54 protein-coding genes, 1 tRNA gene and 1 other annotated feature are annotated in these 52,333 nt (G+C 34.5%); of the genes, 10 read left to right on the top strand and 45 right to left on the bottom strand.

Translation table 11 applies throughout. The features are described from left to right. The 20 genes from rnr to AC4CVH_RS06635 form a co-directional block, all read right to left on the bottom strand. On the bottom strand, nt 1–2,132 hold a 2,132-nt coding region (gene rnr / locus AC4CVH_RS06730; protein WP_490786983.1), incomplete at its 3' end, for a ribonuclease R. A 129-nt stretch (nt 2,133–2,261) separates the two neighbouring features. Beyond that, nucleotides 2,262–2,495 (bottom strand): preprotein translocase subunit SecG, encoded by a 234-nt coding sequence (gene secG, locus AC4CVH_RS06725; RefSeq protein ID WP_490786982.1) that lies wholly within the window; start codon nt 2,493–2,495, stop codon nt 2,262–2,264. A 178-nt stretch (nt 2,496–2,673) separates the two neighbouring features. After that, nucleotides 2,674–3,969 (bottom strand): phosphopyruvate hydratase, encoded by a 1,296-nt coding sequence (gene eno / locus AC4CVH_RS06720; RefSeq protein WP_490786981.1) that lies wholly within the window; start codon nt 3,967–3,969, stop codon nt 2,674–2,676. A 107-nt stretch (nt 3,970–4,076) separates the two neighbouring features. Beyond that, entirely contained in the window at nt 4,077–5,603 is a 1,527-nt protein-coding gene (gene gpmI, locus AC4CVH_RS06715; RefSeq protein ID WP_490786980.1) for a 2,3-bisphosphoglycerate-independent phosphoglycerate mutase, read from the bottom strand. Between the two features lie 17 nt (nt 5,604–5,620). After that, nucleotides 5,621–6,373 (bottom strand): triose-phosphate isomerase, encoded by a 753-nt coding sequence (gene tpiA / locus AC4CVH_RS06710; protein WP_490786979.1) that lies wholly within the window; start codon nt 6,371–6,373, stop codon nt 5,621–5,623. 37 nt (nt 6,374–6,410) lie between these two features. Continuing rightward, a complete protein-coding gene (locus AC4CVH_RS06705; RefSeq protein ID WP_490786978.1) occupies nt 6,411–7,607 on the bottom strand; it encodes a phosphoglycerate kinase in 1,197 nt (398 codons plus the stop codon). Between the two features lie 146 nt (nt 7,608–7,753). After that, nucleotides 7,754–8,758, bottom strand: coding sequence for a type I glyceraldehyde-3-phosphate dehydrogenase (gap, locus tag AC4CVH_RS06700; protein ID WP_490786977.1), 1,005 nt, complete (start codon nt 8,756–8,758; stop codon nt 7,754–7,756). Nucleotides 8,759–8,803: 45 nt separating this feature from the next. Beyond that, nucleotides 8,804–9,835 (bottom strand): sugar-binding transcriptional regulator, encoded by a 1,032-nt coding sequence (locus AC4CVH_RS06695; protein ID WP_490786976.1) that lies wholly within the window; start codon nt 9,833–9,835, stop codon nt 8,804–8,806. A 143-nt stretch (nt 9,836–9,978) separates the two neighbouring features. Further along, nucleotides 9,979–11,367, bottom strand: coding sequence for an RNA polymerase factor sigma-54 (gene rpoN / locus AC4CVH_RS06690; protein WP_490786975.1), 1,389 nt, complete (start codon nt 11,365–11,367; stop codon nt 9,979–9,981). 108 nt (nt 11,368–11,475) lie between these two features. Beyond that, the gene (gene trxB / locus AC4CVH_RS06685) at nt 11,476–12,408 is read right to left on the bottom strand and encodes a thioredoxin-disulfide reductase (RefSeq protein WP_490786974.1); all 933 of its coding nucleotides are present in this window, start codon (nt 12,406–12,408) and stop codon (nt 11,476–11,478) included. Between the two features lie 27 nt (nt 12,409–12,435). Beyond that, a complete protein-coding gene (locus AC4CVH_RS06680; protein WP_490786973.1) occupies nt 12,436–13,275 on the bottom strand; it encodes a DegV family protein in 840 nt (279 codons plus the stop codon). Between the two features lie 16 nt (nt 13,276–13,291). Continuing rightward, entirely contained in the window at nt 13,292–13,759 is a 468-nt protein-coding gene (locus AC4CVH_RS06675; RefSeq protein WP_490786972.1) for a tRNA (cytidine(34)-2'-O)-methyltransferase, read from the bottom strand. Nucleotides 13,760–13,903: 144 nt separating this feature from the next. Continuing rightward, nucleotides 13,904–14,482 (bottom strand): 5' nucleotidase, NT5C type, encoded by a 579-nt coding sequence (locus AC4CVH_RS06670; RefSeq protein ID WP_490786971.1) that lies wholly within the window; start codon nt 14,480–14,482, stop codon nt 13,904–13,906. Between the two features lie 363 nt (nt 14,483–14,845). Beyond that, nucleotides 14,846–15,781, bottom strand: coding sequence for an alpha/beta fold hydrolase (locus AC4CVH_RS06665; protein WP_490786970.1), 936 nt, complete (start codon nt 15,779–15,781; stop codon nt 14,846–14,848). Nucleotides 15,782–15,883: 102 nt separating this feature from the next. After that, nucleotides 15,884–17,194 (bottom strand): L-fucose:H+ symporter permease, encoded by a 1,311-nt coding sequence (gene fucP, locus AC4CVH_RS06660; protein ID WP_490786969.1) that lies wholly within the window; start codon nt 17,192–17,194, stop codon nt 15,884–15,886. Between the two features lie 38 nt (nt 17,195–17,232). Then, nucleotides 17,233–18,159, bottom strand: coding sequence for a ribokinase (gene rbsK, locus AC4CVH_RS06655; protein ID WP_490786968.1), 927 nt, complete (start codon nt 18,157–18,159; stop codon nt 17,233–17,235). Nucleotides 18,160–18,215: 56 nt separating this feature from the next. Beyond that, entirely contained in the window at nt 18,216–19,229 is a 1,014-nt protein-coding gene (locus AC4CVH_RS06650; RefSeq protein ID WP_490786967.1) for an aldose 1-epimerase family protein, read from the bottom strand. 58 nt (nt 19,230–19,287) lie between these two features. Continuing rightward, a complete protein-coding gene (deoC, locus tag AC4CVH_RS06645; protein WP_490786966.1) occupies nt 19,288–19,926 on the bottom strand; it encodes a deoxyribose-phosphate aldolase in 639 nt (212 codons plus the stop codon). Nucleotides 19,927–20,116: 190 nt separating this feature from the next. Then, nucleotides 20,117–21,055, bottom strand: a complete 939-nt coding sequence (gene deoR / locus AC4CVH_RS06640) for a DNA-binding transcriptional repressor DeoR (protein WP_490786965.1) — start codon at nt 21,053–21,055, stop codon at nt 20,117–20,119. Nucleotides 21,056–21,229: 174 nt separating this feature from the next. Next, nucleotides 21,230–21,316: transfer RNA gene (locus AC4CVH_RS06635), tRNA-Leu, on the bottom strand. A 352-nt stretch (nt 21,317–21,668) separates the two neighbouring features. Here AC4CVH_RS06635 and AC4CVH_RS06630 point away from each other — a divergent pair. After that, nucleotides 21,669–22,382, top strand: a complete 714-nt coding sequence (locus AC4CVH_RS06630) for a TMEM165/GDT1 family protein (protein ID WP_490786964.1) — start codon at nt 21,669–21,671, stop codon at nt 22,380–22,382. A 34-nt stretch (nt 22,383–22,416) separates the two neighbouring features. Here the strand turns inward: AC4CVH_RS06630 and AC4CVH_RS06625 are convergent, their stop codons facing one another. Then, nucleotides 22,417–23,583 (bottom strand): VanW family protein, encoded by a 1,167-nt coding sequence (locus tag AC4CVH_RS06625; protein ID WP_490786963.1) that lies wholly within the window; start codon nt 23,581–23,583, stop codon nt 22,417–22,419. A 149-nt stretch (nt 23,584–23,732) separates the two neighbouring features. Between AC4CVH_RS06625 and AC4CVH_RS06620 the strand changes: the two genes are divergently transcribed. Further along, nucleotides 23,733–24,971: a competence/damage-inducible protein A gene (locus tag AC4CVH_RS06620; RefSeq protein WP_490786962.1), complete on the top strand. Its 1,239-nt coding sequence runs from the start codon at nt 23,733–23,735 to the stop codon at nt 24,969–24,971. 30 nt (nt 24,972–25,001) lie between these two features. On the opposite strand, the gene nth is transcribed toward AC4CVH_RS06620, so the two are convergent. From nth to AC4CVH_RS06525, 19 genes are all read right to left on the bottom strand, one after another. After that, nucleotides 25,002–25,649 (bottom strand): endonuclease III, encoded by a 648-nt coding sequence (gene nth, locus AC4CVH_RS06615; protein WP_490787090.1) that lies wholly within the window; start codon nt 25,647–25,649, stop codon nt 25,002–25,004. Further along, complete coding sequence (locus AC4CVH_RS06610; protein WP_490786961.1) at nt 25,624–26,358, bottom strand: lysophospholipid acyltransferase family protein; 735 nt, start codon at nt 26,356–26,358, stop codon at nt 25,624–25,626. Before AC4CVH_RS06610 ends, nth begins: the two co-directional genes overlap by 26 nt. 186 nt (nt 26,359–26,544) lie before the next feature. Further along, complete coding sequence (epsC, locus tag AC4CVH_RS06605) at nt 26,545–27,138, bottom strand: serine O-acetyltransferase EpsC (RefSeq protein ID WP_490787089.1); 594 nt, start codon at nt 27,136–27,138, stop codon at nt 26,545–26,547. 67 nt (nt 27,139–27,205) lie between these two features. After that, a complete protein-coding gene (gene cysK, locus AC4CVH_RS06600) occupies nt 27,206–28,117 on the bottom strand; it encodes a cysteine synthase A (RefSeq protein ID WP_490786960.1) in 912 nt (303 codons plus the stop codon). Nucleotides 28,118–28,192: 75 nt separating this feature from the next. Beyond that, nucleotides 28,193–28,430 (bottom strand) — a binding site (T-box leader). A gap of 86 nt (nt 28,431–28,516) precedes the next feature. Beyond that, complete coding sequence (locus AC4CVH_RS06595; RefSeq protein WP_490786959.1) at nt 28,517–29,587, bottom strand: aldose epimerase family protein; 1,071 nt, start codon at nt 29,585–29,587, stop codon at nt 28,517–28,519. Nucleotides 29,588–29,654: 67 nt separating this feature from the next. After that, nucleotides 29,655–30,188 (bottom strand): D-lyxose/D-mannose family sugar isomerase, encoded by a 534-nt coding sequence (locus tag AC4CVH_RS06590; RefSeq protein ID WP_490786958.1) that lies wholly within the window; start codon nt 30,186–30,188, stop codon nt 29,655–29,657. 28 nt (nt 30,189–30,216) lie between these two features. After that, on the bottom strand, nt 30,217–31,308 hold the full coding sequence (locus AC4CVH_RS06585) for a PTS fructose transporter subunit IIC (protein WP_490786957.1): 1,092 nt from the start codon (nt 31,306–31,308) through the stop codon (nt 30,217–30,219). 42 nt (nt 31,309–31,350) lie between these two features. Then, entirely contained in the window at nt 31,351–31,815 is a 465-nt protein-coding gene (locus AC4CVH_RS06580) for a PTS sugar transporter subunit IIA (RefSeq protein WP_490786956.1), read from the bottom strand. Further along, nucleotides 31,787–33,349: a BglG family transcription antiterminator gene (locus AC4CVH_RS06575; RefSeq protein WP_490786955.1), complete on the bottom strand. Its 1,563-nt coding sequence runs from the start codon at nt 33,347–33,349 to the stop codon at nt 31,787–31,789. Before AC4CVH_RS06575 ends, AC4CVH_RS06580 begins: the two co-directional genes overlap by 29 nt. Nucleotides 33,350–33,492: 143 nt before the next feature. Next, nucleotides 33,493–33,804 carry a PTS fructose transporter subunit IIB gene (locus AC4CVH_RS06570; protein WP_490786954.1) on the bottom strand — a complete coding sequence of 104 codons (312 nt, stop codon included), beginning with the start codon at nt 33,802–33,804 and terminating at the stop codon, nt 33,493–33,495. 14 nt (nt 33,805–33,818) lie between these two features. After that, nucleotides 33,819–34,268: a PTS sugar transporter subunit IIA gene (locus AC4CVH_RS06565; RefSeq protein ID WP_490786953.1), complete on the bottom strand. Its 450-nt coding sequence runs from the start codon at nt 34,266–34,268 to the stop codon at nt 33,819–33,821. Between the two features lie 40 nt (nt 34,269–34,308). Continuing rightward, entirely contained in the window at nt 34,309–35,175 is an 867-nt protein-coding gene (locus AC4CVH_RS06560; RefSeq protein WP_490786952.1) for a ketose-bisphosphate aldolase, read from the bottom strand. Between the two features lie 147 nt (nt 35,176–35,322). Continuing rightward, complete coding sequence (gene sleB, locus AC4CVH_RS06555; RefSeq protein WP_490786951.1) at nt 35,323–36,018, bottom strand: spore cortex-lytic enzyme; 696 nt, start codon at nt 36,016–36,018, stop codon at nt 35,323–35,325. 122 nt (nt 36,019–36,140) lie between these two features. Next, on the bottom strand, nt 36,141–37,367 hold the full coding sequence (locus tag AC4CVH_RS06550; protein ID WP_490786950.1) for an Nramp family divalent metal transporter: 1,227 nt from the start codon (nt 37,365–37,367) through the stop codon (nt 36,141–36,143). A gap of 17 nt (nt 37,368–37,384) precedes the next feature. Then, complete coding sequence (locus tag AC4CVH_RS06545; protein ID WP_490786949.1) at nt 37,385–38,647, bottom strand: magnesium transporter; 1,263 nt, start codon at nt 38,645–38,647, stop codon at nt 37,385–37,387. 454 nt (nt 38,648–39,101) lie between these two features. Then, on the bottom strand, nt 39,102–39,512 hold the full coding sequence (locus AC4CVH_RS06540) for a hypothetical protein (protein ID WP_490786948.1): 411 nt from the start codon (nt 39,510–39,512) through the stop codon (nt 39,102–39,104). 308 nt (nt 39,513–39,820) lie between these two features. Then, nucleotides 39,821–40,702, bottom strand: coding sequence for a YegS/Rv2252/BmrU family lipid kinase (locus AC4CVH_RS06535; RefSeq protein ID WP_490786947.1), 882 nt, complete (start codon nt 40,700–40,702; stop codon nt 39,821–39,823). A gap of 139 nt (nt 40,703–40,841) precedes the next feature. Then, nucleotides 40,842–41,270 (bottom strand): CBS domain-containing protein, encoded by a 429-nt coding sequence (locus AC4CVH_RS06530; RefSeq protein ID WP_490786946.1) that lies wholly within the window; start codon nt 41,268–41,270, stop codon nt 40,842–40,844. Nucleotides 41,271–41,341: 71 nt separating this feature from the next. Next, nucleotides 41,342–42,004: a TVP38/TMEM64 family protein gene (locus tag AC4CVH_RS06525; protein ID WP_490786945.1), complete on the bottom strand. Its 663-nt coding sequence runs from the start codon at nt 42,002–42,004 to the stop codon at nt 41,342–41,344. A 256-nt stretch (nt 42,005–42,260) separates the two neighbouring features. Here AC4CVH_RS06525 and pssA point away from each other — a divergent pair, with 256 nt between their 5' ends. Next, a complete protein-coding gene (pssA, locus tag AC4CVH_RS06520; protein ID WP_490786944.1) occupies nt 42,261–42,782 on the top strand; it encodes a CDP-diacylglycerol--serine O-phosphatidyltransferase in 522 nt (173 codons plus the stop codon). A gap of 26 nt (nt 42,783–42,808) precedes the next feature. Here pssA and AC4CVH_RS06515 read toward each other — a convergent pair whose 3' ends face one another. From AC4CVH_RS06515 to AC4CVH_RS06495, 5 genes are all read right to left on the bottom strand, one after another. Continuing rightward, nucleotides 42,809–43,177, bottom strand: coding sequence for a hypothetical protein (locus AC4CVH_RS06515; RefSeq protein ID WP_490786943.1), 369 nt, complete (start codon nt 43,175–43,177; stop codon nt 42,809–42,811). A gap of 20 nt (nt 43,178–43,197) precedes the next feature. Further along, entirely contained in the window at nt 43,198–43,791 is a 594-nt protein-coding gene (locus AC4CVH_RS06510) for a hypothetical protein (RefSeq protein ID WP_490786942.1), read from the bottom strand. Between the two features lie 67 nt (nt 43,792–43,858). Continuing rightward, a complete protein-coding gene (gene sdaAA / locus AC4CVH_RS06505; protein ID WP_490786941.1) occupies nt 43,859–44,728 on the bottom strand; it encodes an L-serine ammonia-lyase, iron-sulfur-dependent, subunit alpha in 870 nt (289 codons plus the stop codon). Nucleotide 44,729: 1 nt separating this feature from the next. Then, nucleotides 44,730–45,413, bottom strand: coding sequence for an L-serine ammonia-lyase, iron-sulfur-dependent subunit beta (sdaAB, locus tag AC4CVH_RS06500; protein ID WP_490786940.1), 684 nt, complete (start codon nt 45,411–45,413; stop codon nt 44,730–44,732). 33 nt (nt 45,414–45,446) lie between these two features. Next, complete coding sequence (locus AC4CVH_RS06495; protein ID WP_490786939.1) at nt 45,447–47,153, bottom strand: nucleoside kinase; 1,707 nt, start codon at nt 47,151–47,153, stop codon at nt 45,447–45,449. Between the two features lie 119 nt (nt 47,154–47,272). On the opposite strand from AC4CVH_RS06495, the gene AC4CVH_RS06490 reads away from it, so the two are divergent. From AC4CVH_RS06490 to AC4CVH_RS06460, 7 genes are all read left to right on the top strand, one after another. After that, nucleotides 47,273–47,953 (top strand): DUF421 domain-containing protein, encoded by a 681-nt coding sequence (locus AC4CVH_RS06490; protein WP_490786938.1) that lies wholly within the window; start codon nt 47,273–47,275, stop codon nt 47,951–47,953. Between the two features lie 23 nt (nt 47,954–47,976). Then, a complete protein-coding gene (locus AC4CVH_RS06485) occupies nt 47,977–48,357 on the top strand; it encodes a DUF4363 family protein (RefSeq protein ID WP_490786937.1) in 381 nt (126 codons plus the stop codon). Nucleotides 48,358–48,552: 195 nt separating this feature from the next. Continuing rightward, nucleotides 48,553–49,485, top strand: a complete 933-nt coding sequence (fba, locus tag AC4CVH_RS06480; RefSeq protein WP_490786936.1) for a class II fructose-1,6-bisphosphate aldolase — start codon at nt 48,553–48,555, stop codon at nt 49,483–49,485. Nucleotides 49,486–49,630: 145 nt separating this feature from the next. Continuing rightward, complete coding sequence (locus tag AC4CVH_RS06475) at nt 49,631–50,164, top strand: class IV adenylate cyclase (RefSeq protein ID WP_490786935.1); 534 nt, start codon at nt 49,631–49,633, stop codon at nt 50,162–50,164. 9 nt (nt 50,165–50,173) lie between these two features. Further along, nucleotides 50,174–51,049, top strand: coding sequence for a DUF5685 family protein (locus AC4CVH_RS06470; RefSeq protein WP_490786934.1), 876 nt, complete (start codon nt 50,174–50,176; stop codon nt 51,047–51,049). Continuing rightward, nucleotides 51,033–51,632, top strand: a complete 600-nt coding sequence (locus AC4CVH_RS06465) for a J domain-containing protein (protein ID WP_490786933.1) — start codon at nt 51,033–51,035, stop codon at nt 51,630–51,632. The genes AC4CVH_RS06470 and AC4CVH_RS06465 overlap by 17 nt, the downstream gene beginning before the upstream one ends. A 37-nt stretch (nt 51,633–51,669) precedes the next feature. Next, entirely contained in the window at nt 51,670–52,191 is a 522-nt protein-coding gene (locus AC4CVH_RS06460; RefSeq protein WP_490786932.1) for a hypothetical protein, read from the top strand. Nucleotides 52,192–52,333 lie beyond the last annotated feature (142 nt).

Here is a 52,333-nt window from a genome sequence, read left to right as displayed (position 1 = left end):
TCCCCTCCTTCATTTTCTCCGCTTCGTCCAACAAGCTCAAAATAGATTTCATGCGCCGACATATCCACCTTGAGCACCTTTATAACAACTTCATCTCCAAGCTTATACGTATTTCTGCTCTTTTCTCCAACAAGCGAAAGATGTCTGTCATCATATATATAGTAATCATCAGACATGGTACTTAAATGTACAAGGCCTTCCACTGTATTTTCAAGTTCAACAAACATTCCAAAATTAGTTACAGATGATACTATTCCAGTATATTGCTTTCCTATTCTCTTGCTCATATATTCAGCCTTCTTGAGGTCATCCACTTCCCTCTCGGCATCCTGTGCGATTCTTTCCATCTCCGATGACTGTTTTGATGCATATTCAACCTTTATATTGAATCTCTTTATTTCTTTTTCATCAAGCTGTCCATTTATATATTTTTTAATTATCCTGTGTATTATAAGATCAGGATATCTTCTTATAGGAGATGTAAAATGGCAATAATATCTTGCTGCAAGCCCAAAGTGTCCTGTACATTTAGGCGAATACCTTGCCTGCTTCATCGACCTCAAGAGAAGTGTACTTACTACAGTTTCCTCTTTCTTGCCCTTTACTTTTTCTATAATACCCTGCAATGCCTTTGGATGTACTTCCTCTCCCCATCTTATAGTATATCCAAGATTGTGAACAAACTCATTGAAGTACATAAGCTTTTCTTCGTCCGGGTCTTCGTGTATTCTATACACAAAAGGCATATTGCTCCAAAACATATGTTCAGCTATAGTCTCGTTGCAAACAAGCATAAACTCTTCTATTATATGATTTGCAATTCCTCTTTCAGCCGGTCTTATCTCTACTGGTCTTCCAAGTTTGTCGAGTATTATCTCGCATTCCTCAAAATCAAAATCCACAGCTCCTCTTTTCATTCTCTTTTTATATAGTATTTTTGAAAGTTCCGCCATGGTTTGAAATGTGGAAACCAGATAGTCATACCTATCTAGGACTTCCTGATTATCACCCTTCAGTATACTTGTAACATCGGTATATGTCATTCTTTCACTTGTCTTTATTATACTTTCGAATATTTCATGATCTACTACATTTCCATTTGAATCTATCTCCATAAAACAACTCAAAGTGAGCCTATCAGTTTTAGGATTCAAACTGCATATTCCATTGGAGAGTTTCTTTGGAAGCATTGGAATAACCCTGTCTATGAGATATACCGACGTACCCCTTTTAAGCGCCTCTTTGTCGAGAGGGCTCATATCCCCTACATAATTTGATACATCGGCTATGTGTACTCCAAGGTAAAAATTTCCATTGTCAAGCTTCTGTATGGATACGGCATCATCAAGGTCTTTGGCATCTTCTCCATCTATTGTAACTATGGTAAGATTTCTAAGATCCTTTCTTTTTTTATATTCCTCTTTCGGTATTTCATCAGGTATTTTCTGAACGTACTTCTCAACTTTCTCGGGGAAATTTTCGGGGAGTCCGTTTTTCTTTATTACTGTAAGGATATCTATGCCCTTCTCATCTTTTCTACCTAGAATATCTGTAATTTTTCCTTCAGGGTTCCTTCTTCCACTAGGCCACGAAGTTATATCTGCAATTACAACATCACCTGTCTTTGCACCTTTTTTACACTTTTTAGGTATAAATATATCCTGATTTATTTTTTTCTCTTCTGCAACCACAAATCCGAAATTCCTGCTGTCCTCAAATGTACCAACCACCGTCTTGTTGGCCCTTGTAACAATACGTACAATTTCTCCCTCACATCTTTTGCCGCTCTTTTCTTCCTTTACGACTCTGGCTATTACATAATCGCCATTCATAGCTCCATTTACCCCTGAAATTGGAATAAATACATCAACGCCATCTTCAGGCATTACAAATCCAAATCCTCTTTGATTGCCTTGAAACTTTCCAGTTACAAGTCCCATTCTATTGGGTACCCCGTATTTGCCACTTTTGTTTTTTACTATAAGGCCGTCTTTTTCCATGCCGGACAATATTTTCTTGAATTCCTTCCTGTCGCCTTTTCTCATTCCAAATACACTGCCAAGCTCATTTATATCCATAGGCCTGTATGCCTTTTCTTTCATAAAATTTAAGATTGTTTCAGTTATATTCATGATTTCACCACCTTCTAATATATTGGTATAAATCGCACAAAAATATTCAATAGTATTATTTTATCATAGATATTCTCAATATAAAAATAAATACAGCAGAATCCAAGACCCACTGTATTTTCAGGCAAACTACTTTATAACATTTTGAATTATGCAAATTGCTGCAAATATTATTGCAAGAACAACTGTCAATTTTGAAAGCATGGCTTCCGAAGTTCTCGACTTATTTCTTGAATAAAAGCTTTCAGTCGTTGCGCCTGATATAAATCCACTGAGTCCATCTGTCTTTCCCGGTTGAACAAGAACTACGACTATCAAACATATGGATATTATAATCTGCAATATATAAAGAAAAATACTCATTAGTAAAACCTCCAAATACTTTCACAATCGTCATAAGATAAATTTTCAAACAAAATACAACAAAGCTACAATTACAGGTTACATTATACCATACAGTAATATCTAATTCAATTTTGAATGTAATATTAAAATCAGGGCAGATAAAACTCTATCCACCCTGATAAAAAATTCAAATCAATTACTTTTTGAGATTATAGAATGCTTTAAGTCCTCTATACTCTGCAACCTCTCCGAGCTCTTCGTCTATTCTCAGAAGTTGATTGTATTTTGCAACCCTTTCTGTTCTTGCAGGTGCTCCAGTTTTTATCTGGCCTGCATTTACAGCCACAACAAGATCTGCTATTGTAGTGTCTTCAGTTTCACCTGACCTGTGAGAAACTACAGCAGTATATCCTGCTCTTTCAGCCATTTCTATGGCATTTAATGTTTCTGTAAGCGTTCCTATCTGATTCAATTTTATAAGTATTGAATTTGCAACTCCAAGCTTAATTCCCTTTTCAAGTCTTGTAGTGTTTGTAACAAACAAATCATCACCTACAAGCTGAATTTTGTCTCCAAGTTTCTCTGTTAGTATTTTCCATCCGTCCCAATCTTCTTCTGCCATTCCATCTTCAAGAGAAATTATAGGATACTTGTTTGCAATATCAACATAAAAATCTACCATCTGCTCAGGAGTTAAAACTTTTCCTTCTCCCTTGAGATTGTATTTTCCATCTTCAAAGAACTCTGAAGATGCCGGGTCAAGTGCTATATATATGTCTTTTCCAGGTTTGTATCCTGCTTTTTCTATTGCCTCGACTATAACCTGTATTGCCTCTTCATTTGATTTCAGATTTGGAGCAAATCCACCTTCATCTCCAACTCCTGTATCATAGCCCTTTGATTTTAAAATTGATTTCAGTGTATGGTAAACTTCAGTGCTCATTCTAATTGCTTCTGTAAAATTAGGAGCTCCAGCTGGCATTATCATAAATTCCTGCAAATCTACATTATTGTCAGCATGTTTTCCTCCATTTAGTATATTCATCATCGGAACTGGAAGGACCTTTCCATTAACTCCACCTATATATTGATATAAGCTTAGTCCAAGATATTCAGCTGCTGCCCTTGCGCAAGCAAGCGACACACCAAGAGTTGCATTGGCACCTAATTTTGCCTTATTATCAGTACCATCAAGTTCAATCATAGTTTTGTCAATAAGAACCTGATCAAAAACATTCATTCCTATAAGTTCCTCTGCTATTACATTGTTGACGTTGTCTATAGCCTTCGTTACACCTTTTCCCTGATATTTGTCCTTGTCACCGTCTCTTAGTTCCACAGCCTCGAATGCACCTGTAGAAGCTCCTGACGGAACACCTGATCTGCCTATTGTTCCATCTTCAAGGACTACTTCAACCTCAACTGTAGGATTTGCTCTTGAATCAAGTATCTGTCTTGCACTTACATCTACAATTTCTACATAATTTTTCATAAATATCACCGTTAATAAAGTAACGGTTCTTTCAACTCCTTTCCAGTTTCGCAATATTTGTTTCAAATTAATTATATCATTTAAATATATTGATTTCCTTAATTTTGTTATATAAGACTTTTGCCAGTCATTTCTTCCGGCTTATCAAGATTCATGGCTTTAAGCATAGTAGGTGCTATATCTGCCAGAACTCCTCCATCCCTGAGCTTCGAGGAATTATTGGATATATATACAAAAGGTACTGGATTTGTAGTATGTGCAGTCATAGGTTTTTTAGTCTCATAATCTATTTCTTCTTCTGAATTTCCATGGTCTGCCGTTATGAAAAGTTTTCCATCCTTTTCTAGTATCTTCTCCACAATTTTGCCAAGACATACATCAACAGCTTCAATTGCTTTTTTTGCAGCTTCAAGCACACCTGTATGTCCAACCATATCAGGATTTGCAAAGTTTAATATTATCATGTCATATTTATCCTGGTCCATCCTTTTCAGAAGTTCTTCCGTAACTTCATATGCACTCATCTCCGGCTTCATGTCATAAGTCGCAACCTTAGGAGAAGGAATAAGCGCCCTGTCTTCATTTTCATTTGGTTTTTCAACTCCGCCATTGAAAAAGAAAGTAACATGTGCATACTTTTCGGTTTCAGCTATTCTAAGCTGATTTTTTCCAAGTTTGCTTACATATTCACCGAGAGTATTTTTATAGTGCTCGTTTTTAAAAACTATATCCACATTTTTAATTTCAACATCATATTGTGTCATAGTTACAAATTCAAGATTCAGAGTTTTTCTTGCAAAGTGGTCGAATTCCCTGTCATTTATGGCTCTTGTTATTTCTCTTGCACGATCCGGCCTGAAGTTTGCAAATACAACAGAATCTCCATCCTTTATCACTGCAAGTGGACTTCCATTTTCTTTTACTACTGCAGGAACAATAAATTCATCCGTCTTGCCATTTTTGTAGGAATTTTCAACAGCTTCAATTGCACTTGCAGCTTCCTGCCCTTTTCCAAGAACAAGAGCATTATACGCAAGTTCAACTCTTTCCCACCTGTTGTCCCTGTCCATTGCATAATATCTTCCAGAAACAGAAGCTATTTTTCCAACTCCTATTTCCTTCATGTAATTTTCAATATCACAAACATAATCTTTTGCAGAAGAAGGCGGTACATCTCTTCCGTCTGTAAAAGCGTGAACATATACTTTTTTAAGGCCTTTTTCTTTTGCAAATTTCAAAAGTCCTTTTATATGATCCATATGTGAATGGACCCCTCCAGGAGATAAAAGACCCAATATATGAAAGCTTGAATTATTTTTAAGTGCATTATCGGCGGCTTTGTTCAAAGCTTCATTTTTGAAGAAATCCCCGTCATTTATCGACTTCGTTATCTTTGTAAGCGCCTGATATACAATTCTGCCGGCTCCTATATTTAAATGTCCTACTTCAGAATTTCCCATCTGTCCATCTGGAAGTCCTACACTAAGCCCGCTTGCTCCAAGTTGTGTATGAGGATATTTATTGTAATATTTATCAAAATTTGGTTTATATGCTGCCTTAACTGCATTTCCTTCCGTCCTGTCAGAAATACCAAATCCGTCAAGTATCATAAGCATTACTGGTTTTTTACTCATATTTTCCTCCAATTATATTACAAATCGTAATTTACTATTTTTGAAAAGTCATCAGCTTTGAGACTTGCTCCTCCAATGAGTCCTCCATCTATGTCAGGCTGTTTCATCTGCGCCTTTATAGTTGCAGGCTTTACTGATCCGCCATACTGTATTCTTGTTTTTTCTGCAGTATCCTTTCCATAAAGCTTAGCAATTACGCTTCTTATATAAGCTATAGTAGTATTTGCCTGCTCGTCTGTAGCAGTTTTTCCTGTTCCAATTGCCCAAATAGGTTCATATGCAACAACAAGTTTTTCCACCTGAGCCTTCTCCAAACCTGCAAGATCAAGCTTAATCTGTTTTCCAAGAACCTCTTCCGTTACATCTGCTTCCCTTTCTTCAAGAGTTTCACCGCAGCATACTATAGGAACAAGATTGTGTTCAAATGCTTTTTTTATCTTTTTATTTATAGCTTCATCTGTTTCATTGAAGTACTGTCTTCTTTCACTGTGCCCAAGAATTACATAGCTTACACCAAGTGATTCCAGCATAGAAGGTGAAACTTCTCCTGTATATGCACCACTCTCTTCAAAATGCATGTTCTGTGCACCTACTTTTACGTTGCTTCCCCTTGCTGCATCAATAACTGTATTCAAGCATACATAAGGAGGGCATACAACTACATCGCACTTTGCATCTTTTACAAGCGGCTTCAAATCCTCTACAATTTTCTTTGCCTCATCTACAGTTTTATTCATCTTCCAATTTCCTGCAATTATTGCCTTTCTCATTTACATCAAACCCCTTTTTAATTTTATATTCCCATGTTTATTTGTCATTAAGTGCTGAAATTCCAGGCAAGTCCTTGCCTTCCAAAAATTCCAGAGAAGCTCCACCGCCTGTTGAAATATGTGTCATTTTACTGCCATAACCAAGCTGATTTACTGCAGCTGCACTGTCTCCACCACCAATTATAGTAGTTGCATTGGATTCAGCCATTGCTTTTGCAACTTCGTTTGTTCCTTTTGCGAATTTAGGGAATTCAAATACTCCCATAGGTCCGTTCCAAACAATTGTCTTTGCATTTTTTATAGCTTCTGTAAAAAGCTTTACTGTTTTAGGTCCTATATCAAGTCCCATATATCCATCCTGTATGTTCAAATCCTCCGTTACAACAGCTTCAGCATTGGCATCAAATTCTTTTGCTGTTACAGTGTCTACAGGAAGAAGCAATTTGACATTTTTGTCTTTTGCCTTCTGTATCATCTCTTTTGCATATTCGACTTTATCCGCTTCAAGAAGGGAAGTACCTATATTGTATCCAAGAGATTTCTCGAAGGTATATGCCATTCCCCCTCCAATTATAAGAGTATCAACTTTTTCAAGGAGGTTGTTTATAACATTTATCTTATCTGACACCTTTGCGCCGCCAAGTATTGCTATAAACGGTCTTGTAGGATCTTCAACAGCATTTCCAAGGAACTTTATTTCCTTCTGAATAAGATATCCGCATACTGCAGTATCCAAATACTTTGCAACTCCGACAGTTGAGCAGTGTGCTCTGTGGGCTGTTCCAAAGGCATCATTTACAAATATGTCTGCAAGAGATGCAAGTTCCTTTGAAAAGTTATCTTCATTTTTTGTCTCTTCTTTTCTATATCTGGTATTCTGAAGCAGAACAACATCTCCATCATTCATCTTTTCGACTGCTGATTTTGCATTTTCTCCAACTACATTGTCATCCGCTGCAAATATAACTTCTTTTCCAAGCATTTCTGAAAGCCTTTTAGAAACAGGCGCAAGAGAAAGTTCCGGCTTTGCCTCTCCCTTTGGCTTTCCAAGATGCGAGCAAAGTATAACTTTGGCACCTTTTTCAATCAAATATTTTATAGTAGGCATTGCCCCTACAAGTCTGTTTTCATCAGTTATTTTTCCATCTTGAAGCGGTACATTAAAATCGCATCTTACAAGAACCTTCTTGCTCTTTACATCAATATCTTCAATAGTCTTCTTGTTAAAAGCCAATACAAACACCTCTTTTAATTTTTTACTTTCCAGTTAAATAATTAATATTTTTAAAGGCCCGGTCTCATAGCCTTAACTATAAAACCAGACCTTTACCATGCTGACCTCTAATACTTCATTTAAGTATCCCGGCTTTAAAGCTTCAGCTATTTAGCTATCTTTGCGAAATAAGCCAAAGTTCTAACGAGCTGTGAAGTATATGACATTTCATTATCATACCAAGCAGCTGTCTTTACAAGCTGTGATCCATTAACGTCAACTATCTTTGTCAAAGTACCATCAAAGAGTGATCCATAGTTAATTCCAACTACATCAGCTGAAACTATTGGATCTTCAGTATATCCGAAAGACTCATCTGCAGCTTCCTTCATTGCAGCATTAACTTCTTCAACTGTAACTTTCTTTTTAAGAACTGATACAAGTTCAGTTATTGAACCAGTTGGAACTGGAATTCTCTGTGCACTTCCATCAAGTTTTCCTGTTAATTCAGGAATAACCTGACTTATAGCTTTTGCAGCTCCTGATGAAGCTGGGATTATGCTTACTGCAGCAGCTCTAGCTCTTCTCAAGTCACCTTTTCTGTGTGGTCCATCAAGAGTATTCTGGTCATTTGTATATGCGTGAACTGTAGTCATTATTCCTTTTTCTATTCCGAATTTGTCATTTAATACCTTAGCCATTGGAGCCAAGCAGTTAGTAGTACATGAAGCTCCTGATATAACAGTTTCTGTTCCATCAAGTGTATCATTATTTACATTGAATACTATTGTCTTCAAGTCATTTCCTGCAGGAGCTGAAATAACAACTTTCTTTGCGCCGGCTCTAACATGAGCTTCTGCTTTTTCCTTCTTTGTAAAGAAACCTGTGCACTCAAGAACAACATCTATTCCTAATTTTCCCCATGGAAGTTTTTCTGGATCTTTTTCAGCAAAAACTTTTATTTCTTTTCCATTAACTACAAATGATCCATCCTTAACTTCTATTTCTCCGTTGAATCTTCCCTGAGTTGAATCATATTTAAGCAGGTGTGCTAATGTATTTGCATCAGTTAAATCGTTTATTGCAACAACTTCAAGACCAGGAACCTCTATAATTCTTCTTAAAGCCAATCTTCCTATTCTTCCAAAACCATTGATAGCTACCTTTGTCATCTAAATTCCTCCTAATAATTAAATATATTTAATAAATTTAAAATTTTATTGACTGTTTATGAGCTCCAAAATTTTTTTAGCAGCACCTTCATCTGTGATAAGCACACTATTTGCATTGTTTAACTCGGTGGAAAGTATTGCTTCCGCCTTGCTTTCTCCACCTGCTACCGCTATAAGCGTTTTTATCTTGTGTATATTGCTGTTTTTTATTCCTATACTTGGAGTTGAGTAGACTATATTGCCTTTTCTGTCAAAATAATATCCAAATGCCTCTCCAACAGCACCTCTGTCTCTTATCTCCTGTACTATATCATCGCCAAGGCCTCTTCTTCTTGCCATTTTAACTGCTCTTCCAGCTCCATGTACAAGTACTGTAGTATTATATATAAATTTCAAAACATCTTGTATCGACTTTTCTTTCATTATTGTCTCTCTGGCGGCATCACTCAAGTCATCAGGTACATGAAGAAGTTTATAATCTGCATCTATTTTATGTGCAAGATTGGCAGCAAGCGTATTTGCCTGTGTTTCAACGCTAGCCCCCATACCCCCTCGTGCAGGTAATACAAGCATGTTTTTTAATCCTGTAATGCTAGCCATATTGTCCACAACTTGTTTCATGGTAGAACCACCTGTAATTGCGATTACGTCATTGTTCTTTAAAATACTCTTAAGGTAACCTGCGGCAGCTTTTCCCATCTCACTTAATATAGTTCTGTCCTCGTCACAGTTCCCAGGTACAACCATAACTTTCTTCAACTTCAAGGTTGCTCTTATTGCATCTTCAATTTCCGACAAGCCTCTCAATGCATGTATTGATTTTTTCAACTTGTCTATGATTTCCTCTCCATCTTTTGTTACAGTCATTCCCGAAGTGTTTATCTCAATAAAGTTCTGAGCCTTCAGAAAGTTTATTTCCGTTCTGACTATCCTCTCGCCAATTCCGAGGTAACTTGCGAGAACTCTCCTACCAACAGGTTCATTGTAGTAGATAGCCCTTAAAATATTATATCTTTTTTCCATAAGTTTAACCAACTCAGGTACTATACTCTTTTGCAGTTTAAGTACTTCCTCCATAACAGCGCCTCCTGGTCAGTCAGTGTCCCAGTACTTTACTTGTTGTCCCACTTAGTATTATAAATCATCTTGTGTTTTTTTTAAATAGTATTTTTAAAAAATATGTTAAAAATATGTTTAAATATATTTTCTTATGGGATGATTTAGAATCGTTTTCTTCCCTTTGATGACTTTATTCCCAATTCCTCTCTATATTTTGCCACAGTTCTTCTCGAAATATTCATTCCATCTCCATTTATAATATTACAAATAGCCTGATCCGACAGAGGCTTTTTCTTGTCTTCTTTATCTATTATGGATTTTATGTTGTTCTTTATGACATTAACAGAAATATTTTCTCCCGGTACAGACATAGACAATCCGTTAGTAAAAAGAGCCTTTATTTTCACTATTCCTCTGCTAGTATATATATATTTGTCTCTTATAGCCCTGCTTATAGTAGATTCATGCATATCAAGACTGTCCGAAATTTGCTTCAGTGTCATAGGCTTCAAATAGTCATCACCATAATCAAAATAATCCCTTTGAAGCTCAAGTATCTTTTCAAGTACCCTGTATATAGTACTCTTTCGATGTTGTATACTTTTTATAAGAAAAAGTGCATTGTTCAATTTGTCTTTTACATACTCCACAGCATCTTTGTCCTTGAGATCAGCCCCGTCTGAATCTTTATTTATGATATTCCTGTACATTGAATTTATAGACAGCTGAGGTGTAAGATTATCATTCATTATTATAAAGTAGTCATTTTCTATCTTTCTTATATACGCATCCGGTATTATAAATTTTACTGCATCATCTGTATAAAATCCCCTTGAAGGTTTTGGATTCAACTTCTTTATTACATCACCAAATCCCTGCGCTTCTTTTACACTTATTCCAAGTTTTTCTGCTATAGTAGCATACCTGTTTTCTGCTATAAGTTCCAAATAATTGTCTATTATACTTATAATATTGGTTTCATTTATATTTTTTTTATAGAGTTGAATTTTAAGACATTCCTTTAGATTTCTGGCTCCTATACCATCAGGTTCCAATGCTTGTACTTGTCTTATGCAATAATTGACAAGCTCAGATGAAATTTTGAAGTGTTCTTCCAATTCATTTTCAGAAAGTACCAAATATCCCCTGTTATCTATATTTTCTATAATATAATTGCATACGTTTTTTGTGTAATCATTTTCATTAAGATCCCTTACCTGTTCTTGTAAAAACTCTTTAAGTGATTCATTTTTTGAAATAAAATTGAATGGAGAAACATCTTTGTCAGGATTTATTTCATAACCTCCATGACTATAATTATCAAATTCAAGATTTTTTATCATTTTCTTATAATCAATTTCAGTTTTTATAGAGTTATCTTCCTGCTCAGTTTCCTTAACATCTAGAACGGGATTCTCCTGAACTTCATTTTCAACATATTCTTTAAGCTCAAAGCCAGACATCTGCAGCAATTTTACAGAAAGCTGCATTTCCTGTGTCATTACAAGTTTCTGCTCCTGTGTCAAATTAAGTCCAAAATTAAGATTCATAATCTACACCTCCATTCACCTGATTCACAGTCTGCATACACAATGCAAACTGTGAATTGTATAATTATATTATATCATGAAGTTGCAGAAAATATAAGCAAAGACCTTCTATTGAAACTTTTCCACATATCTTTCAGCAGACACTGCCGCAACTGCCCCGTCGGAAACTGCAGTAACTATCTGTCTCAGTGTTTTCTGCCTTATGTCCCCTGCTGCAAATACACCTGGTATATTTGTCTCCATATTTTCATTGGTAATTATATAATTTTTCTCGTCAAGTTTTATTCTGCCTTTAAATAAATCCGTTGCCGGCATGTCACCTATAAAGACAAAACATCCCTGAACTTTAATCTCATGACTTTCTCCCGTGTTTCTATCTTTTACCATCATTCCTTCAAGTCCCTGATCTCCAAGGGCTTCTTCAACTTCCGAATTCCACATAAAACTTATTTTTGGATTACTAAATGCCTTCTCCTGAATTGATTTAGCTGCTCTAAGTGAGTCCCTTCTATGGATTACAGTTACATTTTTTGCAAATCTGCTGAGATATATAGCTTCAGTTACAGCCGAATCTCCTCCGCCTACAACTGCAACGTCAAGATCCGTAAAGAAATCGGCATCACATGTTGCACAATAAGATATTCCTCTGGATTTTAGTTTATCCTCATTTTTAAAACCGGCAGGCCTTGGATTTGAACCAGATGCGATTATAACGGTTTTTGAATGGTATTCAGAATCTCCACACCTTACCTTCTTCAATTTTTCGGAAAATTCCACTTCTGTCACTTCATCAGAAATAAATTTTGTTCCAAAATACTCAGCCTGCATCTTCATTCTTTTACTCAAAGATGCACCTGTAGAATTTTCTGGAGCCCCCGGATAATTGTCTATGTCATAAGTAGTTGCAACTTTTCCTCCATAGATTTCTTTCTCAATTACAACAACACTCATCTTTGCCCTTGAACAATAAAGTCCTGCAGCAAGACCTGCCGGACCTCCACCTATTACTAAAACATCACAAAAATTTTCTGCGTTTTCCATATTGAACCTCCTTAAATAAAATAGCTTCTAATAGTCTTCAACAAAAAACAATCCACAGGCATCTGCCCCAGAATGGACACCTACAACACATCCAACTTCACTCTCTATAAAATTTATATTTCTCTTTGCAAGCTCAGATCTTAAAGGATTTAGAATTTCCGTTTCGCCAACATGAAGAAGTATTGAAGCCTCGTCTTTTTTTACTCCTTTTCTGTCTATATAATCAAGCATTGCTTTAAGCACCTTTTTATTTCCTCTTATTTTATCTGCTGCTATCATTTCTCCATCCTTTGCTTTAATTATAACCTTTATTCCAAGAATATTACCTATAATTCCTGCAGTTTTCGAAAGACGTCCTCCCTTTACAAGATTTTCAAGACTGTTAAACTCAAGCGTACTTTTCACATGGGGTATCATATTTTTTATCTCGGTTTCTATATACTCTATATCAAAATTGTCACGTATAAGTCTTGCCGCCTTAATCACTTGAATACCAAGTCCAGATGTAACATTAAAACTGTCTATCACAACTATGTCATCTGTTTCAAGCATGTTTCTTGCAATACATGCCGACTGATATGTACCACTCATTTTCGATGAAAGATGGATTGACACTATCTTGTAACCTTCCTCAAGGTACTTCCTATAACATTCTATAAACATTTCCGGATTTACCTGGGCTGTAGCAGGAAACTCACTTGAGTTCCCCATTTCTTCAAGAAGCTTCGGAAGCTTTATATCAATTCCATCCCGGTATGTTTTTCCACCTATTATTACAAAGAGAGGAAGTACATCTATATCATACTTTTCTATCACATAATCCGGCAAATCACACGTGCTGTCGGTTATCAATTTTATCTTATTCATAGAACTCAACCTCTCCTTACTTCATAACAGGGAAATTCATCTGTCTGAGAGCTTCATAGGCTACAACAGCTACTGTATTAGACAAGTTGAGTGAACGTGTAGTTGTATTTATCATTGGAACCCTTATGCAATTTTTGCTGTTCTGATCTCTTATATAATCCGGCAGTCCGCAGCTCTCACGTCCAAACACTATAAAATCTTCATCTTGGAATTTTACATCCGTATAACACCGTTCTCCGTGTGTAGTTGAAAAATAAAAATTATTTTCTTTATATTTTTCCCTTAATTCTTCATATGAATCGTACAATGTAAGATCAAGATGAGCCCAATAATCCATTCCTGCTCTTCTAAGATGCTTTTCATCAAGGCTGAATCCAAGTGGTTTTATAAGATGGAGCCTCGAACCTGTAAGCACGCATGTACGTCCTATGTTGCCGGTATTTTGCGGTATTTCCGGCTGAAACAAAACTATATTCAAACTCAAAAGTTCTTCCTCCTTAAAATTCATGCTTCACACAACAAACAACTATTTTTATACTGGTTAGTACAAAGCTTATAATAGATATATTACTATATAATAATTACTGCGTCAAAGAAGCTCACTTTTAAAATCATAAAAAAAATGCTGTTACACAGCTTTTGTGTGCATCAGCATTTTTCGTATTATACTATATATTTCGCTCCAGCTAAAAACCCTTGTCATATTGTCACAGGCAGGCTGCCTGTTATATGTCGTATCAACTAAAAGTACCTTGAATCCAGCCTTTGAAAGTTCCTGTGCATTTTCATAGCTGTCTTCAATAAATACATCACATTGAAGCTCTTGCGCCTTTTCAACCTTATGAGTTGTCCCAAGTACAAAAACATCATCATATGGAACCCCGTGAGTATTTAAATACGAATACGTCAACATTTCAAGTTCTTTGCTCCTTGCAGTTACAAAGTATATGCTGTTTTCTTCAAATAATTTCTTCACTACCTGAACAGCATCCTCTCTTACCGCCTCTTCAGTGTGAATTTTAAATTTGTTTTCAGCATAAAACTTGGAATACGCTCCTTCTGAAATTCCCAAACTCTTGTCTATGGAATATTCAGTTATTTCAAATGGTTCTACGGACTTTTTAAAATATTCGTTTGCACCCTCCAGCCAGTAATACGGATCTGTTATCGTTCCATCTATATCTATACATATGCTAAGATTTTTCAATATTATTCATCCTCTCCTATAGACATTGTTTTATTTTTAATACAAACAGGAATTTGAAAGTGCAGTAATCGCGACAGTATATAATAGATTTTAATTTGAATAGTGTTACCAAAACCAGAAACTTGCTTTTAAAAGATATGTTTGCAAAACTTTTCTCAATATAATAATATCATAAGAATATTAAGAAAACATTAACTGCAGATTAATATTTATTTTCCTATTTCAAATTATTTTAAGAAATCCATAGAAGAAATTTTTATCTATAGAGGAGTCAAAACTCCGAACTTCACTCATATCTCAAAAGAGTGAAGTTCGGAGCGAGATTGCCCTATGCCATTTAAAGCTAAATTTTTTTGCCTTTATTTAATGTTTTTTTATAGTCTCATTTATAAAGTCTATTATTCCGTTTTCAACTTCATCTCTAATATCACGATAATTATGTATTTCATGTCTTTTTCCAGGATAAATTTTTGTTTTTACACTGTGTCCTGTCTCTATGAGCCAATTAGAGACAGCGTATACTCCTTCTCCATATTGTCCAACCGGATCCTGGTCACCTGCTATATTATAAAAAGGAATTGATATCGGAACTTTTTCTCCCCATTCCTTTCCTACAATAACATTCATCATTTTAACAAAGTAATACAATGAGCGTATATTGCAAGGTGACGAGAAATTATTGAATGGATCATTCGCATGGTCTGCTACTACATCCGGATCTTCACAAATCCAGTCATTGTCTGTCTTCTTATTTTCGCAGCGTTCCGTCATCCACCCTAAAAGTTTTTCTAAATAAGTAAGGTCAATTTCTTCTCCCCTACCAGAGTCTATTTCCTTTTTCATTTCAAGTTCAAGCGAAGCTGCATTTGGATATATGCCGCAGGTTCCGCATAAAATCACACCATTAACTCCTTCTCCGTATTTGGCAGTATAACATCTTGCAATCATCGAGCCCATGCTGTGTCCAAATATAAAGTAAGGCAGGCTCAAGTATTCTTCCTGTACAATTTTACGAAGAGTATGTTCATCCTCAGCCATTGTCATATATCCCTTGTCTCCCCAATCACTCCAATTGCCGGAATCATACGCTGTTTTTCCATGTCCTACATGATCATCTGCTGCAACTACAAATCCAGCTTCATTTAATGCCAATATCATATGAAGATATCTGCGTGAATGTTCACCAAAGCCATGAACCAGTTGAACAATTCCACGAGGTTTACGAATCGGAGTATAAATCCATGCTTGTATTGTATCATTTTGATTAAAGGATTTGAAACTTTTTTCTTGAAATGACATAACGGCAATCCCCCTTGAAATATATTATTTCACATAGTTAACATTATATTGTTAATTATACCGCATTATTCCTGGTAGTTCAACGTTTACAGAATTTAGATTTTACTGCATCTTTTCTAATTTATTTTCCTTATAGAAATAATAAGCTACATATAAGAAACTTAATGTTGGTACAATAAATGATAATTGCAGCGAGCCTAATCTATCAGATACAAAACCCTGCATAGCTGGTAAAACCGCTCCACCAACAATTGCCATAACAATGATAGCTCCACCTGTTTCTGTATCACGTTTATCTTCTATGACACTTAGAGTATGTGCATAAATAGAAGCCCAACATGGTCCCATTAAAATACTAACTAAAATTGCCGCATAGATTGCAGTCATATTAGGCACTACAGTCATATATGCAATTAATACTGTCCCTATAGCTGCATACCATAATAATGTTTTTGTTGTTGAAAACTTAGATAGCAGATAACTGCCTAAAAATCTTCCGATGAACAAAGCTATATAGCTATATATCATATAATTGGATGCTATGCTTTCACTTAAATTATGATTAATGTTCAATGCCAATCTAATCGTAAATGACCATACACCTATCTGAACTCCCATGTAAAAGAATTGTGCAAGTACACCTTTTTTATATCTGCTGTTAGAAAATAACCTTTTTAAAGTTTCTCCTATATTATCATTGTCCTTACTTTTTTCATGTTCTACTACTTTATTATTAGGAAACTTAACAATTATGAAAAGTGCAAGCATTATGATTAAAACAACTAATATATATTTATAAGGCAATAAAGTTCTTTGTAAATTTTCCAATCCCAATTGTCTTGCAGCATCATTTCCAAGACCCTTAAGTTGAGTTTCTAATCTCTCTGCCCCCTGTTTAAATACTAAAAACTTTCCTAATGTAATACCAATTATACAACCAACCGCATTCAGGGTTTCACTGACATTCAATCTCCATGTTGCCTTGCCTTCAGGACCTAGTAATGAACTATAGGTATTAGATGATGTTTCCAGAAAACTCAATCCAACTGCTAATACAAAAATTGCAAATAAAAACATCCCATAAGTAGCTTTATGTGAAGCCGGGAAAAATAATAAACATCCTACAATATAGAAGGTTAACCCTGATACAATAGCCGCTCTATAGCTCGTCTTTTTTATTAACAGCGATGCCGGAATTGCAATTAAAAAATATCCGCCATAAAATGCACTTTGTACAAATGCACTTGCAAAATCACTTAACGAAAAAATTGTTTTGAACTGAGTAATAAGAATGTCATTAAGCGACGACGCCATCCCCCATAATGCAAATAACACAGATACCATAATAAATTGTAACATAGGTGTTTTTTTTAAATATCCATTGCCTGTAACCTCAAATCTATCATTTTCCATATTTTTAATTCCTTTCTTAACAATTTCACTATATAAAGTTAGTTTTCATTTCTTTGTTCAATATAATTATTAAATTCTTCTTTTGTAGGATATGAAGTTTGAGTCCCATATCTAGTAACACTCATACCTGCATAAATTGTTGCCATTTTAAGAGAACGTAATATATCTTTTGTATGAACATAATAATGTGAAAAACATCCTATGAATCCATCACCTGCACCAGTCGTATCTACTGCGTTCACTTTATTTGCCTTAATAAGTTCCTCATTACTATCATTTATCCATAGTAATCCTTTACTGCCTAATGTAACAATGACATTTTTACATCCTTTATCAGCAATATAATGAGCGCCTTGTTTTATATGTTCTATTGTATCAATCGGCTTATTTGTTAAAATTTCGAGTTCAGTTTCATTTGGTACAAAGAAGTCACATTTAAAAGCATAATTGAAGTCAAATTCTGATACAGCAGGTGCTGGATTTAGAAGAACTGGAATATGATTTTTATTGGCAAAATCTATTGTATAATAAACAGTTTCTAAGTTAATTTCTAATTGTAAAACAATTAAAGAACATTTTTTTAATTGTTCACCTGCCTCATCTATATCCTTAGGCAATAATTTTTTATTTGCACCTTTTATAATCAAAATACTGTTTTTGGAATCATTATCAACAAAAATAGGTGCCACCCCACTTGCCTGATCTTTTTCAACTTTTACAAAGCTGGTATCGACCCCATTATTTTCAAAATTTTTAATAGTATTCTTCCCAAAAAGATCATCACCAACTTTAGTTACCATCATGACATCAGATTTTAATTTTGCAGCTGCAATAGCTTGATTAGCACCTTTGCCACCACATCCCATTTTAAAATCCGGAGCTTCCAGTGTCTCACCTTCTTTAGGCATTCTATCTATATAACTTATTAAATCCACCATATTTGAACCAACAACAGCTATATCCATCACTAACACTTCCTTTACTATAATAAAATTAAACTTTTTAATATTAATATATTTCTCTACCTTTTTCCTGTGGTTACTTTAAACCTTTTTTGTTCCTGCGGTTTCAGGTAAATCAAACTTCCATTTTGTTTTGCAGCATTAAATCCTTCTGGCCTGCATGTTCCAGGAAGTACAAAAGCTGCAACTTTTTGATCTTCATTATACAATAACCATCTAGTAGCGAAATTAAAATCTTTTGATGAAAATTCAGTAAAAAATGTAACATCATCAGGCGAAGTCATTTCAAATGTTAAATCTTCCCCATACCTTTTTAAATTGTCTGCAAAGAATACAATTTCTGGATCATACATTTTTGGCTGGTTTAACATATTTAATTGACCTGGATGTTGCTTTAACTCCTCATTATACGTAAGCCATTTTTCTGTAGGATGAACATGTGCCGGTATTGATTCTCTAAGTGCAAAAGCTTCATTTGGTATGGTTTGGGTCAGCCTAGCATTTTGAACATATGCATAATTCATATGACACATATATTGTAGAGGCATAACCTGACACTCAGATAAATTTGTTACAGTCATTTCTATTATAATATTTGACTGACCCTTTCTTAAAGTAACACTAGGTTCAGCCAAATAATGATCTCCAAACCCTTTAGCATATTCTTTAGAACCTGATACCTTTACAAAATCATTGTCAATCTCAAGGCATGAACTATCCATTTTTGAGCAAGCCATTTCACCATGTAAAACATGTGTATCTTCAGGTGATGGGCATCCATTAGCCAGCAAACCGGAATGGAATGCAAAGCATCCATAAGTGTCTACAATTTCATTTGCATGATGCGGTATCTTAAACATATTTTTCATTCTCAAATCGCACCCATCAAATTCTAATCCCCAAATAATTTGTCCCATATAAGGCAATAGAGTTACTTTTCCCCTGCTATTTTTCACTTCAATCCCTTCAATATCTGATGGATATCTAAATAAAGTAACTTCAAAGTCATCCGATTTATAAATAACATAACTTTGTTCACTAAACATTTTTCTCCGTAAAAATATTTTATTCATTTAATGAGCATCCCTTTCTTTATTTAATAGCTTTAACAAAGCCTATTTAAATTAAAATCTATTTTATAATTTTCACTCCACAGCTTGCACCAATTCTTGAAGCACCACTTTTTATCATATCCATCATTTCCTCTTTAGAGTGAATACCGCCAGAAGCCTTAACTCCCATATCATCTCCAACAGCTTCTCTCATCAATTTAACGTCATGAGTTGTTGCACCTCCTGTTGAAAATCCAGTAGACGTCTTTACAAAATCAGCACCAGCTTCTTTAGCTAAAACACATGCCTTTACTTTTTCCTCATCTGTTAGCAAACAAGTTTCTATTATTACTTTAACCAGTTTATTTCCAGATACTTCAACTACTTTTTGAATTTCATTCTTAACATAGTCATAATTTCCCGACTTAAGTTGTCCAATAGATATAACCATATCTATTTCATCAGCACCATCTTCGATAGCAACTTTTGTTTCATATACTTTGGATGCTGTAGATGTTGCCCCTAGAGGAAAACCGATTACAGTACAAACGTGAACATCCGTATTTTTTAATTTTTCATGTGAAATTCTAACCCAGCCCGGATTAACACATACAGATGCAAAATTATAAGTTTTTGCCTCTTCAATAAGCTTCAATATATCATTCTCTGTTGATTCTGGTTTTAATAATGTATGATCAATATATTTACTCAATTCCATTTTAACTAATTCCTCCTTTGTTTACATTTATGATATCATCTATTGGAACAAAAGTAAATATTAAATTTTACTTTTGTTCTAATGGATATCTTATATAGAATTTATAAATAAATATTCACAATAAAAAATGAGTATCACACTAGTAATCTTAATATCACCAGTGTAATACTCACTATAAATATCAAATAATTTATTTGGCAAGCAATTCTTTTGCCGTAAATTGATCAGTTACCAGTGTACTGCCTATTCTCGAACTAAGTGCAACATGTAAAGCTTCAAGTTTTCTTTCTCCGCCTGCGACCAATATACCTTTCTTCTTTTTTTTAATGTCATTCAATTCTATTCCAACTGTTCTATTATTTATTTCTTCATTGCATATGTTGCCATATTTATCGAAAAAGCGTGAACATACATCTCCTACTGCATTCTTTTGAATTCTTCTCTTTTCTTCTTCATTTAAATAACCCAACCTAAATAAAAGAGCATCATCTTTAACTGTGCCAACAGAAAAAACCGCAATATTTGCTTTTTTCCCCAACTCTATTACTTCACTTATATGACTATCTTCTTCAACAATATTTTTTAATTCCGGCTTATCAAATATTACAGATAACGGCAGTGATCTTCCTTGTGCATGAAATGCATTAGTAAATAGTTCATTTATTTCTGAAGCATATGTATTAATGTTAGTATGACTTAATCCTCCTTTAAGCTGAACAACTTGAACACCTTTTAATTTCTTATCAATTAACTGAGTTGCTATTGCATACATAGTTGTTCCCCAACTTATCCCAATAATATCGTTATCTTTAACAATATCATGTAAATATTTAGCTGCTGCATTACCTATATATTTTTTTATCTCATCATCATTGTTTAATGGAGAATATGCTATTATAGCGTTATCCAGATTATATTTACTTTTTAAAGCAATTGATAAATCATCTGATATATCAGAAGGATCGTTAATTTTAATAGTTACATAACCATTTTCTTTAGCATAAGTTAAAAGTTTTGATACTGTAGGCCTTGAAATATTAAGTAGATTTGCAATTTCTTGCTGGCTATACTCAGAATAATAATATAATTTTGCAACATCTATACTTTGTCTGTCTCTACTTTTCTCCATATTTTATCTCCTAATTAAATTTATTCAAATATTTATATGTCATATAGAAATCCAGATAAAAAAAAACCCACAAATTATAAATACATATAAATATAATCTCTTAGGGAATTTTTCTTTACTATTTAATATTAAATTATAGAATTCATATTTAAATCATCGAATTGACTATATTTATGGTGCGGATAACAGGACTTGAACCTGCATGAAATTGCTTTCACTAGAACCTGAATCTAGCGCGTCTGCCAGTTCCGCCATATCCGCATATAAAATTAAAATGATAAACTCACGGTGAGTATTATACCACTTCGCCCTGCATGGTGTCAAGCTTACAAAATCAAAGTGCTAAAATATCTATTGCCTGCACTTTAATCTTATGTTATTATTAAAAAATCATAAATTGGATAATTTTAAAAGGGAGTAACTGCCTAATATGGTGATAAAGTCAACATACTGACCTTGTGGTCTGGCTTTATCGTGGCTGATTTCAGTCAAGTGAGACTTTTAATACAACTTTGAAATTGTATTATTGGTCTTTTTTATTTTGACATCAAATATATTACTCGTATTAAAACAATGTTCAATATATATAATAACTAAGAAGGAGGATTTATAAATGTCAATAATCATTAAAACAATATTCCTTGTAGTAGTAGCCGAAATGGGAGACAAAACTCAGCTCCTTGCCATGGCCATGGCAAGTAAATACAAAGCCTCACAGGTGCTTTTAGGTGTATTTCTGGCAACAATTTTAAATCACGGTGTGGCGGTTGTTATTGGAAGTTACCTAAATTCACTTATACCAATAAGCACTATAAAAATCGCCGCCGCTGCCGCGTTTATTATTTTTGGACTCTGGACACTGCGTGGAGATAAACTTGATGATGAGGAAAATAAAAACACAAGGCTTGGTCCTGTTGCAGCAGTTGCCATAGCATTTTTTATTGCAGAGATGGGAGATAAAACCCAGCTTATGACAATAACTCTTTCTGCACAAGTTAACAATGCTGTTCTCATACTTGTAGGAAGTACAATAGGCATGATGATATCTGACGGTATAGGAATACTTGGAGGTGCCTGGATGTACAAACACATACCTGAAACATACATAAAATGGGCTGCCGGAATTGTATTTATTTTGTTTGGAACAATAACGCTTTATGATTTTACACCTATTTGGGCAATGAATCCTCTTTACATAACAGCATATTTTATAATACTTGGATCACTCATATACGTATTCGGTGTAAAATTTTCCAACCGCAGCCAGTCAAATGCCTGTAGTATGCCTGCATCTCACAAAAAAATCGCAAGGCGCAAAATAAGATAACAATAAATGCTCCCCAAAATATAGGGGAGCATTATTATTTTCCTGCAGCTGAATTTGAATACAAGTTAAATACTACATTACCTCCCGACGTATATCCCTGTACATACACCGGATATTTAAAGTCATTTCTGAACTTGTAATCTATATTTCCATAATCGACAGTAGCATCCATTCCTTCAGCAACATAGTGAACCGGCATAGTATGATGAGTTCTTGCCGTAGAAGTCAATTTTGCCCGTTCAACAGCATTGTACAAAGTTGTTGAAACCTGGCATATTCCGCCTCCAAGTCCTGCTTCAAGTTTGTCCCCAATTATAACAGGAGCAGCCTGATACCCTTTTTGTGCAGTTCTCTCTCCTACTACATCATTAAAGCTGAACTCATTTCCAGGCATAACAACAGTTCCGTCTATAGCCTGAGTTGCAATGGATATATTGTTTGCCCTCTGTGATGATGATATGGATCCATAACTTGTACTAAAATTAGATACAAGTGTATTTATCTTTTTCAAATCGTCGGTTTTTATTGACGCACTAACAACTTTCATAGATGCTTTTACATTCAAATCTCCAACTGAATCACCTGTAATCTTGGAATAAAGCTGATTTTCAAGTTGTTTTTTATCCATATTCACACCACTTTTTTCAGGTGTTATGTTAAATCCAACTCCTGTCATGCTTATAGATGCGTTTACAGGATCTCGATCAACTTCAGATGCTATTTTGTTTGTCAGATTCTTTATATACTTTTTATCATAGGAAAAGCCAAGTTTGTAATTTATCATTTTGGGTTTTTTAATGAGCCTATATTTTTCAAGTATATTAACATTTTTTCCATAAGATAATGCCTTATTAACTGTATCTTTCACATCAAACTTTGCGTTTATATCCCGGTATCCAATTGTATAATTTCTATCTCCCGCAGATATATTAATCTTGTTGTCATTCATCTTCTCCACTACAGCCTTCTCTAAAATACTCTCAGCCTGAGCTTTGGTCTTACCAGATAAATCAAGATTTTGGATGGTAATACCCGGATATATACGATTATCCCACTGCTTTATATCCCTGTAATTATAAATCAAAAATCCAGTAATCACACTCACAATTACAATTAGAACAGACAAGATTCCAATTGTTAACTTTCTTTCTGCGAGTTTTCCAGATCTATTTAATCTTCTTGAGTTGTTTGATTCACTCACATAGCTCACCTTCCCTATAAAATTCACACATAGAATTATTATACTATACGGCAGTAAATTTTTATATACTACATAGTAAAGTATATGTAATTTTATGATATTATAAATCTATAATATATATTAAATCAATCTGGGAGGCAGAATAATTTATGAAAGCTGAAATTTTATGTGTTGGAACTGAAATACTTCTCGGCGATATAGTTAACACAAATGCCCAGTTTATTTCAAGAGAACTTGCTGATTTAGGAATAAATGTATATCACCAGTCCGTAGTAGGAGATAATCCCGAAAGACTTATGGAAGAGCTTGATAATTCTTTCAAAAGAGTTGACCTTGTAGTAACCTCCGGTGGACTTGGACCCACTCCAGACGATCTTACAAAAGAAATTGGTGCAAAATACTTTAAAAAGCAAATGATACTTGACGATTATACTGTTGAAAATTTAAAAAACTATTTTGACAAAATGGGAAGATCATATCGTAAGGGAAACAACCTAAAACAAGCTTACTTCCCTGAAGGATGTAACATACTTAGAAATGATCATGGAACTGCTCCAGGCTGTATTATAAATGAAAACGGGAAAATACTCATAGTTCTTCCGGGACCGCCAAGAGAAATACGTCCCATGTTTCTAAACTACGTAGTACCCTATCTGTCAAAGTATCAAAAGCAAACTATAAAATCAAAAGTTTTAAGGATATTCGGCATAGGTGAGGGTGAAATGGCTGAAAAAATCAAGGACATCATAGACAGCAGTAGAAATCCTACAATTGCACCTTATGCAAAACAAAACGACGTTACCTTGAGAATAACTGCAATGGCATCTTCAGAAGAAGCTGCATTAAAACTCATAGAACCCATGGAAAAAAAGGTTGAATCCATACTTGGTAACAAAATATATGGATATGGTGAAACTTCAATGGAAGAAGTTGTGGCAAAAATGCTTGTTGAAAAAAATCTTACAATATCAAGCGCTGAATCCTGTACAGGAGGGCTTATTGCTGCAAAGCTTATAAATTATCCTGGCATATCCTGCATATTCATGGATGGAGCTGTTACCTACAGCAATGAAGCAAAAATGAAAAGGCTGGGAGTAAAAAAAGAAACTCTCCAAAAATTTGGAGCAGTCAGCCCTGAAACTGCTGTTGAAATGGCCCTTGGAATAAGCAGGACTTCAAATACAGACATAGGAATATCGACAACTGGAATTGCTGGTCCTTCCGGTGGTACTCCCGAGAAACCCGTGGGGCTTGTATATGTTGGAATCTCTATAAAAGGTGAGACATTCGTTAAAGAACTACATATTTCAGGAACAAGAAATGTAGTTAGAAACAGAGCTTCCATATCAGCTTTGGATTTTCTAAGATTGAAATTAATTTCATTATAAAAACTTCGGAGGGGAAGGCTAAATTCCTCATCAGCTTTTCCCTCCGACACTTCCAAAATAATCACAGTATGGAGCAACAGGACAGTTGTCGCAATCAGGCTTTCTCGCCTTGCATATGCGTCTTCCATGCCATATAAGATAATGATGTGAAATGCTCCATTTATCCCGCGGTATATTTTTCATCAATTCTTCTTCAACTTTTCTCGGAGTACTTCCCTTGCCTATACCAATTCTATTGGACACTCTGAAAACATGTGTATCTACGGCAATCGCCGGTATTCCAAAGGCATTCGACAAGACAACGTCTGCGGTTTTCCTTCCAACTCCGGGAAGGCTCAAAAGTTCCTCCATTGTAGACGGTACTTCTCCATTAAAATCTTTCATTATGCTTCTGCTTGCTGCAATTATATTCCTGCTTTTGTTTCTGTAAAGCCCACAGCTTCTTATCTTGTCTGCAAGTTGATCTTCCGTAAGAGTCAACATCTTTTCAGGCGTATTGAAATCCCTGTAAAGTTCTGAAGTCACTTTGTTCACCCTGACATCAGTACACTGGGCAGAAAGTATTGTTGAAACAAGCATTTCGTATGGAGAATTGAATTCAAGTGCACACTTTGCATCAGGATAAGTTTCTCCAAGTATCTCCAGTATATCTTCAATATTCTTTCTCATTATTTTCATCACCTCGTTCAGAACCATATACACCCCTGTATTGTTCCGGTAAAAGTTCTGCTATTCCATGCATTAAAAAATCCAGCATTCTGTTCTCATAATCATGTTTTTTTTCATCCTTCTGTCTCTCCGGCAAATGGAGTTCTTTTCCTATATTCACAGTGACTTTAGCCGGACAAAACTTTTCCAACGACATATCATCACTGCTTATTGGCAAAAGCTTTTCAGTACAACTTATGCCAATAGGTACAACTCTTGCCTGAGTGAGCTTCTGTATGAGAACTACTCCCTTTTTTCCGTTGTTCATGGAAGCCGTCCTGCTCCTCGTACCTTCTGGAAATATAAGCACATTGCTTCCATCTTTCAAAGCTTTTACAGTCTTTGAAATAGCCTCCTTGTCCGCCGAATTCGGTTTTATATCTATAGTTTTTGTCATACTCATTCCAAGCTTCGTAAGCGGATTATTGTTCAACTTCTTACCTGCCACAAAAGTCAAATTCTCATTTTTCAGCACATAACCAAGCACAAGAGCATCCGAATTGCTTAGATGATTACAGACAAACAATATAGGTCTTTCTATATTGTACAAATTCTCCATACCTGATACATTTATATCAGCATATTTTTTAAGATAGCCGCTCAAAATTTTCTTTGACAAATATGCCACAAGATTTTTAGGAAGACACCCTATTATCTTTACCACAAACGGAGAAATCATAATAAATCCACCTTTCCTCAATAAACCTTACAATAAATACTTTTCTAATATAAATTATAGTTTCAAAAGCTTCAAAAGTCTATTATAATAATATTCTTTCCCTTTACACAAGCCCAAAACCGCAAATAAACAGGGAAAGGCAATTAAACTTATTGTCCTTCCCTGTCCAAACTCATTTAAACACTACTATATCATCATTTGATTGTATATCTTTTTTCTTTTTCCTGCATAATCCTTTATCTCTATAACTTCACAATCATTTCTATATATGATCCTTACAGGTATCCCAACCGCCGTACAGTCTGACGGAATATCCTTCAGTACAACTGCATTTGCGCCTATTTTTACCCTGTCTCCCACAACTATCGGTCCAAGAAGCTTTGCCCCGCTCCCAATAAATACATTGTTCCCAATTGTAGGATGCCTCTTGCCTGTTTCTTTACCCGTTCCGCCAAGGGTTACTCCATGATATAAGGTAACATTGTCTCCAACTTCGGCAGTTTCTCCTATCACAACTCCCATTCCATGATCTATAAAAAGCCCTTTACCTATTTTAGCTCCAGGATGTATTTCTATTCCTGTAAAAGCCCTCGAAATTTGCGATATCATCCTCGCAATAAAGAATCTTCTTCTTTTGTAGAAAAAATGTGCTATTCTATAGTGTATTAAAGCATGTATAAACGGGTATAACAAAAACACTTCCAGTGGGTTTCTAGCTGCAGGATCACTTTTCATGGCATTTTTTATATCATACTTTAAAAGTTTAAATGCATTCATAATAATTTTCTTACCTCCATATAATACAATCAAATTCCATTGGAATTACAACCCACAGGATAGTTTAAATTTAACTATATAATCCCATGGATAAATATTTTTCCCCTCCATCAGGTGCAACAGTTACAACAGTTTTTCCTTCTCCAAGTTCCTTTGCAAGCTTTAATGCTGCATAAACATTTGCTCCTGAAGATATTCCAACGAGTACTCCCTCTTCTTTAGCTACAAGTCTTGCATATTTAAATGCATCTTCATCGGTAACAGTCATTATTTTATCCACTATTTCATCTTTATATATATCCGGTACAAAACCGGCTCCAATTCCCTGTATTTTATGAGGTCCTGTCTGTCCCCCCGAAAGTACAGGCGAATTTGCAGGCTCTACCGAAACAACTTCTATATTCCCGTCATGTTTTTTTAGGTTCTCTCCCACTCCGATAACAGTTCCTCCTGTACCTACCCCTGCAACAAAAGCGTCGATATTCTTCAAGTCTTTCAAAATTTCTTCTGCCGTAGTCTCATAATGCTTTTGAGGATTTGCGGTATTTGTAAACTGCTGTGGTATATAAAAACCAGGTTTGTCTTTTGCTATCTCATACGCCTTCTCTATTGCACCTTTCATTCCTTTTGTTCCATCTGTCAGCACAAGTTCTGCACCATAAGCTTTTATGGTATTTCTTCTCTCGATACTCATTGTCTCAGGCATTACAATTATAACTTTATACCCTTTAAGTTTGCCTATCATTGCAAGGGCTATTCCAGTATTTCCACTAGTAGGTTCTACTATAGTATCTCCCTCTTTTATAAGTTCCTCTTTCTCTGCCCTTTCAATCATTCCAAGTGCAGCTCTGTCTTTTATACTTCCACCTGGATTGAATTTTTCAAGTTTCAAATATACGTCTGCTGCTCCCTCGCTCTTTAAATTGTTCAATTTTAAAAGTGGTGTATCACCAATAAGTTGTATAGCATTATCAAATATCATTTTATATCCTCCTAAAAATTAGTATTTATAAACATCTTTGCAAATATAAAAGCCCCGTCTCTATAATTTATTCATTATAGAGACGAAGCTCAAGCTCCGCGGTTCCACTCCAATTAGACTGATAGGTCTCCCCTTATTCGGTACAAAATTATACCTAATCATTATAACGGATGAATCCGATGCAGCCTACTGTAGTTTCGGTACATAACTCAAAAGGGCACTTCATTTAAAGCAAATTTAGAAATTTTTCAGCATTAAATTTCCTCTCTTGGAAATTTACTTTTAAACTACTTTCCTTTATCAAAGTCTTTTTCATTTCCGAGTAATTTACTATGATTTATATATTTATATTATACATCTACCTCTGTTTTTGTCAATAATTTTTTGATAATTTTTAATTCAAAAATTGGAAAAAGCAAAACATGTACGACTATAGTAGGTTTTATCCGGTTGTAAAACAACTTTAAGTGGTAAATCAGAATTAATCCTGTCAGGCAATGCCTGTGTTTCCATAGTTACGCCTGAATATTTTTCAAGCATTCCACTTTTAAGCTCGATTGACGGGGTTACCTTGTTGCAGGTATAAACAACTACGGATTCTTCTGTAGTCGTCATTGAAACTTTGATTCCTGTCTTTTCATTTAAAAGGACTGCATCGGCAAGTAAATTTTCAGGATCGCCATTTTTAAGTAAAAAAGCATGGTCTATTCCGCCACTTGCCAGCTTTATCTGCCTGTTGTCCATGTATGGTTCAATGTGATCTCTTATTAAAAGCTTGGTATCTAAAAAATCAAAAGCAGGCTCCCTGTTTCCCTGAAGAAAATTCCATGTTGGCAGCGTGGCTTCCTTTATTTCTGCAGCCTGTTCTGAATTGATAATCAATTTGTGATCCAAAATCGTGCCTTTTCCATCACCGTTTAAATTAAAATAAGTATGATTTGTAGGATTAAATAATGTGGTCTTGTCCGTTTTTCCACTGTATTCTATAATCCATTCATTTCTATTTGTCAGAGAATATACAATCTTAATGTCCATATTGCCAGGATATCCGCCTTTGCCATCCTCGTCCTGCGCAGTTAAAATTAGTTTTGCTTTTTCTTCACCGGTTAAGAATTCTACAGAATAAAAAATTGAATGCAGACCCACAGTTCCTCCATGTAAATGGTTGCAGCCTTCATTCTGTTCCAAGCTTAGCTTCTCGCCTTGAAGTGTACATCTGCCATCTTTAATCCTTCCTGCAATTCTGCCTATTAATCCTCCAAAGTACATTGGATTAGACTTGTACATATTCCAGTCTCTATAACCTAATACACGATTTTCATTTTTATTATTTCTATCAGGGAACTCCACTCCTGTAACTATTCCGCCATAGTTTAAAACCGATAATTTCATTTGTGCATCATTTATACACGTATATTCAATCACATCATGACCATAAAAGCTTCCTATTACTTTGCTCTCCACCTTCACTTTAAACAACCTCTTTCATTTAAATTTAACGGGGACGATACTTTTTTAAATACCGTCCCCGTCACAACTATTTGTCCTGTGCCACTCTTTTTACATTAGGATTTGTAAATATGTCCGATGCATCATCGCTTGGTGAAGAAAATTCACTTATTACAGCACCTTCACTTCCAGCCTGAAACCAATGTCTGGTATTTGGTGGAATTGTATATTGCTCGCCTTCAAGGAGAATATATTCTTTGGCAGCGGTGTAATATTTTCTATTTTTATCCGGTATCTTCAATGAAAGGTTGTCCATATTCACATCCGTCGATTCTACATATAGATAAACCTTTCCCCATCTGCATCTGAAAGTCTCCTGTTTTCCTTTTCCATCTATCGGCGGATGAAGATGTTCCGGGCAAGTCTGCCCTGGAAGAAGGACCATTTCTTTTGCACAATAACGATCATTGTTTACATATATAATCAGATTTAATCCCTCTTCATAAATATTGTCCAAGCCGAAGTCCGTACATTCCAAATTTTCAATCTCTTTTTTGTTCAAAGCTATATGAGCCTTCCTGTACATCTCCAGAACATTTTCTTTATATTCATCTTTTATCATATTCATATTCTCCTCTCTAATTACTAGACTACTCCATTATTTTTATAGATGATAAGTCGATATCTGCTTCTTCGCTTTCATCAATTTTTTTCTCTTGATCATTTGGATTTACCGGTCTTTTCAAAATTACAAGCATAATTGCAGTTGCAAGTGAACCAATCATAAGAGCGATAAAGAATTGAAGCGGATTACTCATTGTAGGCATCGCAAACATACCACTTGCAGGAATCTTTGAATCGCATCCCCAAAGCATGCTGAGTCCGCCTCCAATTGCTGCTCCAACTGCTGTAGATATTACGCAGCGAATTATATCATTCATGACAATCGGCAAACAACCTTCTGTTATTTCACATATTCCCATAGGGAAAGCCGTTTTCAAAGTCTCGACCTCTACCTTATTGTAGATATTTTTTCTGAATAGTTTTGAAATGAAGTATGCAAATGTCATACCGAACGGAGTTACCATAGATGCAAGAATCAGTACTGTAATAGGCTGATTGATACCTTCAGACTGCAGTCCAAGTACAAAAGCAAAGATAACTTTATTTACAGCACCACCATAATCAACTGATGCCAATATTCCAATAATAGCTCCATATAAGAACTTGGAGGAACTATTGAGTCCAGATACATAACTTGTTAAAAAGTCCGTCATTACAATAATAGGTGTTCCTATTATATAATACATTATGAGTCCTGACAAAAGCGATGCAATAAACGGAATAACCAAAGTTGGCATAAGACCTTCAGCCCAATCAGGCAGCTTTATCTTGTCTCTAATTAACTTTGTAATATATCCTGCAATATATCCTCCTACAAAACCTCCAAGGAAACCTGCACCTATTCCCTTTGAAATCATTCCAACAATAATTCCAGGCGCAATTCCAGGCTTGTCAGCAATTGAAAATGAAATACCTGCAGCTACAATCATAGGCAAAAGACCTAATCCATAGCCACCCATCGTTGTAAAACAGTCTGCAATACTAAATCCACTTTTTATATTCTCTATATTTGAACCACCCATAATATTACCTATTGCCAATAAGAAACCAGCGGCAACAACCAAAGGAATCAAATACGATATAGCAGTCATAGCATGCTTTTTTAAACTATTAATCATATAGAACGCCCTCCTTAATTACTTTTTTTCATTTATTAATTTTCAGTTTAAATCCAGTTCGGTTTGAAATAATTCTACAATCTCCTCAGGACTTCTGGCATTATGAAGCCTGTCAATAAAAGAAGTATTGGCAAGACTGACCGCTATCTCTGACATTTCATCCAATCTTTCTATATCGTTTTCATCGGATTTGACGGCAAATAGAATAATAAATTTAACCGGCAGAGAGTCCACTGCCTCCCACTCAATTGCCCTTTGAAGTTTCATTATACCTGTAACTGTCTGCCTAACATCACAAGACTTTCCATGAGGAATTGCAACCGAATAACCTATTCCTGTCTTTCCCTCTTTCTCTCTTTGCAGAACAGCATTTGTAAACGAAACTACATCTTTAATATATCCTTCTTCAAAAAGTCTATTTGAGATTTTTAAAATGGCATCAAATTTATCTTCTACTTCTATATCAAATAAGATCGATTTAGAATTCAATACTTTTATTTTCGACATTCGGCCTGCCTCCATTTTGATAGTGATAAATAACTTTTGAAATTTTTTTCACATCTTTTTCATCGAAAAATACGTTTACATAGACAGTGGGTACAGGCATCTCATTTAAATTCACAGTACTCAGCACTAAATCCACATCATTATCCTTTAAAAAATCCTGGACTTTGATAGCAGAAACAACTCCTACAATGTTCCATTCCGGGAATGACTTTACAACTCTTGCTCTAAGCAGATGTGAAGTTCCTATACCAGTTGAACACACAATTAAAACCTTTAAAGGCACCCTTAAACTTTCAATTACATTTTGAAAATAAATAGTCAGATATCCTATTTCATCTTCAGGAACTTCTTTTAAATCATAGTCTTCAATCATACTGTTTACTGTCTCACTCACAAGTTGATACGGTATCTTAAATTCCTTTTTTATCTGGCTTAGCAAGGGATTCTGCACCCTTATGCCATACTTAATTCTCTTAAACATAGGCTTTACATGAAGCAGCAGCGATCTAAACAGTTGAGAATCCTTGAAAAAATCTATCTTCATCCTGAAAGAAATTTTGTCAATCAAATTATGAACAAAATCCACATAAACAGATGACGGATTAGCCTCATAATCTTCTTTTTCATCTTTAATACTTTCATTGCTGTGTACAAATGATAAAAATGAATAAATATATTGAAGTTCATTAACCGGCAACGGGCTTTTTAAATATTCTTCAAGTTTTTTTTGAATAGACTTGGCAACTTTCAGCATTACCTTGTCTATCTTTTCTTCCTGTAAAATCAAATCTTCACTTTGAATACATCCTTCTTCTCTAAAACGTTTTATTAAAATGAGAATGTGTGTAAATACATTGATATAATACGGATCCTCTATTAAAAATCCCAATTTTTTTTCTGTATGATCAAGTATATTCTTTACCACTAATATATCTTCTTGTCCAAAATTTTCCTCCAGTAATTGAATACCTTTGCTGTCTATTTTATCAAGCATTTGAATCTCAAGGCTTTTTAGCAGCGCCCGCTCGCTAAGCTCAATCATTATCCTTTTACGAATAGATGACTCTTTTCCATCTATATAAGTTCCCGTCGTTGTTTTAACTAATTTTATATCATCTTCTTCGCTCAAATATTCTTCAATAATTTTAAAATCATTTACAATAGATGCCGGACCCACCAAATAATATTCTGATAATTTATTGATGGAAGTTTCTTTGGGAGATTGAAGCAGCAATTTCAACAAAATATCTTTTCTTCTTTCTTCTGCTGAAACAGATTTGCTATCCTGTTTCCCTTCAATATTTATAAAATTTTTAATATATTTTTCATAGTCTATCCTATAACCACGACTTGGAATATTTAATATAATATCATCAAAAGGTTTAAGTGAATCTTTTATAGATTTGATATCGCGATAAATCGTCTTATCAGCAACTCCCAATTTTTCAGACAATTGCTTTGCTGTAATAAAATCATCCATTTGAATTAAATAATCTAGCAAATTCTTTTGCCTCTTTGACAGTTGCAGTTGCATCTCTCTACCTCCTGATATTTAAATATTATTCGTCAAATTCAGAACATATTTCGACATCTTTATTAATAGAATAATAGTTTTCTATTAAATATTCAAATTTTTTTGCAAATATGTTTTCGATCTTATAATTTACTGTTCGTCTTCTATTTATTCACTATCTCCTCTACCTTTTTTACAAACTTATTTGGAGATTTGATAACCATTTCAGTAGGTACCTCAATAACCTTCTTTCCCTTAAATCTTTCTTTTCCACTTACTTTAACATCTGCTGCAATAATAACTACATCTGCTTCTTTAATATTTGCTTCTTCCAGTTTGTCTTTTGTTCCTATGGTTCCCTGAGTTTCCATATGAATAGTATGCCCGGCACTTTTAGCCGCTTCTATTAACTTTTCCTTTGCAATATATGTGTGTGCAATTCCAGCAGTACAAGCTGCTATTCCAACTATTTTCATAACTTATACCTCCCTTATGAGAAACATTTTATAATATCTTCACTGGTTTTTGCATCAATTAACTTTCTTACTGCTTCCTTTTTGCCAAGTTTCGAAGCTACTTCCGCCAACAAAAGCATATGATTTTCAGCATAATTTTTGTTGTTGCTTACGGCGAACAAAACAATTATTTTGACTCCCTTGTCATCAAGTGTTTCCCAGTCAATTTCATTATCCAATTTTGCAATCGCAACACCAATATTTACAACGCTGTCACTTTTGCCATGGGGAATGGCAATGTAATCGCCAATTCCTGTAATTCCCTGTGATTCTCTATAATATATATCCTTAACAAATGTTTCAATATTTTCAATGTAACCTGCACTTTTCAGTTCTTCAGCCATCATATTAATTGCTTCTTGCTTGTTTTTAGCAGGTAAATGCGGATTAATTATTCTCTCATCAAGCACATCAACCAAATTCATAATCAACACTCCTTGGTCCGACTAAATTTATTACAAATAATCAGTAAAATTTCACTTTATCTCCCGCATTAAATAAATCTATCTTGTGTGATGCCACTTTCTTTGACTCTTCAATGCATCCTGGGAACAATACATTTGGTTCACGTATTTCCGTGTTTCCGCCGTTCAATATTTCACGAAGTTTGTTCGCAAAAACAATTTTGATATCACTAGAAATATTAATTTTACAAATTCCCATTTTAACTGATTCAGCTATTTCCTTGTCAGGATTGCTTGATCCTCCGTGTAATACCAGTGGAACAGATACTTTGTCTTTTATATCTTTCAAAATATCAAGACGCAATTTAGGTTTAACATCCTTAGGATAGATACCATGAGCCGTGCCTATTGCAACCGCAAGTGAATCCACTCCAGTTCTTTCAACAAATTCTGCCGCCTTTTCCGGATCTGTATAAATAACTTCAGTAACTCCGCCTTCAACTGTATTGCCTGTATCTCCAATAGTTCCCAATTCTGCTTCAACCGATACACCTACTGAATGAGCTGCTTCTACCACTTTGTTTGTTACACTTATGTTTTCCTCAAATGGTAAATGCGAACTGTCAATCATAACAGAAGTGAATCCAAGCTGGATGGCATGAATAACTTGTTCATAGCTTGCACCATGATCCAAATGAATTGTAATTGGAACTTTGCTGTGATTGCATTCATACAATACTTGCGAAATGAAACTGTCTCTTAAAAATGACAATTCGTCTGGATGAATGGCCATTATAAATGGGGCCTGTCTCTCTTCTGCGCATTCCATAACAGCAGTAAGCAACTGACCTGAACCTGCATTAAAAGCTGGTACTGCAAACTTATTTTTCTGAGCTATTTCCAACATTTCTTTTCCTGTAATCAACATAATTATCATTCTTCCCTTCAACTTTTAACTGTGAGAATAAGTAATGTGTTTCTATACTCAAAGATTAACATTTATTCTTTATTTGCGGAATACTAAATGATGTCTGTAATATACAGACAAAAGCAAACATCTTCAAAAGATGTTTGCTTATTTACAGAACCTGTGTTTTCCAATTACCTTTATAAGCGGTCTGGACCATATCCACGAACTTGTTGCAGTACTTGGATTAAAATAATAGATAGCGCCTCCAGAAGGATCCCATCCATTAAGGGCATCTCTTGCAGCGTTTATTGAATTCTGCTCGAGGTTTGCGTGTATTTGTCCGTCAACTATTGCCGTAAAAGCACCTGGCTGATATATAACTCCGGCCACGGTTGACGGAAATTTGGGATCTCTCGTCCTATTGAGCACCACTGCCCCCACAGCTACCTGGCCTTCATATGGTTCTCCTCTCGCCTCTCCATTTATAAGCCTTGCAAGAAGAAGTTCATCCTGACTGTTTGCTTGAGATGTACCTGAAGATGAATTTGTCTTTATGGTAAGCCCCTTTAAAGTAGCATCTCCTGCAACTCCGTCTGCATTAAGTCCGTTCTTTGACTGAAAATACTTTACAGCAGTATATGTCTGATACCCATATACTCCATCAACCTTTCCATTATAATATCCCCAGTCTCTTAATTTTCTCTGTATCTGTGATACTACATCTCCTTTTGAGCCATAATAATACGATACAGCCTTTACCGCATTGTTATATGGTGCTATAAAAATGGAATTTCCTACATATGTAATCAAAAGTGCAATAGCCAGTATTATTTCTCTTTTAAACCCAGATATTTTTTTCATTTGAATGTGCACCTCTCATTCGGTATAAAATCAAACTAATTCACATTATTTATAAATATATATTGTGCATAAGCTATAAAAAAATACATAAAAAAGTCAATTTCAAACAAGTTTGAAATTGACTACAAAAATAGCTTTACGAATACGGCGACAATGAAAATCGCCGTACATATACATATAAAGGTCCACATTATAATATTCTGAGCTCTATTATTTACCTTGCTGCCCATTACTTCCCTGTCACCTGCAATTTTTATTATAAAAACAAGCATTATACAGCATAAAATACCTGCCGCTGTTTGAGCTGCAAAAATAATATGAAAAAGATTTTTTTCGGACATCAAAACCACAATTGCACTTGCAGCAACAATCAATATAAATATTGCCAAAAACACAGGTGCCTCTTTTAACTTTCCATCCTCACCTGTTTCAAAACCAAAAGCTTCACAGATTGAAAATGCAGTACATCCAGGTATTACAAGACATCCAAGAAACGAAACACTGAACATTACCGCTCCAAAGACTACATTGTAATTTTCAGACAGCGGACTGAATATCAAAGACATTTTATATATTGTATCCGGCATTATACCGCCTTTTCCAAAAACCTCAAATGAGCATATGACTATTATAAAATCCAGTATTATTGCAACAGCACTGCCTGTATAGACTGCAACCCTTTCATAGCCGTAATCTTTTACAGGTATTGCCTTGTTTACAAAAAAATACTGCATGTAAAATTGCATATACGGAGCTCCAACCGCACCTACTACAGCAATTACCATCATAAGATAACTGCTGCTCAGCTCAAAATTTGAATTCATCATCTTAGCGCTTATAGAACTAAAATCCGGCTTCAAACAAAATATTAGAACTATATAAAAGAAAATACCAATCTGGAGTATAATAAAAACTTTTTCAAATACCCTGTATCTGTTTTTTGCAAGCGCAATTAAAATTACAGCGGTGGCAGCGGCAAAAACTCCAATATACTTGCCTGCCCCTATAAGTTCCATTGACTCTGCAATTCCCGAAAAATTTGCAACTGCAGAACATATGCTTGAAACAAAGAGAATACTCATTGCAATGAAAGACATCTTCACACCGAAATTTTCCCTTATAAGATCTGACAATCCCTTTCCAGTGGCCACCGCCATTCTGCTCATCATTTCCTGAACAACAATCAGAACTACCGCCATTGCAACAAGTTCCCACAATATTGAATATCCATATGACGAACCAAATACTGAAAAAACATTCAAGGCTCCCGCATCATTCAAAATTGCAGCTGTCGTAACCCCCGATGCAAAAACACTAAATGCAAGAATCGACCCGTTTTTATTCTTCATCTCATCATTGACCCTTTCTATACTACCTTCTTTAACTTCTTTCTCCAGCTTGGCATAAGTATTTTCTCAACTATATCATTCATTATAACTATTCCACAGAGTTTTTCACTGTCATCTACAACAGGTACCGAAAGAAGATTGTACTTTGTACAAATTTCTATGGCATTTTCTATATTCTCATTGTGATCTACTCTTTCAACTTCGAGGAACATTATATCCTTAAGCCTGCAGTCTAAATCTGAAAGTATAAGATCTTTCAAAGATACTACTCCCTCTATCTTTCCATTAGAATCGGTAACATAAATGTAATGCGAAACTTCATCATCCGGATTTGTTTGCCTAATTATATCTATAATCTCACCTACAGTTATATTTATATTAAAGGATATAAAATCCGTATTCATAATGCTTCCTACAGTTTCATCCTTGTAATCCATAAGTGATCTTACTTCCTCCGCATCCTCTTTCTTCATATTCATGAGTATGTTCCATGCAGTTTCGCTGTCTACTTCATCAAGCATATCCGCTATTTCATCATTAGGCATATTCTGCAGGACTTCACTTTTCTTGTCCTGACTAAGATTTTCAAGAATATCAAGCTGCATGTCAGGCTGAATTTCTTCAAGCGTATCTGCTGCAAGATCCCTGTCAAGGCTTTCAAATACCTTCTTTCTATAATTAACATCCATATCTTCAACTATATCGGCAAGATCTGCAGGATGAAGTTTAGACAATTTTTTATATGGAACAGAGAGCTTTAAATTTTTGCTCACCATTTCGAGGGATTCTACACTGTCCCATACTATAAGACTATTTTCAAGCCTTTTATTCAATCTTTCACAGAATCTCTTCATAAGTTTCTCTATTCCAAGTCTTCGCCCAAGAGCCATAACTCCTGTATCAACGGCCACGACTCTATATTCTCCAGCCATTTCGGTAATTCTCAAGTCATTGACTCTTACAAGCTTTTTCCCATTTATATCTACTATCTGCCGGTCAAGAAGATGCTTTGACAATAGATAAGAGTACTTCTGAAGCATAATATCCCTTATGCCTTCACCCCTTATTATTATCCTGCCTTCATTTTCATAGAAATTAATATTTTTAAACTCGCAATTGGATATTTCCGAACCATTTTTTATCTGATATGCTATTGCTCTTGGCATTCCAAGATCAGTTGAAACATAGACATCCCATAGCTTGCCTACGAACTCATTCAACTCATTGTAGACTTTTTTATGAAGAACACTGCTGAGGAAGAAACTGGATAATTTTTTCATGAATATTCCTCCTTCTTTGGATACACAGAGAAATATCATGAATATTAACTAAAGAAATTTGAACTGAAGTGAATTCAAAATATTTTTCCGTATATCAAATATTCTGTTTTGTTTTGTTAAATCACACCGACCTCCACAAGGGTCAATATCCATTTAATATACACCACCTGAAAAAATATTTTAAAAAATTTAAAAAAGAACCTTTGTTAGGTTCCTTGAATACTGTGTGAGTTTTGGCACTATACAACTTTGGAACACGCCAACTATACTACTAATAATTATAATACAACTACATCAAAATACAACCCTAAAATATAATTTTCCCACGTACTGCATTCAAAAATACATATCTCCTATAGGCCGGTCACGTTAATCGTTTTACAATATCCATTATATGTTTCACTCCATTTTTAGTGTTCCCGTCTGCAGGATAAATACATCTCAAAATTACAGTTTATTTCTTCACCTTCCAAAGAGCATAAATAAAAGTACATACTAAAACAAGATCCCCGATTATACTTTCAGGAAAAATTCTGAACCCTACAATGGATCCAATATTCTCAGCTATTACGAAAACACATGCAAAAGCAAGCATATAGAAGCCAATTTTATTTACATACGACATCTGCAAAAATACAAGCGACCCAAACAATCCCGCAGTTGCAATAATTATATAAGTCCAATATATTCCTATATCATATTTGAAAAACATCGTATACCCGAAGTTATCAACTCCAGTAACGTATACATTATATTTCAAAACTTCAAACATATAAACCGCAGCCACTACAGCCGACATAAGAAATATGTAGTTAAAATTTACATTGTTCTTTCTCATAAATATGTAGAAAGAAATAAATATCAAAATTGCACCTGCCGGCAAATTTAAGAAATACGGCAATTTCAGCATGTACAAATATGTCATTTTATGAGCCAAAAGCATTATAAATATACAAACATACCTCAGCAAAAATAAAATTATACACACACTAGCTACAATTTTAATCTTGTTTGGACAAAACCAAACCAGATAAAGCAAGTAACACAGCAATATAAACACAGCTGGTAGAATAAAAATATAAACATCAAACAACATAAACAAACCTCGCCTTTCAGTGCTATATTAAATATTACTACCTATATTCAGTTTATATTACAATTATTTTTATTCGCCTATTTTACCCCTAGTATTTTAAGTCCCCCCTGAATACACTCTATATCAAGCGGGAAATCAGGTCCTCTCTCCCCATCTATGTCAGTTACTATATCTTCATCACATTCAATACTAACCCTGTCAGTTTTAAAATATATAAGTCCCGATGTATTTTCAAGATGATCCCCTCTTATCATTTTTATGAACAATGCAATAAGATCTTTTATAACACAGGCTTTAACTATAATTACATCAAGTTTTCCATCATCAACTTTTGCTTTGTAAGCAAGATTGAGATTTCCTGCGGTCTGCCCATTGAACACAAGTATTAGGTACATATCTCCATCAAAAACATCATCTTCGGATTTAACCTTAACTTTGATCTTCCTAAGATTTGTAAGTTGTTCCATTCCCTTTATATAATATGCAAGCTTACCCATGGTATTTTTGAGATTTACATCTATTTTTTGGGACACATCTGTAAAAAGTCCCGTACTTGCTACATTTATAAAATATTTATCGTTCACCTTTCCTATATCAACAGATTTGGGTGTACTTTCAAGTATCTGTCTGCATGCTTTATCCAACTTTTGTGGCATACCTATAAACTTGGCAAAATCATTGGCTGTACCAACAGGAAGGATTGCTATAGGCATATCAATACCCATTTTTTTTATACAATTTACTACATTGTCAACTGTTCCGTCACCACCAGCCACCAAAATGTACTTGTAACTTTCATCTATGTCTGAAAAAGCCTGATCTATTTCATATCCGGAGCCTATTCTAAAAGGTACAACCTCATACCCATATTGCTGATGAATCATAATAATTCTATCTATATGCGAAATTATCACACTCTCACCTGCATACGGATTATAAATAAACTTCACCTTATTCATCTAATTCCCTACTTCCACAATAAACTTAACTTGTTGAAATTTTAACTATTATATTATATCATTACACATAACAAATCCACAAGATTGCTGGAAATAATCTTGTGGATTGTATGAATATCACATTTGCCTAGTTATGATATCAGTACATGGAACTTTCCTGCTGTGAAATGCTTGAAAGTGCTCCCTGTGCCTCATGATCGCATTTTGGATCTACTGCAAGATCACCAAGAGATACGACTCCCATTAAATTTCCATTTTCTACAATGGGAATTCTTCTTATTTGTCTTTCGCTCATTATTCTGGATACATCGCATATATCCATGTCCGGTGATGCTGTTACAGGATTTGTTGACATAATATCTCTCACTGACTTTGTCTTTGAATTATAACCTTCTGAAGATGACCTTATAGCTATGTCCCTGTCTGTTATAATTCCAATTACATGATTGCCTTCGCATACAGGTACTGATCCTATATTATGCTGCTGCATAAGCTCTGCAGCTCTTTCTATTGTGTCATCAACATTAAGGCTCACTACCGACTTTGTCATTATATCTCTTACTTTCATCGAAAATCACCTCTTAAATTTATTTTCATCATCATTATTATGTGCCAAGAGATCATTTTCTTGCATGTAAACTACTGGATATCTTTTACCTTTTGTTTTACACTTATAACAATTACAACTATAAGTGCCAAAAGTATTATCGGTAGGAAAAATTTTATAGAAAACGGTCTCATCATATTATGACCCATAAATGAATATGCAGCCATTTCAGGTAATATTCCAAGCAAAGTACCAAAAATAAAGTCCCTGTACTTTATTTTGGTGAGTCCCGATGCAAAGCTCAACCCATCAAAGGGAAATATAAATGACAATCTCATTACAAGCATGATTTTAAAACCATGCTTTTCTATATTGTCATCAAGTTTTATAACTTTTCCCTTTATAATCCTGTCTACAAAAGATTTTCCAAAGGTTTTTGCGATAAAAAACGCCACAGTTGCAGATCCAAAACATCCCACCATATTTAAAATCAAAGCTATATACGGCCCATATATAAAACCAGCTATAATAGACATAATCGACGATGGAACAACAAATAAAACCGGCTTGAAAGTATATATTATAATAAATACGAATGCAGAAAATCTTCCATAACTTTTTATGTAATTTGCAAGAGTGTGAAACTTTATATGTCTAAACTGTGCGCCATACTTGAAAAAAACAAATATCAGTATAGCCGCAAGTATCATGAAAATAAACCATTTAATCTCCGATTTACCTTTTTCGATATTCATAAAAAACAACTGCTTCCATAATAAATTTAGTATAATTACATTTTAATCTTTATATATTCTAATTATACTATAAAAAACTTCAGTTTAAATAATATCGATTTTTCAATAAATACAGTTTATTGAGATTATTTTTACAAAAAATTTATAATAGAACACTTACTCTTATATATAAAATGCGTTATAATGAAGTATAAGCTGTTAATATTATCTTGATTCAGTATTTGATTTTATATTTTGTTTATAGGGAGTGATAACAGTGGCTAAAATAGCTAAGAGTTCCGTGCCTAATGCATTTACATTGGCGAATCTTGGCTGTGGGGTAATGTCTCTTATGATGTCTTTTCAAGAAGAATACAAGTTAGCTGGTCTTTTTATTTTACTTGCTTGTTTAGCAGATAGATATGATGGCAGGGTCGCTAGATACCTGAACGCATCCAGCGAATTGGGTAAAGAGTTAGATTCTCTTGCAGACTTGGTATCATTTGGAGTTGCACCCTCAGTATTAATCTTTAATCTTTATAATTTTTCTCTTCTAGGATTGCCCGGCTATATACTTGTTCTAATTCTTCCACTGTCAGGGGCTTATCGACTAGCACGATACAACATAACCGAATTTGATGGAAAATTTTTTGGAATACCAATAACTTTGACAGGACTGTTTATAGCATTATTTTGTCTCATAACATTAAGAAACCCAATACACATGGATTTTGCTATATTGCTTACTATAGTTCTTTCTTATCTTATGATATGTAATCATAGATTTAAAAAGTTTTAACAATGCGGGTATTTTCCCGCATATTTTTATTCATTGTTATCATCATCCTCTTCATAAAGCTCATCCAGATTATTCAGAAACAATTCCTCGTTTATTTCATTTTCCATATATTCTGTTTTTATTTTGTCTTTAACAAGCCTGGAGTGCAAACTGCAGTAATCAGTATAATAAATTCCCGACTTATCAAGAGTCTTTATTACATTGTCTATAGTTCCTCCAAGTTTATTTGCTCTATCTATAGCCTCTCTTACATCCTTTTTGTGAGCCAATGCAACAGAATTAAGCTCATTTGCTCCTCCTATCATAAGTCTGTAACAATTTGTAAGCTTACTTAAAATTTCAACAAGATTACTTATATCGCAATAATAATCGTCTATTACCTTTCTATGAGACATATACATCCCCTCTTAAATTATTAAATCATTTCAGGCTCAAGCCTTGTTTCAATATCAAACATCTCATTGAACAACTTACTCTTGGTATTAAATCTAACTAAAGTTTTCTGAAATTGACTGCTGTCCAAATAGAAAATAAGTTGCCTTTCGTGAAACAAAATTCTTTTAAGACTATTATTTAATTTATGGGAATGATCAAGAGAATCTGAAATTCTGAGTATTGCTATAAGATACTTTAGCTCTTGCTGTACATTTCTAGGATACTCTATTATGTTCTTGTCTATGCTTCCCCTGTGACTCGACGCCACCACTGCAAGACAGCCCCTAAGCTGTTTAGGTACACTATCCAGTATTGAATCGTTTAGAATTATATATCTCGTATGTTTATGATGCTTAACTTTGTTTATAAACCATCCGATATCGTGAATCAGTGCACTGCAGCATAAAAGATTTCTGTGCGCCTCACACAAATTGTGCATTTTTCTTGTCTCATCAAACACCGCTGCCGCAAAAGAAGCTACCTTGATTTCATGATTCATCACATTTCGTATGTCATATTTTTCTCCAAGGTGAACTGCAGATTCAAAATTAAAATAGTTGCATATATCAAGCATTGAAAATCTCCCATTAAATAATTTATATATTATATGACAGGAGATTTACATTTATTATTTATATACTTCATCCAAGTACTTTTTTCTTCAATTCAAGTCCCTTTTTAGTAGTGGCCAATCCTCCGAGAGCAGTTTCTCTAAGTTCACACGGCATACGCCTTCCTACATCATGCATTGCATCCACTGTGTCATCAAAAGGTATCCTGCTTTCAACTCCGGCCATTGCCATATCTGCTGCAGCAGCGGCATTTACAGCCCCAAGGGCATTCCGTTTTGCACAGGGAATTTCTACAAGTCCAGCCACAGGATCGCAAACAAGTCCAAGTATACATTTTATTACGATTGCAGCTGCATCAAGTGCCATTTTGGGAGTTCCCCCCATCATCTCAACTACAGCTGCAGATGCCATTGCAGCCGCCGAACCGCATTCCGCCTGGCAACCTCCTTCGGCACCTGCAAGGGATGCCTTTTTTGCTATAATAACTCCAACACATCCTGCCGTAAGAAGATATTTCGCAATATCATCATCACTTTTTTTCAACTTTTCTCCTGCAGTTATTAAAACAGCCGGCAATATTCCACAGGACCCTGCTGTAGGAGATGCTACTATTCTTCCCATTGCAGCATTTACCTCCGAACAGGAAAGTGCACGTGCCATCATTTTCAATGTAAAATCCCCCGTAAGGCAATTTTCGTTTTTTATGTATTCGCTTAACTTGTATGCATCCCCACCTATAAGCCCGCTTATTGAATTTACCTTTTCATTTATCCCCTTTTCTGCAGAATTTCTCATTATCTCAAGATTTTTCTTCATCTTATTTATGACCTTGTCCTTGGAAATTCCACTTGATTTGCTCTCTTCCTCAAGAGAATACTCCCATATTGAAACTTTTTTCTCCATACATATTTTTAAAAGTTCCTCTCCACTGCTTACCATATTACGCCTCCTCCAGTTCGGGATTTATCTTTATAATTTTTATGATGTTTGAAATTTTTCCTATCTCAAATACAAGTTGCTGTGTTATAAAATCATCCAGTTCAAAAACCATAAAAGCAGTCGAACCTCTGCCACTTGTTCTGTAGACCCTCATAAAAGCTATATTTATATCATGTTTATACAATACATCGCATACATTTTTAACCATTCCCGGAACGTCATAATGATTTATGAGAAGCGTAGGATAGTTGCCTGTAAACTCAACTTTATCTCCGTTTATTTCATTTACCAGTATGCTGCCTCCTCCTATGGAAGCTCCCATTATATCAATTTTGCTGCCATCCTTTTTTGTTATAACAAATTTTACCGTGTTTGGATGAACATCTCCCAGATCACTTTCTATAAATGCCAACTCAATATTTTGCTTTTCCGCTATCTCAAGAGAGTTCCTAAGATTTTCATCCCATGGATTCATTCCTATTATACCTGCTGCAAGAGCCTTATCCGTGCCATGACCCCTGTAAGTTTTTGCAAAAGAACCATGGAGATAAAACTCCACCTTTTTTATATCCCCTCCACATATGATCCTTGCAACCTTTCCAAGTCTTGCAGCACCTGCTGTATGAGAGCTTGAGGGTCCTATCATTACAGGACCTATTATGTCAAAAATTCCATACTCTCGCATGTAAATCACTCCTTATTAAATAAATAAATTTTATTAATATCTGTAAAAACAGCTTCCTCCAATAAACTCCCTGAGTATGGAATTATCAGGTACAAGTTCCTCATCAACATTTTTAAACAAACTCAAGAATCCCACAAGTCTGACAGCCTGCCAATATACACTACTCGATTCCTTTATTTTAAGAAGTTGCTCAAGTGCATATTTTTTGAGAACGCAGAGCTCATATACAAGAGTTGAATTGAACATTACATCTGCATTTTCCTGAAATACAAAAATATTCTTCTCTTCTCCTTTTCTTATAGAAGGCCACATTTTAAGAGTATCTTCTGCATTATATCCTCTTGATATATAATCTCTCACTATTCTTCTTATTATTCTTACATCAGTTGTCGCTATCCTGTTATGATTATCTACATTAAGCTGTGTAAGAGCACTTATATATATCTTGAACTTGTTCTCTGGTGCTATGGCAGATGTAAGTATATCATTCAATCCATGTATACCTTCTATTATTATAATGCCCTTATTCGGGAGTTTGACTTTCCTGCCCTTCCACAATCTGCATCCCGTTTTAAAATCAAATGATGGTATTTCAACTTCCTGACCTTTCATAAGCATTTCGAGATGCTTGTTAAAAAGCTCAAGATCCAATGCATATATGGACTCAAAATCATAATCCCCGTTTTCATCTTTTGGAGTATGCTCCCTGTCTACAAAATAATCGTCCAGTGATATTGGCAAAGGCTTATATCCATTAACTCCAAGCTGTATTGCAAGTCTCCTTGAAAATGTAGTTTTCCCGGAAGATGTAGGCCCTGAAATTAAAACTACCTTAACAGACCTTCTATCAGTTATCATATCTGCGATATATCCTATCTTTTTCTCATGCAGTGCCTCGGCAACCCTTATCAAATATGGCATGTCACGAGTATCTACTTTGCAGTTCAATGAACCCACATCGGAAATTTCAAGTATATTGTGCCACTTTTTCGTCTCAATAAATATTCTATTAAGTTTTCTGTATTGTACTACTTCCGGAATAATTTCCGACTTTTTTGCATCTGGATAAAACAAAAGAAAACCCGGCGGGTAATAACGAATATCAAATGATTTTAATACTCCTGTAGAATATGCAATAGGTCCATAAAAGTAATCATATCTTCCTTCAAGTTCATAAAGTTCAACATATTCTTTTTTGGATTGTTTCAAAAGTTTTACTTTGCCCTCCATATCATAACTCTGAAATATATCAAGTGCTTTTTCCTTTGAAACCTTAACCTTGTTTATTGGAACATCCCGGTCTATTATATTGATCATGGTTTCTTTTATTTTTTCCACATCTTTACTTTCAAGCGGCAGATCCTTTAAAACCTCTCCATACACCGCTTTTCCAAGGGCATGCTCTATTATGACCTCCGAGTGTTCAAACGCTTCATGCACTGCTTTCACAAGAACGAATTCAAGAGTTCTTATATAAGTCATGTTTCCAACATCATCCGATGGATCCATCACTTCAAAATTTCCACTTTCATTCAAAGTATCCGTAAACTCCATATATCTTCCGTTTAATTTTGCAATGATCCCATTAATATCCTTATTAAAATTTTCTCTATATATTTTGTATAAAACCGTTCCCTTTTCAGCATAAACGGTCTTACCATGTATTTTTAATTTCAACTTTGGATTACCTGCATTTAGCGCAGATGTACCACAATCAACGTTATGCTTAAGTTTATCCATTTGTTTCATCCCCCCACTTTTACCTATGCTATCATTATACGTCATGATTGAACAAGAATGTGATATTTTTAGTCATATTTTTATAATTAATGTTAAACATAATATAGAGGTGATTTTCTGTGTTGATTATAATTTTTAGAACGATAATACTTTACATAGTCGTAATTGCTGCAATGAGACTTATGGGTAAAAAGCAAATAGGTGAAATGGAGCCCTTTGAACTCGTTGTTGCAATAATGATATCGGATCTTGCCGCCGTGCCAATGCAGGATACTAGAATATCCGTGTTCAGAGGCATAATACCTATAATTACCCTGTTGTTTCTTCAAACATCCATTGCACTAATGCAGCTAAAAAGCCATAACCTAAGAATTCTCTTCAGTGGGAAACCCACCCTTCTCATAGACAAGGGAATCTTAAAATTTTCCGAACTCAGAAAAGAGAAGTTCAATTTAAACGATCTTCTTGAAGAATTGAGGCTTCAAGGATATTACAATATATCGGATGTAGAATATGCTGTCCTTGAAACAAGCGGTAAACTTTCTGTAATACCCAAAACAAATCTATCACCTGTAACAAAAGAAGACATGAATGTGAAATGTTCTCAGGACACCCTTCCCATAACACTCATACTGGATGGGAAAATCAATTTCAAAAGTCTTAAAATAATAAAAAAGAATCAAAACTGGTTAAAAAACACACTGCAGAAAAACAAAGTAAATTCGATACAAGATGTGCTTATAGCCACATTGGATTCAAAGGGTAAATTCTTTTACCAATGTAAAAATCCAAAAAATTAGTATGAGAAAGGAGATGTGACAATATGAAAACCTCAATAACATCCATAGTTATATTTGTATTGATGACAATATGCACCTTTTTATCTGTAAACTACCTGAAAGCAACGGTCAGGAAACTTGATTATTCTGCCGTTAAAGTAGAAAACTTTTTAAAATCCAACTCCTTTGAACATGCCGATAAAGCCCTTTCAGAGTTTAATAAAAAATGGAATAATTACTGCTACAAAATATCTTTATTTACAAATCATAATGAAATTGACGATATAAACAGCCAGCTTCAAAATTTAAGCCAGAACATAAAATATAAGAACAAGGAAGATTCAATGATTTCAATAAATACAATAAAAAGCATACTTGCAAGCATAGACGAAATGGAAAGAGTAAGTATATATAATTTATTCTAATTCAAACAAATTAACAAAATCCATAAAATAATTTATAATTAAACTGTAGAAAATAAACATTTTATAGCTTATAATATATTATAGAAAATAACATTATTGTCCCAGTGGGATTTTATATGTCCCTTTTCGGATTATTTTATGCTATTTTGTAAAACTAAATGAAAATTAAATAAATTGTGGAAGGGTGGAATACAAATGGCATTAGTTACTACAAAAGAAATGTTTAAAAAAGCTTATGCTGGAAAGTACTCTATTGGTGCTTTCAACATCAATAATCTTGAAATACTCCAAGGCGTAATTCGAGGTGCAAAGGCAAGAAATTCTGCTGTAATTGTTCAATGTTCATCAGGAGCTATAAAATATGCCGGTCCAAAATATATAAAGGCAATGGTAGATGCTGCAATAGCTGAAACCGGTGTTGACGTGGCACTTCACCTTGATCATGGTCCAAATTTCGATACAGTAAAAATGTGTGTTGAAAATGGATTTACTTCAGTAATGTTTGACGGTTCTCATTTCGATTATGATGAAAACGTAAAAAAGACAAAGGAAGTAGTTGACTACGCACATGCACATGGTGTAGTTGTAGAGGCCGAACTCGGAATACTTGCAGGAGTTGAAGATGACGTATCTGCATCAGAACATATTTACACAGATCCTGAGCAAGCTGTAGATTTCGTAGGGAAAACAAATGTTGACTCTCTTGCAATAGCTATCGGAACATCTCATGGAGCATTTAAATTTCCACCAAACTTTAAACCCGCTTTGAGATTTGATATACTGGAACAGGTACAGGAAAAATTACCTGATTTTCCAATAGTACTTCATGGTGCTTCAGCTGTAGATCCTGAAGCTGTAAATACCTGCAACAAATACGGGGGAAAAATAGCAGACGCTAGAGGAATTCCTGTAGACATGCTTAGAAAGGCATCATCAATGGCAGTATGTAAAATAAACATGGATACAGATCTTAGACTTGCCATGACTGCCGCTGTAAGAAAAACTCTTGCAGAAAATCCTGAAGTATTTGACCCAAGAAAATATTGTGGGGCAGGAAGAGACTATATACAAAAAGTCGTAGAATCAAAAATAGACAATGTATTAGGCTCAGCCAATTCATTAAATTAGCTATTTAGTTAAACCCCATTTAACTAAAATTAATAAAAACTTAAAATAAGGTTAGCTTCTTTCTATAGAAGTTAACCTTATTTTATATAAAAGTTATTTATGATATAATTCAAACTAGCAATACATTTAGAAACGAAGTGATTTTATGAAAGAGTTCGAAACCAGAATAATAAAAATAGATATAGAAGATGTAAAAAGCAGACTTAAATCAATGCATGCTTCAAAAGTCAAGATGGAAAATCAGATAAACAAAATATATGATTTTCCCGATAATCGACTTATAAGACAAAAAGGATATGCTAGAATCAGAATAGTGGATAATCTTATGAATAATTCAAATGAATATTACATGACTACAAAAAAACTTATATCACAAGATACATATAAAATAATGGAAGAAAACGAAATCCTTATATCCGATGAAAAAGCCGGCGAGAAAATTTTTAAATCTCTTGGGCTTGAACTTAAACAAAGTATAAAAAAATACAGGGAAAGTTATAAATACAAAAACAGCCTTGTAGAAATAGATATAAATGATAAATCTTTTTGTCCCTTTCCATATATTGAAATTGAAACAAAAAGCAATCAGGAGCTTAGAGAAATAGTCGGTTTTCTAGGTTATACACTGGAAGATACTACATCGGACACCATATACGATATAATGCGCAAAGAAAGGTAATCTATAAATATGTTTGGTTATGTCACCCCATATATTCCTGAACTAAAAGTAAAAGACTATGAAAAATTCAAGGCATATTATTGCGGACTCTGCAAATCAATAAAATACAACATAGGAAATGTTCCAAGAGCATCACTAAACTACGACATGACTTTCCTTGCAATACTTCTCGATGGATTGTATCAAGATAAATCAAAGTATAATAGGAGTCTTTGCATGATTCATCCAACTCGCAAAAAAACATGGATTGAGGATAACGATCCATTGAAATATGCAGCTTTTTGTAATGTATCACTTGTTTACTACAAACTTCTTGACAACATAAATGATGATAAATCTGCAAAGGATATAATACTGTATAAAATTTTAAAGCAGTATATAAAAAAGTTCCCTGAGGAATTCAAAAATAATATGGAATATATAAAAAAGAGTCTGCAAAAGCTTTCAAAATTTGAATCAGATGCAACTTTCACTTCATTTGACGGGATATGCGAACCTTTTTCAAGTCTGACAGCTTTTATAGTTTCAAATTATAGTAAGAGCTTAGGGGATGAACTTTACAATTTTGGATACAATTTAGGAAAATGGATATATATAATTGATGCTTTTGATGATCTTAAAGATGACATGGAAAATAAAAACTTCAACCTTCTAAATAGATGCTTCAACACAGAAAATTTGTGCTACAATGAATTTTATAAAAGCATTAAAGACAAAGTTGATTTTATTTTGGGCACCTGTGCTTCTCAATGCATGGAAATTTTTAAAAAGCTTCCTATAATGAAAAACCAAGAATTAATTTACAATATATTGCAATATGGTCTTTTAGAAAAAATGGATAAAGTGTTTAAGAGAGGGGTCTATAAAAATGAAAAATCCTTATGAAGTACTTGGAATCAATGAAAATGCTTCAAAAGAAGAAATAAAAACAGCCTACAGAAAACTTGCAAAAAAATATCATCCTGACCAATACGGAAACAATCCTTTGAAAGATCTGGCTGAGGACAAGATGCGTGACATAAATGCCGCCTATGACTATTTGATGAAAAATTCATCAGGCTCCAGTTACAGCAACAGTTCCTCTGGATATGAAAGCCAGGACAGTTATTCCGGGCAAAGTTCGGATTTATACAGATCGGTTGAAATGGATATAAACAACGGTAATATAAATGGCGCTGAAGAAAAGCTTTCACGATGTACTGAAAGAGATGCCGAATGGAATTATCTCATGGGAATGCTAAATATGCGCAGAGGATGGTACAATGAGGCTTTTACAAATTTAAGCACCGCCTGCAACATGGAACCAAGCAACTTCAAGTACAGATCCGCATTGAACCGCATGCAAACCACCAACAATACATACAGACAGCCTTATTACAATTCCAGGCGTGGTGGTGATTCGGACATATGCAACATATGTGCCACACTATACTGTCTTGACTGCCTGTGCGACGGTGGTGCATGTTAGAATGTACGAAATTTAAAATGAAATGGAGGTTTGACAAATGTCCAATATGAAAAACAAATCGTCCAATATGGCAAAGGGCGGTATCTTGACAGCTATAGGTGTAATTCTTATATACATAAGTGGAGTTATTCCTATAAACAGGTTGTATCTTCTCATGATTGCTTCTATTATGATACCTTTGTCCATATTAATTACAGATGTAAAAAATACTATTGCAGTCTATGCCGCAACCTCCATACTCTCATTTTTAATATGTGGTATACGACTCACTGTAATTTTCTATGTACTGTTCTTTGGAATTTATGGATTTGTAAAACTCTATATTGAAAAAATCCATAAAACTGTCGTTGAACTAATATTGAAGCTGATTTTTTTTAATATATTCTGTGCCGTAATGGTTCTAATATACAAGTTATTTTTTCCTTCGATTTTAAATTTCAGATTTTCAATATATGTGACTTTTATATTGATTGAGATTTCATTTTTATCCTATGATTATCTGCTTACATTAATAATAAATGTTGCCGCCAAAAAAATTCATAAAATAAATATTTATTAAATTTTGCATTTGCTATGTCAAGCATTTTTGAAAATGTCCCAAAAAGTTTTAATTATTAGCACCAGTTTTTTGCTGGTGCTTTATTGTTTTGATGCTATTAATTTAAGGTATGGCAAACAAACCTTAGAAACAATTAATTTTT

It is taken from the genome of Clostridium pabulibutyricum, from assembly GCF_058242705.1.
The sequence above is the reverse complement of the archived record's forward strand: the minus strand, read 5'-3'. Positions and strand labels throughout refer to the sequence as shown.

Coding starts and splice junctions, on each gene's coding strand:
- secG (WP_490786982.1), bottom strand. CDS start 2,495: ATGAGTATTTTTCTTTATATATTGCAGATTATAATATCCATATGTTTG.
- eno (WP_490786981.1), bottom strand. CDS start 3,969: ATGAAAAATTATGTAGAAATTGTAGATGTAAGTGCAAGACAGATACTT.
- gpmI (WP_490786980.1), bottom strand. CDS start 5,603: ATGAGTAAAAAACCAGTAATGCTTATGATACTTGACGGATTTGGTATT.
- tpiA (WP_490786979.1), bottom strand. CDS start 6,373: ATGAGAAAGGCAATAATTGCAGGAAATTGGAAGATGAATAAAACTGTA.
- gap (WP_490786977.1), bottom strand. CDS start 8,758: ATGACAAAGGTAGCTATCAATGGTTTTGGAAGAATAGGAAGATTGGCT.
- AC4CVH_RS06695 (WP_490786976.1), bottom strand. CDS start 9,835: ATGGAGGAAGTACTTAAACTGCAAAAGAGTATAGTACCTGAGTTGGTT.
- rpoN (WP_490786975.1), bottom strand. CDS start 11,367: ATGAATCTTAATTTTGGACTTAATTTGACACAGGAGCAGAAACTTGTA.
- trxB (WP_490786974.1), bottom strand. CDS start 12,408: ATGGAAAACGCAGAAAATTTTTGTGATGTTTTAGTAATAGGTGGAGGT.
- AC4CVH_RS06680 (WP_490786973.1), bottom strand. CDS start 13,275: ATGAATAAGATAAAATTGATAACCGACAGCACGTGTGATTTGCCGGAT.
- AC4CVH_RS06665 (WP_490786970.1), bottom strand. CDS start 15,781: ATGTCATTTCAAGAAAAAAGTTTCAAATCCTTTAATCAAAATGATACA.
- fucP (WP_490786969.1), bottom strand. CDS start 17,194: ATGGAAAATGATAGATTTGAGGTTACAGGCAATGGATATTTAAAAAAA.
- rbsK (WP_490786968.1), bottom strand. CDS start 18,159: ATGGATATAGCTGTTGTTGGTTCAAATATGGTGGATTTAATAAGTTAT.
- AC4CVH_RS06650 (WP_490786967.1), bottom strand. CDS start 19,229: ATGAATAAAATATTTTTACGGAGAAAAATGTTTAGTGAACAAAGTTAT.
- deoC (WP_490786966.1), bottom strand. CDS start 19,926: ATGGAATTGAGTAAATATATTGATCATACATTATTAAAACCAGAATCA.
- deoR (WP_490786965.1), bottom strand. CDS start 21,055: ATGGAGAAAAGTAGAGACAGACAAAGTATAGATGTTGCAAAATTATAT.
- AC4CVH_RS06630 (WP_490786964.1), top strand. CDS start 21,669: ATGTCAATAATCATTAAAACAATATTCCTTGTAGTAGTAGCCGAAATG.
- AC4CVH_RS06620 (WP_490786962.1), top strand. CDS start 23,733: ATGAAAGCTGAAATTTTATGTGTTGGAACTGAAATACTTCTCGGCGAT.
- nth (WP_490787090.1), bottom strand. CDS start 25,649: ATGAAAATAATGAGAAAGAATATTGAAGATATACTGGAGATACTTGGA.
- AC4CVH_RS06610 (WP_490786961.1), bottom strand. CDS start 26,358: ATGATTTCTCCGTTTGTGGTAAAGATAATAGGGTGTCTTCCTAAAAAT.
- cysK (WP_490786960.1), bottom strand. CDS start 28,117: ATGATATTTGATAATGCTATACAACTTATTGGTGATACACCACTTTTA.
- AC4CVH_RS06590 (WP_490786958.1), bottom strand. CDS start 30,188: ATGATAAAAGATGAATATAAAGAAAATGTTCTGGAGATGTACAGGAAG.
- AC4CVH_RS06585 (WP_490786957.1), bottom strand. CDS start 31,308: ATGATTAATAGTTTAAAAAAGCATGCTATGACTGCTATATCGTATTTG.
- AC4CVH_RS06580 (WP_490786956.1), bottom strand. CDS start 31,815: ATGTCGAAAATAAAAGTATTGAATTCTAAATCGATCTTATTTGATATA.
- AC4CVH_RS06575 (WP_490786955.1), bottom strand. CDS start 33,349: ATGCAACTGCAACTGTCAAAGAGGCAAAAGAATTTGCTAGATTATTTA.
- AC4CVH_RS06570 (WP_490786954.1), bottom strand. CDS start 33,804: ATGAAAATAGTTGGAATAGCAGCTTGTACTGCTGGAATTGCACACACA.
- AC4CVH_RS06565 (WP_490786953.1), bottom strand. CDS start 34,268: ATGAATTTGGTTGATGTGCTTGATGAGAGAATAATTAATCCGCATTTA.
- AC4CVH_RS06560 (WP_490786952.1), bottom strand. CDS start 35,175: ATGTTGATTACAGGAAAAGAAATGTTGGAAATAGCTCAGAAAAATAAG.
- sleB (WP_490786951.1), bottom strand. CDS start 36,018: ATGAAAAAAATATCTGGGTTTAAAAGAGAAATAATACTGGCTATTGCA.
- AC4CVH_RS06550 (WP_490786950.1), bottom strand. CDS start 37,367: ATGAAGAATAAAAACGGGTCGATTCTTGCATTTAGTGTTTTTGCATCG.
- AC4CVH_RS06545 (WP_490786949.1), bottom strand. CDS start 38,647: ATGAAAAAATTATCCAGTTTCTTCCTCAGCAGTGTTCTTCATAAAAAA.
- AC4CVH_RS06535 (WP_490786947.1), bottom strand. CDS start 40,702: ATGAATAAGGTGAAGTTTATTTATAATCCGTATGCAGGTGAGAGTGTG.
- AC4CVH_RS06530 (WP_490786946.1), bottom strand. CDS start 41,270: ATGAAAGTAAGAGATATAATGACAAAGTCGGTAGTGAGCCTTAATGTT.
- AC4CVH_RS06525 (WP_490786945.1), bottom strand. CDS start 42,004: ATGAATATCGAAAAAGGTAAATCGGAGATTAAATGGTTTATTTTCATG.
- AC4CVH_RS06515 (WP_490786943.1), bottom strand. CDS start 43,177: ATGTCTCATAGAAAGGTAATAGACGATTATTATTGCGATATAAGTAAT.
- AC4CVH_RS06510 (WP_490786942.1), bottom strand. CDS start 43,791: ATGCTTGATATATGCAACTATTTTAATTTTGAATCTGCAGTTCACCTT.
- sdaAA (WP_490786941.1), bottom strand. CDS start 44,728: ATGGTAAGCAGTGGAGAGGAACTTTTAAAAATATGTATGGAGAAAAAA.
- sdaAB (WP_490786940.1), bottom strand. CDS start 45,413: ATGCGAGAGTATGGAATTTTTGACATAATAGGTCCTGTAATGATAGGA.
- AC4CVH_RS06495 (WP_490786939.1), bottom strand. CDS start 47,153: ATGGATAAACTTAAGCATAACGTTGATTGTGGTACATCTGCGCTAAAT.
- AC4CVH_RS06485 (WP_490786937.1), top strand. CDS start 47,977: ATGAAAACCTCAATAACATCCATAGTTATATTTGTATTGATGACAATA.
- fba (WP_490786936.1), top strand. CDS start 48,553: ATGGCATTAGTTACTACAAAAGAAATGTTTAAAAAAGCTTATGCTGGA.
- AC4CVH_RS06475 (WP_490786935.1), top strand. CDS start 49,631: ATGAAAGAGTTCGAAACCAGAATAATAAAAATAGATATAGAAGATGTA.
- AC4CVH_RS06470 (WP_490786934.1), top strand. CDS start 50,174: ATGTTTGGTTATGTCACCCCATATATTCCTGAACTAAAAGTAAAAGAC.
- AC4CVH_RS06465 (WP_490786933.1), top strand. CDS start 51,033: ATGAAAAATCCTTATGAAGTACTTGGAATCAATGAAAATGCTTCAAAA.
- AC4CVH_RS06460 (WP_490786932.1), top strand. CDS start 51,670: ATGTCCAATATGAAAAACAAATCGTCCAATATGGCAAAGGGCGGTATC.